Genomic DNA, 57,671 nt, shown 5'->3' with positions numbered 1-57,671 from the left:
TTGGTAAAGATGTGCGCGTAGCAGTATTCTGTAAAGGCGAAAAACAGGCTGAAGCTCGTGAAGCTGGCGCTGAAATCGTTGGTGCAGAAGACCTCGTAGCAGAAGTTAAAGCCGGTAACCTCGACTTTGACAAAGCTATCGCAACTCCAGACGTTATGGCTCTCGTAGGTCAGATCGGCCGCGTACTTGGCCCTCGTGGTCTTATGCCTAACGCAAAAACTGGCACTGTTACTTTTGATGTAGCAAGCGCAGTTAAAGAAATGAAAGCTGGCCGCGTTGAATTCAAAGTTGACAAAGCTGGTGTTCTTCACGCTCCAATCGGTAAAGTATCCTTCGGCGCTGAAAAGCTCATGGATAACCTTAAAACCGTTCTTGAGAACGTGAACCGTCTCAAGCCATCATCCGCTAAAGGTGCTTACATGAAGGCTATGTCCCTCTCAAGCACTATGGGTCCTGGCTACAAAGTAGACCCTACTCTTATTCGTAAATTCACCGACGCTTAATTGATTCGGTAGATTATATTTAGGTAGGAGCGAAGCTTTCCGTTTCGCTCCTACTTTTTGGCAGAGGACTGGAATTCTGAGTCGAAGACAGTAGGCATTTATAAGACCTACCGAGACAATTTGGCTTGGTTTTCCATTGGCAAATCCCCCTTAGTCTAAGGAGACTAACGTGAACAGGTCTGAAAAAGCCGCCATCATTGAGCGCCTGAAAGAAAAAGCTGAAGGTGCTTCTATTGCGGTTGTGACTGATTTCAAGGGCTTGCCGGTGGAAGAGATGACCGTGCTCAGAAGTGACCTTCGCAATGCTAGTGGTGAATACCACGTTGTGAAGAACACTCTGGCTCGCATCGCAGTCACCGGTGGTGATCATGAAGTTCTCGCTGATACATTCAAAGAGAACACAGCAATCGCCCTTGGTTTCGAAGATCCCGTTGCAGTTGCTAAGGCTGTCGTTGAATTCGCTAAAAAAAGCAAACACCTCGTTGTTAAGCATGCTTCTCTTGAAGGCAAGCTCCTCACCGAAGCTCAGCTTGGCGAACTCGCAAAGCTCCCTGGCAAGCAGCAGTTGCTTGGTATGGCGCTTGGCACAATGAACGCCGTTCCAACAAACTTTGTTGGCCTTTTCGCCAACATTCTGCGCAACTTCCTCTACGCTCTGAATGCTATCAGAGACCAGAAAGAAGCTGCATAAGCAGAACTTGTATTAACTAAAATTATTAAGCCAAAATTACTTTAAGGAGACTACCATGTCCGTGACCAAAGAACAGGTTGTAGAATTTATCTCTAGCATGACCGTACTCGAACTTTCCGAATTCATCAAAGAACTCGAAGAAACCTTCGGCGTTTCTGCAGCAGCTCCAGTAGCAGCAGCAGCAGCAGCTCCAGCAGCAGCTGAAGCAGCTGAAGAGCAGACTGAATTTGATGTTATCCTCAAAGCTGCTGGCGGCAACAAAATTGCTGTTATTAAAGCAGTTCGTGCTCTTACAGGTCTTGGCCTCAAAGAAGCTAAAGAAGCTGTAGATAGCGCTCCTAAAGCAATCAAAGAAGCTGCATCTAAAGACGATGCTGAAGCTGCTAAGAAAGCTCTCGAAGAAGCAGGCGCAGAAGTAGAAGTTAAGTAATTCTACTTTTTACTGCTGAAGCGAATTCAGGCGCGGGCGGGAATTTATTCTCGTCCGCGTTTTATTAGCTCTGATGTACAGGGGTAGATCAAAAAAAAGCTTGCACAAAATCTAGTCGTGAACTAGATTACGCATTTGGTCGACTTGTCTTTGTTACGTAACGCTAATTAACAATTGGGCGACACGTTGCTGACCATATCCGAACGTTTACCATCCCGAATTTTTTCATTTAATACAGAACATGACCGAGCGGACATGTTCTGCTTTCTGCTGCTGAATTTGCATGCCTCAAGCAGCACCTACCAGTTGCCCAGTCTTTTCGGACACCTAAGTCCACCGGGCACCCCTTTTTCGCATGCGCATGTATCCGTTTCGGAGATAATCCGCCGACTTTGGTTAAGCAAACGCGCCATTTTCAGATGCTTCTTAGCCGCAGTGGCATCATCTTTGGCAAACCGTCTCTTTTGAGGTGTAAATATGGGCCAACTTTATAAAAAATTTGGTAAAATCGAAGTAACGCTTCCTATCCCGCATCTTCTTAACTTGCAGGTAGATTCCTACAAGAAGTTTTTGCAGGAAGGACGTACTGACAGACTGCCTGACGAAGGTCTTGAAGGTGTATTCCGTTCTGTCTTTCCTATTGAAGACTTTAACCGTACTGCAAGCCTAGAGTATGTTCGCTATGATATCAGCGAACCTAAATACGATCAGGCTGAATGCATTGCAAAAGGTCTTACCTACGAAGCACCAATTCGCATTACCGTGCGTCTTGTTGTGTATGACGTAGATGAAGAGACCGAAAACCGCACCATCCGCGACATTAAAGAACAGGACATCTATTTTGGTACCCTGCCTTTAATGACCGAGAAAGGTACCTTTATTGTTAACGGTACCGAGCGTGTAATCGTTAACCAGTTGCAGCGTTCCCCTGGTATCATCTTTGAGCATGATTCAGGTAAAACGCACTCCAGCCGTAAAGTACTTTACAGCTGCCGCATCATTCCAATGCGTGGCTCCTGGCTCGATTTCGACTTCGATCATAAAGATATTTTGTACGTACGAATTGACCGTCGTCGCAAAATGCCTGCAACTATTCTCTTTAAAGCAATGGGTATGTCTCGCGCAGAAATCCTCGATTGCTTCTACGAGAAAGAGTACTTCCGTTTTGAAGACGGTAAAGTATTGTGGGAAGTCAAAGAAGACATGTACCGCAAGGAAATTGCGCACGTGGATCTTGGCGATGGTGAAAAAGTATTCGCGAAACAGGGCAAACCAATTACCAAGCGTACTTGGCGTCTGCTTCTCGAAGCTGGTATCGAAGCAATTGAAATTGCTCCTGACACCCTCACCGGTCTCTTCCTTGCTGAAGATCTTGTTGATGAAAACACAGGTGAAGTTCTCGCTGATGCAGCTGACGAACTTACTGAAGATCTCGTAGAACGTATCCGTGAAGCTGGCGTTAAACGCATTCCAGTACTTCACACTCGTGGTGCCGACGTATCTTCTTCCATGCGCGACACTCTTCTTCTTGATAAAACAGAAGATTCTGAGTCCGCACGTGTTGAAATCTACCGTCGTCTGCGCCCTAGTTCACCTCCAACTCCGGAAATCGCAAGTACATTCTTCGAAAACCTTTTCCGTAGCGGAGACTACTACGACTTATCCCCAGTAGGTCGTTACAAGATGAACCAGCGTCTCGATCTTGATCGCAAGAACGATATGCGCACCTTGTCAGACAACGATATTTTCACAGCAATTAAGATTCTGTGTAAATTAAAAGACTCTCACGGTCCTGCAGACGATATCGATCATCTCGGTAACCGTCGCGTACGTCCGGTAGGTGAACTGGTAGAAAACCAGTACCGCATCGGTCTCGTACGTATGGAACGTGCTATCAAAGAACGTATGAGCCTGCAGGAAGTAGCGACACTTATGCCGCACGACCTCATCAACCCTAAACCGGTTGCTGCAGTGCTTAAAGAGTTCTTCGGTACTTCCCAGCTTTCACAGTTCATGGACCAGACTAACGCGTTGTCTGAGGTAACTCACAAACGTCGTCTGTCTGCACTCGGACCTGGTGGTCTTACCCGTGAACGTGCCGGCTTTGAAGTTCGTGACGTACACACATCTCACTACGGCCGTATTTGTCCTATTGAAACTCCTGAGGGACCAAACATTGGTCTTATCGTGTCTCTGACTACGTACTCCAAAGTTAACGACTTCGGTTTCATTGAAACCCCGTACCGCGTTGTTGAAAACTCCCGCGTTACCGATGAAGTTGTCTACATGGACGCTACTACAGAACAGGGTCAGGTTGTTGCGCAGGCAAACGCAGAAATTGATGCTGATGGTAACTTTGTAAGAGAGTTTATTACAACTCGTTACCTCGGTGACGTTCTCATGTCTCCACGTGAAGATGTTACCCTTATGGATATCTCCCCAAGCCAGATGGTTTCCATCTCTGCTGCGTTGATTCCATTCCTTGAGCACGATGATGCGAACCGCGCACTCATGGGTTCCAACATGCAGCGTCAGGCAGTGCCATTGTTGCGCTGCAACAAGCCTATTGTTGGTACCGGCATGGAAGGCCCTGTTGCACAGGACTCCGGCGCATGTATTATTGCTGAAGGCGAAGGCGTTGTCCGCTTCGCCGATGCTGACCGTATTGTTGTTTCTTACTCCGACGGCCTCTACCCAGAGTCCGGTGGCGTTCGCAGCTACGATCTTCAGAAGCATCACAAATCTAACCAGAGCTCATGCTTTGGTCAGAAGCCAACTTGTAATCCTAACCAGGCAGTTGTTCGCGGCACTATTCTCGCTGACGGCCCTGGTATTGAAGATGGCGAGTTAGCACTGGGTAAAAACCTCGTAGTAGCGTTTATGCCTTGGTGTGGTTACAACTTCGAGGACTCCATCCTCCTCTCCGAACGTATGGTTAAAGAAGATGTCTTCACTTCCGTACACATTGAAGAGTTTGAAGTTGTCGCACGTGACACCAAGCTTGGACCTGAAGAGATTACCCGCGATATTCCAAACGTAAGCGAAGAAATGCTCCGCAACCTTGATGGTAGCGGCATCATTCGCATCGGTGCAAACGTATGCCCGGACGATATCCTCGTAGGTAAGATTACTCCTAAAGGTGAGACTCAGCTCTCTCCTGAAGAGAAACTCCTCCGGGCGATCTTCGGTGATAAAGCACGTGATGTTAAGAACACCTCCCTGAAAGTTCCTCCAGGAATCGAAGGTACTGTAATTGACGTTAAAGTGTTCAACCGTCGTTCCGGTGAGAAAGACGAGCGCACCAAAAATATTGAAGATTACGAACTTGCTAAGCTTGATCGTAAAGAACAGAGCCACATTGCGGCCCTTACCATGTCTACCATGACTAAAATCGTGGCAGAAGCGGAAGGTAAGCAGCTTGCTTACAATATCGCTGGTAAGCGCAAAGGTGAAGTTCTTGCAGAAGCAGGTCACGTAGTAACAGCTGAAACTCTTAACGAAGTACCAGTTAAGAAACTTTCAGGTCTGTTTAAAGCTAAAGAAGTAAACGAAGCCATTGATCACTTCATTGAAGAATACGATCAGCAGGTTTCCTTTATTAAGAATATCTACGATACCAAGCGTGAAAAAGTGTCTGAAGGCGATGATTTGCCTCCAGGCGTGCTCAAGATGGTTAAGTGTTACATCGCCGTTAAGCGTAAGCTTAGCGTAGGTGACAAAATGGCTGGCCGTCACGGTAACAAAGGTGTTGTTTCCCAGATTCTTCCGATCGAAGATATGCCATTCTTCGTTGATGGCTCTACAGTAGACATCGTACTTAACCCACTGGGTGTACCGTCTCGTATGAACATCGGTCAGATCATGGAAACCCACTTAGGTTGGGGCGCACTCAGACTTGGTGAGCAGCTTGCAGCGCTTCTCGAAACCGGTGAACACCTTAAAGATGTTCGTAGCCGTGTTAAAGAAGTATACAAGTGTGATTCAATCAGCCGTATGGTTGACGAAATGGATGATGAAGAATTCACCAAAGCCGTTCGTCGACTTAGCACCGGTATTGTTACTAAGACTCCGGTATTCGATGGTGCACGCGAAGAAGAAATCTGGTCCTGGATTACCGACGCCGGTATGCCGGATGACGGTAAGAACGTATTGTTCGACGGCCGTACCGGTGATCAGTTCGAAAACCGCGTAACTACAGGTGTTATGTACATCCTGAAGTTGCACCACTTGGTTGATGAAAAAATCCACGCCCGTTCAACTGGTCCTTACTCACTCGTTACGCAGCAGCCACTGGGCGGTAAAGCTCAGTTTGGTGGCCAGCGTCTTGGTGAGATGGAAGTATGGGCACTGGAAGCACATGGTGCAGCTTACATGTTGCAGGAATTCCTGACCGTTAAGTCTGATGACGTAACCGGTCGTGTTAAGATGTACGAGAAGATCGTTAAGGGTGACAACTTCCTTGAAGCTGGCATGCCTGAATCCTTCAACGTACTTATTAAGGAATTGATGTCCCTCGGTTTGGACATCACCCTGCATCAGGAAGAGGAACAAAAAGGTCCGCGCACCTTCCTTGCTGACTAAATAGAACGGGTTTGCCTTGCTTGGCAGGGCAAACCCGATTTTAGGATACTGTTACAGTTCCCAAAACCCGCATAAAACCTTTATGGGTGGGGTAACAACTATGACTTTAGATGATCTTTTCTCTGCACGAAGCAATACAGCTCAAGCTGCAGATATTCACAACCTGAAGGCTATTCAGATCTCAATTGCTGCCCCTGAAGCAATTCGTGAGTGGTCTTATGGCGAAGTGAAAAAGCCAGAAACCATTAACTACCGTACGTTCAAGCCTGAACGCGACGGTCTTTTCTGTGCAAAAATCTTCGGCCCAGTAAAAGATTACGAGTGTAACTGCGGAAAATACAAACGCATGAAGCACCGCGGCATCGTCTGCGAAAAGTGTGGCGTTGAAGTTATTGCTTCCAAAGTTCGTCGTGAACGTATGGGTCACATTGAGCTTGCTGCTCCTGTTGCACATATCTGGTTCCTGAAGACTCTGCCTTCCAAGATTGGTACATTGCTCGATATGACAATGTCCGACCTTGAAAAAGTATTGTACTTCGACTCTTTTGTCGTTCTTGATCCGGGTCAGACTTCCCTTGCTAAAAATCAGGTTATCTCAGAAGACCATTACTTCCAGGTAATCGATCACTACGGCGAAGACGCAATCGTAGTAGGCATGGGTGCTGAAGCTGTTCGCGGTCTCATCGAAGAGCTCAATCTTGAGACTCTGCGCCATGAGTTACGTGAAGAATCTCAGACTACCCGTTCTCAGACAAAAAAGAAAAAGCTTACAAAACGACTGAAGATTGTTGAGGCTTTCCTTGAGTCCAACAACCGTCCTGAATGGATGATTATGGAAGTTGTTCCGGTAATTCCACCAGAACTTCGTCCACTCGTTCCTCTGGATGGCGGACGTTTCGCTACTTCCGACCTCAACGACCTTTACCGTCGTGTTATTAACCGTAACAACCGCCTGAAGCGTTTGATGGAACTCGGTGCTCCTGAGATCATCATCCGTAACGAAAAACGTATGCTTCAGGAATCAGTTGACGCACTCTTCGACAACGGTCGTCGTGGTCGCGCAATTACCGGTACTAACGGCCGCCCTCTTAAATCCTTGTCAGATATGATTAAGGGTAAACAGGGTCGTTTCCGTCAGAACCTTCTCGGTAAACGTGTTGACTACTCTGGTCGTTCCGTAATTGTTGTAGGTCCTAGCCTTAAATTGCACCAGTGCGGTCTTCCTAAGAAGATGGCTCTTGAGCTCTTTAAGCCGTTTATCTACTCCAAACTCGAAGAAAGAAACCTCGCCTCTACTATTAAGAGTGCGAAGAAAATGGTTGAACGAGAAGAGTTGGTAGTTTGGGATATCCTCGAAGAGGTTGTTCGCGAATACCCTATTCTCCTTAACCGTGCGCCGACACTTCACCGTCTTGGTATCCAGGCATTTGAACCTACCCTCGTTGAAGGTAAGGCTATTCGCCTCCACCCTCTCGTATGTTCCGCGTACAACGCTGACTTCGATGGTGACCAGATGGCTGTACACGTACCTCTTTCTGTGGAAGCACAGATTGAAGCACGCGTACTTATGATGTCTACAAACAACATTCTTTCTCCAGCTAACGGTTCTCCTGTTATCGTTCCTTCTCAGGATATCGTTCTCGGTCTGTACTACATGACTGTTGAACGTTCATTTGAGATCGGCGAAGGCATGGAATTCTGCGGACGCTGGGAAGTTATATCTGCTTATGACCATGGTCAGGTTTCTCTGCATGCACGCATCAAGGTTCGCCTTGACGACGGCACTGTAGTTCAGACCACCCCTGGTCGCGTAATCGTTTCACAGATTCTGCCAGAAGGCATGGGCTTTGAGCGCGCTAACGACGTTATGACCAAGAAAAACATTGGTAAACTCGTAAGTTCTGCATACCGCGAATGCGGCATTAAAGCTTCTGTTCTTCTTTGTGACCGTCTCAAAAACTTAGGTTACGAGTACGGTACCCGCGCCGGTGTTACCATTGGTGTAAAAGACCTTGAGATCCCAAGCAGCAAAAAAGGCATCTTGGAAAAATCTCAGTCAGAAGTTGATGAAATCGAACGCCAGTACCGTGAAGGTATTATTACCCGCACAGAGAAATACAACAAAATCGTTGATGTTTGGACTAAGACCACTCAGGACGTGTCCAACGAAATGATGAAGCACATCTCCCGTGATATCATCAAAGACGAGAAGACTGGCAAAGAAGAGGCTAACCTCTCCTTTAACCCAATCTTCATGATGTCTAACTCCGGTGCTCGAGGTAACCAGGACCAGATGCGTCAGCTCGCAGGTATGCGTGGTCTGATGGCGAAACCGTCCGGTGAAATTATTGAAACACCAATTACATCTTCATTCCGTGAAGGTCTTTCCGTGCTTCAGTACTTCACCTCTACTCACGGTGCTCGTAAAGGTCTTGCGGATACCGCGCTTAAAACCGCGAACTCCGGTTACCTTACCCGTCGTCTTGTTGACGTTGTTCAGGACGTTATCATTGGCGAACATGATTGTGGCACAGTTGACGGCCTTGAACTCGGTCACCTCATTATTGGTGGTGAGATCAAGATGCGTCTTTCTGAGCGTGCAATCGGCCGTGTTGTACTTTATCCGGTACTCGATCCGATTACCAAGGAAGAAGTTATTCCGGCAAACGGCCTCATCAACGAAGAACGCGCACAGCTTCTCGATGATCGCGGCATCAACACAATCACCATCCGCTCTGCGCTTACCTGTTCTTCTGAACACGGTATTTGTGCACTGTGTTACGGCCGCGACCTTGCTCGCAGTCGTCTTGTTAACTGCGGTGAGACTGTCGGTATTATTGCTGCTCAGTCCATTGGTGAGCCTGGTACTCAGCTGACAATGCGTACGTTCCACATTGGTGGTACCGCGTCTACTCAGATTGAAAAATCCAGCATTGAAGCTCAGCACGCAGGTCGCGTTGTGACCTCACGTGTTAAGGCTGTTACAAATAAAGATGGAAAACACCTTGTACTCGGTAAATCCGGTCAAGTTTCCATCGTTGACGAACAGGGCCGCGAACGCGAAAAATACATCCTGCCTAACGGTTCTCGTTTGAACGTAGTTGATGGTCAGGAAGTAACTAAAGGCGATATCATCGCTGATTGGGATCCGTTCAACGAACCATTCGTTTCTGAAGTTCCTGGTACTGTTAAGTTCACCGATATTATCGATGGCAAAACCTTCCAGGAAAAAACTGACCTTGCGACTCAGATGGCAACACGTACCATTATTGAGTACCGTACAACCAACTTGAAACCGTCCATCTCTATTTGTGATGAAAACGGTGAGCCTAAATTCCGCGGTGAGAGTTCAATCCCTGCGGTTTACCAGCTCCCAGTTGGCGCGATTATCATGATTCAGGATGGTCAGCAGCTTGAAGCGGGCGATATTATTGCTCGTAAGCCGCGTGAAACATCCAAAACCAAAGATATCGTTGGTGGTCTTCCACGAGTTGCGGAACTCTTCGAGGTTCGTAAACCTAAAGACCTCGCAGTTGTTACCGAGATCGATGGTATCGTATCATACGCAGGTGAAACCAAAGGTAAGCGTAAGCTTATGGTTACTCCTGAGGTTGGCGAATCCAAAGAATATCTCGTACCAAAAGGTAAGCACATCACCGTTACCGAAGGCGACTTCGTTGAAGCGGGCGAGCAGCTTACTGAAGGTCAGCCAGAACTTCATGATATCCTCCGCATTAAAGGCGAGAAATTCCTCGCTAACTACTTGTGTGAAGAGATTCAGGAAGTTTACCGATTCCAGGGCGTAGGTATTGACGATAAGCACATTGAAATTATCGTCCGCCAGATGCTCAAGAAGGTATCCGTGCTTGATCCAGGCGAAACCAGCTTCCTCGTTGGTGAGCAGGTTGATAAGCAGGAATTCCGCATCGAAAACAGAAAAGCAGTTGGCGAAGGTCGCACACCGGCTAATGCAGAACCTCTGGTTCTTGGTATTACTCAGGCGTCCCTTACAACTTCTTCCTTTATCTCTGCGGCTTCCTTCCAGGAAACCACAAAAGTTCTTACCGAAGCATCCTTGCGCGGCAAACGCGACAGATTGCGCGGTCTCAAAGAGAACGTTATTGTGGGTCGTCTCATTCCGGCTGGTTCCGGTTACCGCGACTTCGTTTCCGCAAACATCGAAGTACCTCAGCAGGAAGAACGTGCCGACAAGTTCCTCGACGAACTTGACGAGCCTGTTTATCCTGGAAACGTATAAGCGTTTACTAGTACTCAAAGCCCCCGCATCATCTGATGCGGGGGCTTTTTTTGTTGATAATATATTTCGATATTTGACTCTGAGCACAAGTCATGGTTTTCTAATCATACCTTCCCATTTTACTACGCTTTACAGGAGACTTCATGGCTGAAAAATTTACGCAATCACTAACACGTGATGATCTTCCCGCTTTTTTCCGAAAACTTGCTGATGCCTGCGAATCAACACCTTCTGAAGGATTTCCTGATTGTACAAAAGCAAAAAAGATTCGGTTATCAATAAAAGACGAGTATGGGCAGCTTACTGCAAAACTGAAAATGAGTGCCTATATTGATGAGTGCGACCAATGTGATGAATGCGAATGCGGGGGCAAAAGACCGGATGGTCTTCCTCAATACAAACGCCTAAAAAAGCGTATGGCTACCAGTTTCAAAGTTATTTTCAAAGCCTTGCACCTCAACTCCGTTCCTCCGGATGAAGCCGTTGCAGACTTCATTGCCGACTCACGCCTTATGACCAAATATCCGGGCAAAGGTGATCCACTCTATGCTGAATATAATAAACTCACAGATATACTCGAAGAAGCATGGCAAACTAAGAATCTACAAAAATTTCATGAAACTGTAGATACTATGAACCATATGAAAACACAGTGTCATCACCAATATAAGTAGTGTCTTGCGGTAAGGGGGACACAATGAAGTTCACTGATGAACAAGAAAAAGATAATGCCAAGCTTTTGGAAAAACTTCGTAATTATTCTGAAGAAATTACAGAGGACGATCATGCAATTTTTTTAAAAATGATCTCCACGAAGTTGGATACATGGCAGGTCGACCAGATACTTAATCCAGACGAAGTGTATCCACGGCAACAGCACGTTCTTGCGACTCACTGGCATCCAGAGTTTGTTCCCATGGAGCTTAACAGAGAACGTATTGAAACAATGTTCCCCAACCGCAAAGACGAACTCATTATTCCAACGCAGCATAATGAGCTTATGACATATGGTTCCTATACTGGTGCAGAGGTTGATTGTTACGCCAGCGGCTTTCAGGAAAAAGTCCAACTGCTTATCCATTTTGAGTCTGGCAAACTCAAAGATAAGGATACAATGCTGCGCGCAATGCTTGCCCACACCCGTAAGTATAGAGCCAGCCAGTTGTTCGACTTCATCAACTCCTTCACTAAGCCAGTTGAAGGCCGCCTGCACAAAGCTTCACGTAAAACTGGTGTAGAACCTGTTGCAGTTAAGTTTGCCTGCACTGTTGTGGGGAAAATTGAACGGCTTCTTGATGAACATTGGGAAGTTGTTCCGGAATTTTCAATCCGCAACAAACTTATTCGAAATTATATTGATGCACTGCGCCCGCAGTTCGGGCACCAATTTATCGATCGTGTCCAAACTTTTGTGAAAGAAGTAAAGGACATCGTCAAAGCAAGCTTTCCTCTCGAATACTTCTACAGAGCATCTGAAATAATAGAAGAAACCCGCTATATTGGCGGCACCATCATTATTCCCCACCCAGAACAATTCTGGCCGATATTGTTGGGACGGTACAATGTGGACGGCTACGAAGTCTGGAACCCTCAGTCCCACCGCTATACCGAGTTCCTGATTGATGTTGTTAATGAGCACAACAAACACCGCAACGGCTCCTGCAAAAACCTGCTTATTCTTATGGGTGATGATTGCCATCAAGGTGAGAAAACACGGAAAAAAGAAGAGCAGGATCCAGAAAAAACAGAACGGGAAATTGGTGTGCAACCAGCATGGGACGACCTCAATATTCAAAAAAAACTAATTCGGGGTGGTATTACGCGCCAAAATGTAATTGAAGAATACCGATGCCGTCTCTCCAGCTAACACAATAATCAGCAACGCTACTGGAAACGAATATGCCTGATGACAAGTTCTCGTTCGAATCCATTCAGGATTCTACATCTATTGTGGAATTGCTTGAATCTATTACACAAGGATTCAGAGACGGCTCTATTGCGCTCTCTTCAGAGAAAAACTCCATCAACCTAAACCCTGATGGATTGTTGAATTTTTCCATTAAAGCTAGACAGAAGGCTGAGGAAAGTAAGCTTGAATTACGTATTCGCTGGAAAAACACAACGGCACACCATACTAAAAAAAATTCATTACGCATTAGCAGTGAGTAACCATGCTGACGTTTGAAGCACCGCACGACAATTTCATTTTTCTTCTGCTGGAAGTTCAAGGGCAGATAGACGCCACGCAGCAATTTTTGCTGCGTCCAACTCGCGCCTTGCGACAACAAATTTCGCTGTGTTGTGACAGAACTGCCAACATGCAAGCCATTGTAGAGACAAAATGTTATTCAAAACTGCACTCTACTCATGCATTGTCGCAAGGTCAGGTAAGTCGTCTTCGTGCCATCCAAAAAATGGCTACACACTTGCATCTTATCTCCAAGTTCTGCGTCAACATCACAAAACAGATGCACTATCTTACGATCCACAGCAAACTTGATCCGGAAGAATTCACGCCTTTCTTTACAGACATTCAGAATGCGCTGAAACTTATCCAACCCACACTCGATGAGGGCAGCCTTTCAAGAGCACTTATGATATGCCGGTTCGAGCATACGATTGATGAAAAATATGAACGTGTATTTTCAAAACTCATCGACCAAATTGATTCCGGAAAAAACGCATCCGGTCATGTAACCGCCATTTTCATATATAGGTATCTTGAACGTATTGGGGATTCTCTGCTTCGTATAGGGGAAGCTCTCATATGCATAACTGTCGGCAACACTCTTAAAGTTTCGCTATTTGATTCGCTTCAGGAAACGCTTGCACAGTCCGGCTTTACAGGTTCTATGCATGATGTTGATTACAAAGCGATACTTGGAAGCCGCTCCGGTTGCTGCATTGGAGTTGTTGAAACCATGCAGCCTTCAGAAACATCAAAGCAAGGTTCAATTTACAAAGAAGGGTCCATTTCCAAAATCAAACTGGAAAAAGAAAATATCGAACGCTGGCAAACTCTTTTCCCGACGCTTGTTCCAAACATATACGGATACCATGAAGGTTCTGACAATGCCGCCCTGCTTGTAGAACTACTGCACGGCTGCACTCTCGATGAAATAATTCTTGAGGCAGACCGAAGCGTCGTGAATGATGCGCTCGCAGTGCTCAAACACACAGTTGGAAATATATGGGAAGTTACCAGACAAGATACGCAGGTTCCTACTAACTATATTCAGCAGCTCTCAAGCCGACTATCGCCAGTGCTGAAAGTGCACCCGTCTTCAGTGCGAGATTCTCTTTCAGTGGGTGGAGTAAAAGCATTTTCTAGCGCTGAGCTGATTCAGCAGTGTTCGTCTCTGGAAAAAAGCCTCACAGCGCCGTTTTCCGTGCTTATTCACGGAGACTTCAACATGAACAACATCGTATACAACAGCCAGCTTCAGACGGTGCGTTTTATCGATTTATACCGTTCCCGTAATTTTGACTACGTTCAGGACGCATCCGTGTTTCTTGTTTCCCTTTTCCGACTGCCTATTTTTGAACCACAGCTACGCGACAGACTGAATCACGCCACAGAACAATTCTACGCCTTCACTCGCCAATTTGCTCTTGATCAGAACGATGCTACTTTTGAAACTCGCCTCGCCCTCGCTCTCGCCCGCTCATTTTATACCTCCACCAGATTTGAACTGAACCAGACTTTTGCCAAACGAATGTACATGAGTGCATATTATCTTATGGAAAAACTGCTTAGCCATAACAACGACTGGGAAACGTTCAGCCTTCCCGAAGAAATTTTATTCTACTAAAAGCGACTTTCAATTTCATAGCCAACGCTTTGATGAACATTTTTTACGCTCAGAAATAAATATAAATCGCGACGTCTCAGTTTAATACGTTATGCTTCAGCACTAATAACGAAATGAGGTCACATGAAAATAGGCGTGGTTGGCACTCCTGATGGATGGTCTTCTGAATTTCTAGCCGACACTGTTGCAGAAAAGACTGGTTATCGGCTGCTTATCGATATGAAAGACGTACGTCTTGATCTGCATAACAATACCTGCTGGTTTGAAGGTACCGATCTAAACACACTGGACGCACTTATCATCAAAAAAGTCGGTGCGTGGTATTCCCCCGCCCTGCTAGACCGGCTTGAAATGCTGCGTTTTCTCAATGAGCAGGGGCTGCCTATTTTTTCCAAACCTGCCAGTATGATCTCCGTACTGAACCGATTGTCCTGCACCACGTCACTACAGCTGGCTGGTATACCTATGCCACCGACAACACTTACAGAAAGCATTGAAGAAGCTCTATACGCAGTTGCAGAGTACGGTACTGCCGTGTTTAAACCGCTGTATTCTTCCAAAGGCCGCGGCATGATAATCGTTTCAGATAATGACGATGTACGTACGATAGTAACTGACTATGCCGCAAAATTTTCCATGATGTATATTCAAAAGGTTGTTGACCTTGAAGAGGACAAAGACCTCGGAATTGTCTTTATCCAAGGGAAATACTTAACTACCTATGCCCGCTGCAAAGGGGATTCATGGAACACCACAACGGCATCAGGAGGCCATTACGCAAGCTTTACCCCGTCACTTGAAATCATAGAGCTTGCACGCAAAGCACAGCATCCTTTTAAACTTGATTTCACCTGTGTAGATGTTGCCATAACACCGGATGGTCCTGTGGTCTTTGAAGTTTCTGCATTTGGAGGATTCAAAGGAGTTCTTAAAGCGCGAGGGATAAATGCGGCACAATTGTATGTTGATGCGGTCATAAAGGAGATTTCATGAACGTAGATTTCACGAATTTTTCGTTAGTACTCAATGCAGTACGTAGTAGGTATCCAGCGACACACAAGCTGCAAATTGCCTTCAACAACTTTGTAGTCGATGTTGTTGTAAACAATAAGTCGTTAGCAATTGCTCTAGAACAGTACTTTGCTGAATTTATTGTGAAGAATCCACAGCGTACTGTGAACACAACCGTGACGGTTCATGATGCGCCGCCACTTTCATTCCCTTATACATTTACGCTTGCCATGCCCGCTTCACCGCACAAAAAGATCAAACATGAATGGGCAGAGCTTGATGAAGGCCGCGTTATCCACCACCGCATTACAGATATGTACTATCTCATCGGAAACGGGCAAAATTGCATTGCTGGCCCATGTTTGGAGAAAAAGAATCAGGTGGTCAATTTCATAAACAGTCGCTTTATTACCAATCAGGTTGATAGCGGATATTTGCTCGGCCACGCTTCGGCAGTCACATCCAATGGACGAGGTTTAATCATTTGCGGTAATTCCGGTGCTGGAAAGTCCACACTGGCACTGCACATGCTCACAAACGGTGCTGACTTTGTCAGTAACGACAGAGTGCTGATTCCTAACAATGGATCAAACCCGTTTTACGGTACCCTCCAGCAGCCGCGCATTAATCCCGGGACAGCATTAAATAACCCAAGTCTCCATCGCATACTGTCCCCCGAGGAACGCATTGAATTTGGTAGAATGTCTCCTGAAACATTATGGCAGACAGAATACAAGTACGATGCCATTATTCCTGAATGCTACGGAAACCACAGATTCATTCCCCATGCTCCACTCAGCGCAGTGGCGATTATGGACTGGCGGCGCAACAGCGAACCTATGATGATTGAAAAGCTGACAGCTCAAGAAGCACGGCACTTTATTACTCATATAATGAAGAAAAATGATTTGCTATATGTACCAAAAAATAAAGGCTATACAGACCCAACTATTAACGACTATATACAGGCGCTCAAAGACAAGCCTATTTTCGTTCTGCATGGCGGTGTAGACTTTGCTCAAGCCACAGAAAAACTCACAACCTTCCTGAACACAGGGTCAACAGGCGCATAACCAATAATGCAAGATATTGAAATAACCAGAACGGTCACAATACCTGATCCTCTTAAAATTGAACGCTACCGGACTGCACCGCAAAATGGGCCGCGCATTCTCTTTTTTAGTGGAGGCACTGCATTACAGGGAGTTTCGCGTGATATAATAAAATACACGCATAACTCAGTGCATCTTATTACCCCGTTTGATTCCGGCGGGAGTTCTGCTGTTCTGCGTAAAGAATTTTCCATGCCGGCAGTGGGTGATATCCGCAACCGACTGATGTCCCTCGCGGATGACTCCGCCCTCGGAAATCCAGAAATTTATGCATTCTTTACGCATCGCCTGGACAAAAAAGCTTCGCAAAAAGAACTGCGTCAAGAACTTCAACGCTTGTCCGGCGGCAGTCATCCACTCATCAAAGCAGTGCCGTATCCAATGCGCCGTTTTATTCAAACCAGCATGTGTTCCATAGAAAGCCATATTTCAGATTCGTTCGACCTTCGCGGTGCAAGCCTTGGTAACCTTGTACTCGCGGCAGAATATCTTAACAACGATCGCCAGCTCTCGCCGGTAATCTATCTCTTTTCTAAATTGGCTGAGGTGCGCGGAACAGTTCTTCCTATTGTAAACGTCACCGCTCAGCTTGCTGTGTTATTAGAAAACGGCGAATCGGTTGTGGGACAACACCTCATCACAGGCAAAGAGTCTAAGCCGCTTACAAATAAAATTGAAAATATCTGGCTGACCAAGTCACAACACGACTCCTCGCCTATCTCTATTTCTATCTCTAAGCATACAAGTAACCTTATCAACAAGGCCGAGCTTATCTGCTACCCCATGGGCAGCTTCTACTCCAGTGTCATAGCAAACTTGCTCCCGAAAGATGTAGGAACAAGTATCGCCAAGACCAAATGCCCCAAAGTTTTCATCCCTAATACAGGCACTGATGTAGAACTTATCGGACACACTCTTTCCGAACAGATAGAAACCCTTCTTTTTCATTTAAAGAAAGACGCACCCGCGGATATTGCCACGAGTGACGTGCTTAATCTCATTGTGCTTGATTCCGATACGACCCGGTATAATGGCTCACTCAACAATGATATGCTGTCGCGCGAAGGCATTACTGTGGTATCCTGCGATTTGATCACAGAACAAAGCTCACCATACATAGATGCCGCAGTGCTAAACCGGATGCTCTTATCTCTTTGCTAGCACTGCCAGCATGAGGAGAGACATATGGAAAAAAAGAAGATCCACATTTCCGGAAAGATGCCTTGTAGTCTTGCATTGTCACATATTGACTGTTTTTTAGAAGGATTACGCGACGGCTCTGTAGTTGTTGAACAAGGTACAGAAAAGCTTGTTCTGCACCCACATGCAGAAATCAATATGGATATAGAAGCGCGCACCAAGGGTGACAGACAACGGCTTGTCATTACTCTTGATTGGAATGTCCCTGAAACAGCAACTCACGGGCATGAAGAAAGCCACCATCCGCACACAAAACACACTCACGGACGTTGCAAAGATTCCGCTAAGCATCTCCACGCACAGAGCGCCGGACAGCATGATGAACTGTATGACGGATATCATGGCGAACATCATGTGACGGACAACTTCGATCATCCAAAAGAATACGACGAGCACGGTTTCCATTCCCACTACCATTGTCACGGAAAAGACGAACATCAGCTATGCCATTCGCATGAGCACGCAGGTGGACATCATGAACATCTGCACGAAAAAGGATGTTGTGAAGATAGAGAGCATGAGCCGCATAAAGGCTGCTGTGCTGAACATAATTACGGCAAAAATTTACCAGCTCACGAACAGCACAAACATCATCACCATGACCACGATCAACGAGGAAACGGAATCCACGTTCACGGGTACAAAGGATGTTGCGAAGAAAGAAAACATGCGCCGCATGCAGGCTGCTGTTCAGAGCATAATTACGGACAGGATATCGATACGCCCAAAGACAAAGGGCACGATAAAGTGAAACACGGGAGAAATGGAAAAAAGCGCTAGCCGGAACACCCGGCATATCACATCCTTCTTCCGGTGTTATTAATGGAAAAGGTTATAAAGTTTGGCATATTAAACGTGAAGCATACTTCGATCACAAACACCCTCAGCATTTCATAATGCATAAAATGTTTCATGGCACCCAGACACACCACAAGCCTCATGGAAAGGGCGAAAATTACCACCGCCGTAACCACACAGCGTTCGCTACCCGTCCTCAACATCAGTCCTTAAAAGACCAATAAAAAAAAGCTCCCCTTACTCAGTAAAGGGAGCTTTTTTATTATTCTGAACAAGTCAGCACGCGAAGTGCCCAAAAATAGATAAAGGTCTAAAGGTAGCTGGCAGTTACAATCACAATGCCGCACATGAAACTCAAAACAAGAGCAGGCTTGCCACCAAATACACGGTAAGATTTATTCAACCCAGCCGCACGCATTTTCCAAACCATTACGCATGGAATAAAGATAGCAATAATGGTGAAGGCAGCACCTGCGTGAGCAAGAGCAGCAATAAAACCATTCGGAGCTAACAAGGATGCCGCGAGCGGTGGAAAGAATACCATAGCGGTTGTTCCTGCACGGCTGACTTTGTCATCCTTACGGCGGAAGGTTTCTGCCACAAGATCAAACAAGGCAAAGGCTACGCCAATAAATGAGGTTACTAATGCAAGAGATGCAAACAGGGACAGAATAGAGGAAACCCATGTGGAGCCGCCACTCATCTGGCTGATCAAAACATCAACGTTATCCATTACAGCAAGCTGATCAGGCGTTGCGCTACCCAAAGCAAGGGTTAACCATGCAAAGTAGCAAATAAACGGAATGGTACTGCCCACTCCAAAAATACGAATCAGTGTTTTTCTATCATCACCGATGTAGTTAACAATACTTGGAATACATGGATGGTAGCCAAAAGATGTAAACAGAACAGGCAAAGACATTATCAGTAATTTTGCTTTTGGCTGACCGATTGCAAGGTTTTCAAGATTCAACTGCCCACCAAGTGTGGCAAAGCAGACAACCATAGCAACCAGCATTCCGATAAAGAGGTACTTGTTTGCTGTAACAACAGAGTGAGTGCCGGAAAAAAGCAAAGTAGCACTTATGCCAGCAAATATCAGGGTACCCATGCGTGCATCTAAGCCCGTATTACTGGCGATAATGCCGCCCATACCGGTAAGGTATGCAACAAGAAGACAGTAGAATAAGAAGAAAACACTACCTGTACCCAGCAACTGACCGGGACGACCAAGAATTTTGCGGGTCATGAAGTTTAAGTTAACGCCCTTGCCGAACTCAAGATTGATTTCAAGCAGGAGTAGAGCAACATACATTGCCACAATCCACATAAACAACAAAACCAAAGATCCTGTTACAAATCCGAGACTTCCGATAGCCATTGGAAGCCCGAGCATCCCCGCGCCGATGGATGTACCGGCAACAATGCTGACGGCACCTAAATTCTTTGAAAGCATACCTCTCCCTTTTTCATAGTACAACATCACACCCCAAGCTGCCTCTATGAACAACAGGCAATATGCTTCTATGTAATACTGTGTGTCTTTTGCTTCTTCACATTGCATACACTATACACACACAACATGTATTTTTTGACATTTTTGTACATAAAAAGACTGTAACAACAGCTCTCTTTCATGACGAAGACATTTTCTACACAGACAGATAGTGTAAATCAAGTGCATTTCGTCATAAATGAAGTTCACATTATTGTTATTCCATACACAACAACAGTTGTTTATACATGCTATTTGCAAGGCAAAACAGATTGTTACAGTTTTAAACCTACTTTTGCAGTACCTACCACACACAATGAGACCATCGTTCAATATATTGATTTTACATTTCTTTTTTTTATGCACTTTTAGGCATGAAAAAATCTACTTCGCCGCATGCGGGTAAAGTAAATTCTGTCATGCCCATGTCACACAGTTGCTTTCAACACTCTCGGCACAAAAAAAGACCAGCAACACAAGGATGGTGCGGCTGGTCTTTTAAGAATATAAGTTATGCAACTATTTAGAAATATCCGCTTATGCCATATTTCTCTTTAACTAGTTTATGGACCGTATCTTGACGATGACAGGCAACTTTATGATCTTTGCCTACATCAATAAGAGCCGGTTCATCCGTACGGCACACATCAATGCAGAACGGACAGCGGGTATGGAAGCGGCAACCGCTTGGAGGATCAAGCGGACTAGGCACATCACCTTCCAGAACAATACGGTTTGAAACCGCAGCAACTTCCGGATTTGGAATACCGGAGAGAAGCGCATGAGTGTATGGATGCAGCGGATTGCTGAACAACTCGTCTGTCGGGCACGTTTCAATACACTTACCCAAATACATTACAGCAATTCGAGTAGAGATGTATTTCACCACCAACAAATGATGTGTAACAAACAGGTATGTAAGATTCAGCTCCTTACGCAGCTTATCCAACAGGTTCAAAATCTGAGCCTGTACAGATACATCCAGCGCACTCGTTGGTTCATCCAGTACGATAAACTCAGGTGAAGCCGCTATAGCACGTGCAACGGCAATGCGCTGACGTTGACCACCGGAAAACTCATGCGGATACCGCATCAGGTGCATACGGGAAAGACCGACCATTTCCAGAATGGAAACAATCTTTTCCTCCAGTTCACGTGCACCAAGTTTTTCCTGCTCTTTAATCGGTTCCGCAATAATATGCTTGATAAGCATGCGCGGATTCAAAGACGTTGTCGGGTCCTGAAACACCATCTGTAATCGACTGCGAATACCTGCGTTTTTCATCTGTCTGTTAGACATTTTCGCAAGATCCATTGGCTCACCATCTTCAGGATAATAGATCGCCTCGCCGCCTGTAGGTGCATGTAAGTTGATAATGGCTTTACCGGTTGTGGTCTTACCGCAACCGGATTCACCTACAACTCCCAGACATTCACCGCGATAAATATCCAGATCAATACCGTCCAACGCTTTAACTGAATTTACCTGACGCTTAAGTACACCACCGAATACCGGATAGTGCTTCTCAAGCCCTTTCAGCTCGATTATCTTCTTTTTCATGACAGCCCCCCAATTTGCTGTTCTGCGTAATGGCAGGCAACAAGATGTCCCGGAATCAATTCCTTCAGCTCCGGCTTCACAGTGGAGCATTTATCCATTGCTTTTGGACAACGAGGATGGAATCGACAGCCGGATGGAGGATGTACAAGGTTCGGCACGCTACCTTCAATGGATTGTAACTCGCCTTCCTGATTAAACTTAGGAACAGAGGTAAGCAGCGCTTCTGTATACGGATGCAACGGATTTGAGAAAACATCCTTCACATCACCGGTTTCACACAGAGTACCTGCATACATCACCCCTACTTTCTCACAAGTTTCCGCCACAACACCAAGGTCATGCGTAATGAGAAGAATAGATGAAATGCTCTCTTTTTTCAGATCATTCAACAGCTGAAGAATCTGCGCCTGAACAGTTACATCGAGGTTAGATGTAGCTTCATCCGCAATGAGCAATGTCGGGTGACAAGCAAGGGCAATAGCAATAACAATTCGCTGCTTCATACCACCGGAAAGGTTATGCGGATAACGGGTAACAATCTCTTCAGGATTCGCAATACCAAGCTTCCCGACAATGTCGATTGCGCGTAGCAACGCTTCTTTTTTTAACGGTCTTTCCCACATTTTCAACAAAGGAACCTGTGAACAAAACTTTAAGAAACCTGACTTAGGGTGCTTTGCCGCAATACCAAGCATTTTTCGATAAAACGGCGTTAACAATCCGTGCGAAACTCCGGCATCAATCTCATCACAGATTTTTTTACTCATCTCCGCAACACGGTGGAAAAGGTAACTTTCTGCAACTTGATACCCGACGGTCAGCACAGGATTCAACGCTGCGTTCGGTTCCTGAAAGATCATTGAGATAGAATCACCGCGGATGCCTTCCATTTCTTCTTCTAAAAGCGCCAGCAGATCAATGGGCTCTGCACCGGATTTTTCAGAAAACAACACCTTTCCGTCTTCAATAACACCGGGAGATTGAATGACACGAAGCATAGAACGAACAGTTACAGACTTACCACAACCGGACTCGCCAACAAGTCCGTAGGTACAGCCATGATCGATTGTCAGGCTGAACTTATCCAGTGCTCTTACAGCACCTTCATAGGTATAAAAGTTCGTAGTAAGATTTTGTGCTTTAAGTAAAACAGCCATGGCTAGCGTCTCCTCAGCTTCGGATCAAAGGCATCACGCAGGGCATCACCGAGCAGGTTCCACGCCAATACGAAAAGGATAATACAGATACCGGGGAAGAATATGGTGTACCAGAACTGAAGTGGATCGTTTACAGGGCCTACAATGTAGTTACGAGCAAGTGCAACCATCTGCCCCCAGTCTGCATACCCTTTCGGCGCACCAAGCCCCACAAAACTCATAAACGATGCACTGATAACCATTGAGCCCATATCCATGGAACCCATAATCAGCACAGGGTAAATTGAGTTTGGCAGAATATGGCGCAGAATGATTTTGAAATCGGATACGCCCATCAATTTTGCAGCCTGCACAAATTCTTGATTGCGCAGCTTTAAGACTTCAGAACGGATAACACGCACATACCACCGCCATTCCACAAGGGCCAAGGCAATCATAATATTTTCCAACCCCCTCCCGAAAGCAACAACGATTGTCATCGCCAGTACAAGGAGCGGAATAGACCATACTATGTCTACAAAACGCATGAGGAATTCGTCGAACCACCCGCCATAGTATCCGGCGAGCACGCCCAAAGTAACACCTACAAAACCTGCGATACCCACAACGAACAGACCTATCTTAAAGGCGGTTCTGGTTCCCCAGACAACCCCATAGAAAATATCGTACTGACCGGAGGTAGTACCCATAATAAAACGCTCTGAAGGCGCTTTAGGTGTTGGAGAGAATCCCTTGTGCGGCATTTTGTACGGCGCATGTGCATATTTTGGCGGTGCTATATATGGAGCTGCTATAGCCACTCCAATAAAGAATGCCAGCAACACAACGCCGATAACAGCTGTCGGGTTTCTAAAAATACGAGCAAGAGTAAATTTGAGCTCACGAAGACGTGGGTGCTCATGTGCCTGTACCGCGTTAATAGCTGTACTAGTTTCCATAAGCATCCTTCCTAGTGAAGCCTGATTCGTGGATCAACATATGCGTACATAATGTCAATAATCAGGTTTGAAGTTACAAACACAAGCCCCACAAACATACACACGCTCATGAGCACCGGCATATCAAGCTGTGTTGCCGATTCTGCAAGCCACCACCCCATGCCTTGACGGCTGAATACTACCTCTACGGCAATGGAGCCTTCCATTGAAAGTGCCACAAGCTGCCCTGCAACTGTGATTACTGGAATAAGAGCGTTCTTTTTGGCGTGTTTTTTGTAGATTGTTTTGAAATCTGCGCCCTTGGCTTTTGCTGTAATTATGTAGTCTTTGTTCATTTCTTCAATCATGCCGGAACGCATGACTCGCATGAGCAACGCAACAACTACAATAACCTGTGTAATAACAGGCAAGACTAAGTGCCTAAGTGCATTGAGGGTAATATCGAGCCTGCCGTTTAGCAGACCATCAAAGGTGTACATGCCAGTATATCGGACAAATTCATCCGGATGATTGGCAACCCACAGAGACAATTTGCTGGAGAGAATCCCAGGGGAAAACATCCCCAGATACCCGTAAAACACCATCAGCAGAATAAGAGCGAACAGGAATGTTGGTAACGACCACCCGACAATCGCAGCAATACGCGTCGAATGGTCAAAAAAGGAATCTCGATGAACCCCCGACATTGTCCCAAGCCATATACCGACGATGATGACAAGGGGTGATGCCAACAGGTTAAGTTCAAGTGTAGTTGGGAAGTAGGTCCAGAAAGCCTGTGCGACCGGACGCGCCGCAACAAGCGACCAGCCGAGGTTTCCTTTTGCAACTTGCTGTACCCATTTGCCGTACTGAACATAGAAAGGCTTATCCAATCCATATTCCTGAATGATAAGCGGAATATTCTCAGCTTGCTTAGGTGAAGTCACATAAGCAGCAGCGCGTCGTTCTGGACTGAAGGTGGAGAGCAATCCAAAAATAAGGATTGATACACCGAACAGAACAAACACTAGAAAGAGTAGCCGCCGAATAATATAAGCAGTCATGACATCCTGTGAATGCCCCGAAGGTGTGTCCTTCGGGGCATGACGTTATGTTATTATTTAGTTCTTCTTCAGCAGTTTTAAGTATTCCCATTCGTGATCGAGCATTGGGTTTGGTATAAACCCGTCGATATTTGAACGGTACGCAAAGTGATCGACCTTCTGGTACAAAATAAGCCCGGGGGCATCTTCGAACCAAAGATCCTGCATGCGGTAATACGCATCGCGTCGTTTATCAGGGTCAATTTCAAAACGTGCGTATTTTGCAAGCTTATCTACTTCGTCATTCTTGTATGCCATGAACTTACCGTAAGGGCCGGTGGATGCCATAAAGGTAGTAAGGAAGTTATCAGGGTCAGGGAAATCTGCACCCCAACCAATAATGAAGAGTGGGTACATGAACTTGCGGTACCCTACAGTGTAATCTTTCCAGTCTACGTTGCGTACTTCAATCTGGAATTTAGGGTTCAGGGACATAATATTTTCAGCAATCATAAGTGCTGCAGCTTCACGTTGGGCATTACCTGTATTGTGGGTAAGAACCATTTTGAAGCCTTTATCCCAAACCTTACCGCCCCATGCCTTTTTCATGAATTCAGCAGCTTTTTCCAAATCGTATTCATACACAGGCTCCACTTTGGAATAAGGAAGCCCTTTTGCGTTTGGAGTAGTAGGAATTGTAACGTTACCGTTCCACACATCCTCGATATACATTTGGCGATCAAATGCATGAAGGAATGCTTTACGCACGTTGATGTCTGCAAAGAAGTTCGGCGGAATACCTTCACCGTCAAGCTTGCCGGAACCAATGTTCGGATTCGCTTCAGGATTAATTTTTTGACAGAACATTGCTCCGGTAACAGAGAGTTGAGGAACAGAAAACAGCTTTACGTTGTCCATATCCTGAACTTCTGAGAGGTACTGAGCATCAACAGTAACGCGGTCAGCATCACCATTTTGAAGAGCAAGCTTACGAGAGCTCCATTCTTTATTGTAGCGGATGATTGCGGTTTTAAGCTCAGGCTTTTCACCCCAGTAGTTATCAGTACGCTGGAAAATAAATTCGTTGGAAGGAGTCCATTTTAGCATCTTATACGGGCCGGTACCGTTTGCAATTTTCTGCAATGGTTCTGCACCGAAAGCAGGCCCATTGAAGTTAGCTGCATTTTTCACAGTACCGTCCCAGCCGCCGTTTGCTATAGTCCATTCTTTATCAAGAATGACACCGCCATATGAATAGGCAAGAACAGCAAGCAGTGGCGGGAATGGCCTCGGAAGATGGATAAGAACGGAGTCACCCTTGACTTCGACTGACTTATCAATCTTCTCAAAGATACCATCAATAATTTTACCGTCTTTACGGGTACTGGATACTCCGGCAACAGCCTCAAGCATCATCCACATCGGGCCGCCTTCCTGATCAACGACCATGTGGCGTTTAATGGAATACGCTACGTCTTCCGCAGTAAGATCGTTGCCATTATGAAATTTTACATCCTTACGGATTTTAAATTCGTATGTTTTGCCATCATCACGAATACCACCATTCTCAACGGATGGAACTTCAGTGGCAAGAACTGGCCCAAATTTGTCAGTAGCAGAGCCGTCAAAAAAGATGAGAGACTCGTAAATGTTCATAATACGCTGATGTGACACAACATCATACGCACATGCAGGATCAAGTGTCCGGACTGTACCATAGCTTTCAAACACAAATGTATCTTTCGGGGATGCTGCAACAGCAACAGATGCCATCAAAAGCACACATGCAAGTACTGATATAATTCGTTTCACCCTAACCTCCTTAATGCTGAATAGGAGTAACGCTCCATTCAGCGGTAACAAGTAATAAGTGGCAATAAACAACACAGTATAAAATCGACTAATTCATGACACAGTCTCAAGGCTATCGCAATTACTTAGCAACATTAACTTTCTATACAACAATGTAAAAAATTAGTGTTTTCAAACAATAAAACGTCCAAAGAATACTTTGGACGTTATATATTGTGCTGATTCTATACGCTTCACACTTGTTTTTCCCGCTATCGCACCACACTCTCAAACTTTATAGTTCAACTTTATTATGACGTTACGAAACTTTTTCTTTTATCGCAGCAACAGCAAACCAAGTACTCCCAAATCGCTTTGTGTGACGTGTTATCAGCAAATAAAACTGCTTGCCAAAGATAACGTTGCCTTTGCGATTACTCTTTCCCAACTGTAGAAATTTTTTACCACAACAACGCCCCCCTCCATCAACAGCAAAAAGCTTTAAAGCCATAAAAAACTACACTTACGCGGTAGCATATGATCCAATAAATACAGATTGATACATTACTTATGAATAAAGTTATTCTTTTTTCACAAACACTCAACACACTGTAATAAATGAACAAAACAATAAAAACTGATTTTTTGTTAGATGCTAACAAGGTATAGACGTGCACAGGTGTGCAATAGAGATAAGATTTAGCGTATCGCTTTCACACAGAAAGGACTGTAAAAAAGCATAGTGCAAAACTTATATTCTTTTTCTACACGCAATAACAACGCCTTAACATTGTGGTACTTTTTTTATTGTGCAGTTACACACCAGGCTGTTTATGTTGCTTTTTTTCTTCATAAACACACTCACTACAAAAAAGTTCTTTCTACGTCTCTTGAATCAATACAGAACATTTTTCTTATACAAAAATAGACATATCTATTTGCATACCAATTGCATTGTAAAAAAAAATATTAAAACAATTAAAAATATGTAACTAGATTCGTACAACTGGGGGGTTGTATGAAAAAAACACTTTACAAATCAATTTTTCTGCTAATCGCTTTACTTCTCTTGGTCGGATGCAATCAAACAATTGAAGAGTCAGCACCTGACAACACGTCTAAAAAAGAGGATGTGATTTCTGGCGCTGTCGTTGCTGCTCCAATTGATAATGCCAGAGTTGATGCATGTGTTAATGGAGCATGGATTCCTGTTGGCCTTACAAAAAAAGGGCATATTCACTTTTCTGATATAGAAAAAATTACAACATACCCTGTCATTTTACGTGCAAACTCAGATGGCACAGGCCACAACACAAAAACGTACGAAAATTTTAGAGCAGAGTTACGTGGGATAATGATGTCTAAAGATGACATTGCATATCTCACCCCCGTCACCACACTCGCTGCAAACATATTTGAGCTTAACGGCAGTTCTGTTGATGCGGCGAATGAAGCAAAAAGAATTGTCACTTCTCTTACTCAAAATACTCTTGGGTTCCGGGATATTTATCCATTTGCAGACCCTCTAGGCGACGGATTACTCAAGCATGAAGTACTGCAACAAACATTCATGGTAGTTTTAGATCTTGGAGACGAGGCAAACAACAGTGCTATGGAATCATTTTCCAAGAACATTGAAAAATGCGCTATAGCTATGCAAACCGACACGTTTCTAGGTGCAGCAAAGCAATTGAATAAAGAAAAAATGTCTGTCGGTATTGCTAACTACATGGCATCCCAGCTGGGAAACATTCAAAATCGCGTCTGTACCCTTCTATATGATTTAGAAAAGAATCCAATTGAACGCGAAAAAGAACGCTATGAATTCAGTCAAACGGTTAATTCTATTCTAACATCTGAGCTTCGTAATGATGAAGTTCCAGAATCTTTCATTCTTACTAAAATTCTTGAAGAAAACGAAGCGCTTGAACTACTTCCACCTGAAATTGCAACACCTCAACAGACTAACGCTATCCCGCTTACATTCAAAGTTTCTATTTTAAGCAACACAGATAGTGTATCTGACCTTACTGAAGAATCGACCAAAGCACCGGTTCCAACCTTCGCAGGTGGATTCAAAATATCTGCGGTTCCCGAAAAAGGGACACTAAACGAAGGGCAGTTAGTCTCTGCAATTGAGGATCAAAAAATTACCGCTGGCGAAAAAATATATGCCAACGGAACCGAGTTCAGCTTCTTTTTTGATTGTAAGACGTCACCTATTGACTCAAAATACTACATCACATTCACTGCCGCCGATGATCCTGCTGTAACCTACACCATGACTTTTAAGGTCAAGGCTAAAGATGCCGTTGCCACCAAATCCGTCACAAGTACTGGCACACCAAAACTTTTCATCTTTGATGAAGGTTCACATCTTACGATTCACAAGAACTCGGTTGCAACCATCGGTGATCAACAACTCGTTGCTAGTGTTACGCCTGCCTACGGTTCAGTGACCTCTGAAGATATGTCTGATGCTGTTATGATACAATTTAATGCTCCAGAGGGTTTTGCTTTCCGTGCCGATAACCTCACACGAGCGACCCTCATTCTTTCTGTCATGCCCACAGTAGTAGAGGATTCATTCGCCTTCGCCATACCGAGCAGTGTTGATCTTATAGCAATCTCAGATTCACCCATCGGAGAAAAAGAAATCTCTATCGAAGTGTTGGATCAAAACACAAGCAGCAAACTTGCTCAAACATCTACTACTGTCTATTTCGTTCCCGCAAGTTCTGTTGGGCGAGTTGCAGGCATTTCTATAACAAAGCAACCCGCTGCTGATATTACATATGCCAGTGACGTTGCTGATAATGATATTGTGCTAGAAACTTTCATACTCAGTTGTGAATTAAAAACATGGTACGATATTGCTGAGGTTCCCAAAGACCAACAGCCAGACTCCTCAATGACACAAGCCCCATCTCACTGGAAATTACGTTTTGATCATGAGTCTACAGAGGATAGAGGGTTCAAAGACCGTAATGGCATCTATAGCAATGAAATTTCAATAGAACGGTGTGCATATTCTATGGCAGATAATCCGGTGGTATTTGAATTTCAAGACTATACAAGCCTTGGCGGAAGCGATTGCCGATTAACAGTCAAGCCGTTCTCGGCTTCCGACAACATCCGTTTGTATTTTACATTCTCTGATGATCCTGAAAATGAACAGATGGCTACAGGCAGCATTATCCTCAGGGAACAGTCATAGCAAAATAGTACGTGAGTACTTTTTGCTGATGCTCATTCAGTAATATGAACTTCTCAGGAACATCATTACACGAGAGCTCTATACTGCACCGCTTTTTCCTGCTGCTTATCTGAATAAAATTGTACTTTCGTATAGATCCAGCGCGACAGTTAAAACCGACAGCAGACATCAAAGTGATTCTCCACAGGGTCTGCAAGACATGTGCAAGACAACTAGGTGAATACAATTTGTTTTCCCCTGACGTCAAAAATTGTAGACGTATTCCGATACAAAAAAATATGGCGAGCCTTTTGGGCTCGCCTTTACTTTACCAACACGTTTTCAATGAATCCATAACGAGTGCTGCCATCCTTAAGCGCCAGTTCTCTATTTTACTTAACAATGCCTGAAGTTAGAAAAATATCCGGCATGACAATTACACCAAAAGTAGTGCACGTTACGGCAACTATTTTACAACAGCATCCTGCTGTTATCAGTTCAAATTCGTCATAGTACCTATCTCAGTATCATCACAGGCGGCATCAGGCGCGGCTCACTCATTATTGGCCCACCACCTTCTTTCCTGATCCGAGAAAAAAGAAATTTCCGTTTCTTTTCAAGAGTCAAACGCTCTGTCTCTTCCACGGTATTAATGATGCGTGCAGAAATAAAAATATACAGATGAGTTTTTGTGCTGGTTTTTTTCTTCTGTTTAAAAAGCCAACCAAGTACAGGAATTTCCCCCAACAAAGGTGTAGAAGAATTATTGCTGGAATCATCTTTGCCTAGCAAGCCCGCGATAACAGCAGTCTGCCCATCTACCATACGAATAGTGGTTTCCACCTCTCGCTTACGGGTAGTCGGCGCAATAAGATTTTGCCCCTGCCCCAAGTCAATCAACGAATTCACAACGCGGCTGACTTCCTGATTAACATTAAGAAGCAATGTCCCGTTCGCTCCAATCCTTGGAGTAATTTTCAGCTTCACGCCCACGTCTTTGTAATCAACACTCTGCGTACTTACACTGTTAACTGTCGTCACCACAGACTGCTTAACAAACGGAATATTATCGACAATATCAACCCGTGCTTCTTCATTGTTCAAAGTAAGCAACTGTGGCGTTGATAAAAGAGTAAACGCGTTGTCGCCTTTTACAGCACGTAAAATGGATTGAATACTATACGGAGTCCCACCAATGCTGAATGCATCCGTCAGTACAGCACCAATCGATGCGCCTGATGGAAAACCAACAAAACCTGGTGAGCCGTTATTTGGTATCGATATAGAGCCACCACCATGATTAGCGCTGCCAATCAGGCGTGTATTACCACCGCCCAATGCTCCTGCCCAGTTTACACCGAAATTAAAACTGGAATCACTTGATGCTTCCATGATTGCTGCTTCAATAAATACCTGCCGGCGGGGCAGATCAAGTTCCTTGATTATACCCACAAGAATATCAAAATCGTCTGGTCGAGCGGTAATGACAAGGCAATTTGTTGCATTATCAGCCACAACCTTTACTTCGCGGGAAAGAACTTTCTGTTCTTTTGTCCTCCCTTGTTGCTCAACCAGCGTATTAACAATCTTTGCCACGTCTTCTGCTTTGGCATTTACCAAAGCTAGCGTGTGAATACCGCCCTTCCCTTTCGGAGTTTGAATATCCAAAGTATTAACCAGTGATTCCACAATCTGTATTGTTTCCGGATCGGCAAGAGCTACAACTGCGTTTATTCGCTCACCTGCCTGAACAACGGCAATAGACTTTTTGCCAAGCTTAACCTGCTTTTTTACCTGAACTTCGACAATAGCATTAATACGGGCAGCAACGTTTTTGGCGTCACCAAATTGGAGAGGAAAAATTCTAACCTGCGGAGAAAACTTTTCTTTATCGATACGTTGAATCAACTTCATAACTTGAATATTTAGCAGATACGGCGCGGTAACAATAAGTAAGTTATCTGGCGCGTAAGCAATTACAACACCATTTGATCCCATCACCCTTGTTAAGATTTTGAAAAGCTCGATGGCGCTCGAATGCTTAAGCCTAAAAACCTGCGTCTCAAGTTGATTACCTTCCGGTGCATCATCATCGTGGGCATGGGATGATGTCAGCGTAGAAAGAGCCTCAATTTTGGCAAGAGCCATGGGCAATATTTTATACGCGCGCCCACTTGGCACTATGGAAAATTTATTTACCTTTAAAACGGATTCAAAAACTCTGTACGCTTCAGTAACGTTCATTTTTGTAGAAGAATAAATTGTGACGTTGCCACAAACACGGTTATCAACAATAAAATTTTTTCCCGTAAGTTCACTTATGAACCTAATAAGCACACGAATATCAGCATCCTTAAACCCCATGCTGATATCTCTCCCCTCTGCAGCGATTCCACCCCCCACATGCCCAAAGGACACAACACAGACGATCAGCACTGCAGAAAGAAAACAAACTATTTTTCTGACAATCATCATTCTTAATTCACGAGCCTATACGTCAAGGATTGGCGTTTTTCCTTGAGAATCCTATCCAGAGCAATCGCTTTTTCATCCAGCATTACCGTAGAGACATCTGCTCAATGAACAAGACAAGAGGCCTTCCGGTCACCTCGTACAAGCACATCGTCTTTACGTATCCCCGCTGTATGAAAATTTGCTAGGCCCAAAATACTCACTTCAACTCCACGACTCCCTGCATTACGCGGTACAAGCTGAAAGCTTTGAGCAATCGACCCCAGCCCCCCAACCTCTTTTTTAAACACGTCAAACAAGCAGATGCAGCCTACTTAGACACATATCCCTGCTTTTCCCCAAAAAACGGTAAGGCATGTGTAAAAAATAGTCCGTTGTAACTACCCCAAGGCCACCTTACGAAAATTTTCACCTTTCCCGCTGAAAGTCAGTCATGCAATTTTCGCTACTTGTAAGAACATATAAATTCAGAAACAGACTGTTAAAACACAAGAAAGCTGCAACGTTCAGTTTCAAAAAAACTTTCAAGAAATATCCGAATTTATAAAATATAAACAAAAAAACGACTACAACCTTTTTTTAAAATCATTTAACAGATTCATAGTGTTTCATTTAAAAAAAATTCCATACTATTCAAACCATAATGAAGTATTAACTATAAAAAATGACTCGTATTTGTATTGATACCTATAAAGCTCTATGCAGCATTATTTCAAAAATTTTTATAAAGAATTTATTTACACAATGCATTGTTTATTCACCTGTGAATATAGCAATAGTCATTTTTTTAAATTCAATATTACATAAGAAAAACATAACAGAGTAAACTTGAGGCAAAATATCTTCAATCAGTCTATTTATTGGCAACTATAAATTCAGTATTCTTTAATAATACACTTGATATGTTACTTAGATATTCGACTACTCGATTACCCAATACGAACACTGCACCACTGGCTGAAATAAAAAAAGTCTGCTTCACAAACGCTGAAATTCCTGTTGCCATCGCTTTTAGAAAAAACACTGATGAAGTCTCCATCCTTAATTGCTTTACAAAACAATACGTAACAGACTACAAACATTTACTTTACGCACATAGACCTCGATCGGATCTGTGAATAACAGCGGTTTTACTAGTGCTAAACTGCAAAGTTGCCACTTCCCCTTTTCCTTTTTTCAAGCTTGTCCTACAGTCACTACGTGTTCTTTCATTACGTATGGAGTAAGTGCAGTGTCTGACCAACCGACGATTACAAATAGAGTCACGTTATTACTGGTCTTTATGTTTTTTTTCTCTGCGACCATCGGCATCACGTACATTTATTACATGAATAAAGTGAAGCAAGACGCGATCGTAGAATCCCAAACAGCCATGCTTACAGGTTACAAGCGAAGCATTGCCTACTCCATCCGCACCATTTCAGATTTGTTGAGTAATCAACTCAAAAACATCCCGAAAGAAGAACAACAGGCTCAAATTCAAAAAGCTATTAAAGACCTGCGCTACGACACTGACGGGTACTATTTTGTGTACAACACACAAGGCATAAACATTGCCCACCCGCTCCATGCAGAATTCATCAACACCAATCGCCTCGAACACGAAGACCAAAACGGTCACAAATATATTGCCGACCTTGCAAAAGCCGCTGAAAACGGCGGCGGATACACCACCTACTGGTTCTCCAAACCAGGGCAAGAAATACCACTCCCAAAGCTCGCATATGCGCAAATGATCCCCGGTACTGACTTCTGGATTGCCACGGGAACCTATATTGACACCATTGATGCCGAACAAAACGCACTTGCCACGAAGTTAGAAAGTCACGTTCAGAAGGCGATTATAATCGTTTCCGTGGGTACAACTTTTGTACTGTTCTTTTTAGTTGTTCCGGCAAGTTTCTATATGATCAACACCATTGTTCAACCATGGAAACAAATGGAACGAGAGCTGCGTCATGCACAGAAAATGGAAGCCATCGGTATTTTTGCAGGTGGTATTGCGCACGATTTCAACAATATTCTTGGGGCAATAATATCGTGCAGTGAACTTGCGCTCATCGACATGAAAGAAAGTATGTCGGCGCATGAAGATTTGCGGCGAATTTTACAAGCAGCCAACCGCGGTAAAGCACTGGTGCGGAAAATTAAAGCATTCAGCACACGCAACAGTACCCACGTACAGCTTATGCGTCCTGCTACTGTCTTGCAGGAATGCATGCGTCTCCTTGAATCATTCATTCCTGCGACCATCGATGTTTCTGTTCGCAACAGATGCAATTCAGCTCTTATTTATGCTGACCCAGACCAATATTTACAGATACTCATGAACCTGTGCACTAACGCTGTTCAAGCCATGGATGGAACAAAAGGCAGTCTGCATATTGAGTTGTCGGTGCGTGAAGTAAGTCTTCCTGAAGCGCAGGAAATGAAGATTTCTCCATACCATTATGTAGCTCTTACTGTTCGTGATACAGGAACCGGCATTCCGCAGCATTTAATCGATCAAATATTTGATCCATTCTATACAACCCGTAAAAAAGTAGGTGGAACAGGACTAGGACTTTCCGTAATATCTTCGATTATTAAGCAAAACAAAGGACACATCAGCGTTGAAAGCACACCGGATGTGGGAACATCCTTCACAGTACTTCTGCCGTACGCAGGGAAATCTGAAGAAGAAGCACCACAGCCGCTCAACGCAATTCAAGTTCAGGGCGGAACAGAATCCATCCTCTTTGTGGATGACGATAAAGATCTAGCCTACCCTGTAGAGAAACTATTTTCCCACTACGGCTACAACGTATCACTTTTCACCAACAGCAGAGATGCACTTGCGGCGTTTAGCGCTGCCCCCGAAAATTTTGATCTGCTGTTAACAGACCAGATGATGCCACACCTGACTGGTACAGAACTCATTAAAGAGATCCATTCAGTTAGGCCGAACATGCCGACGATTTTATATAGTGGACTGGAGGGAAGCGATTTATGCGCTGAAACTCCATCCGAATGGGAAGACCTAGGTGTAACCAAGTTCTTCTCAAAGCCGTTCGAGCCCGCGCTCCTGTGTGAAGCGGTGCGCCATTTGCTCGACGAATCCTGCTCAACAGATAAGGAACCTCATGAATACACCAGCAATACTCATAATTGATGATGATCCTGACGTAACGTATGCGCTTTGCCGCGCAGCACGCCATCTCGGGTATGCTGCGGACTCAGCTGCGACAATTCATGATGCCCTGCAAAAAGCAACACAGAAAGAATTTGATGCTGTGTTTCTTGATGTCCAACTGCCAGACGGAAACGGCATGGACATTATCACTGACATTATGAATCAACCGGCACATCCGGAGCTCATTATCATAACCGGTAATGGTGACCCAGATGCTGCGGAACTGGCTATATCCAACGGCGCATGGGATTATATAGAAAAAGGTGACTCGATCCACACGATTATGGACACCCTATCCAACGCATTGGAATACCGTTCCGACAAACTTTCATCCCGAAAAGTTCGCCAGATTCAGGCACTCCGCAGGGAAAACATTATTGGCGAAAGCAACGCAATTACACGCAGTCTGGAGCAAGTTGGAAAACTTGCGGCCAGCGACATGAACGTTCTGCTTTCCGGCGAAACAGGAACAGGTAAAGAACTTTTCGCACGCGCCTTGCACAACAACAGCGCACGCAGCAAGGGACCCTTTATCGTCGTAGACTGTGCAGCATTGCCCGAAAATTTGATTGAAACCATTCTCTTCGGGCACGAAAAAGGCACCTTTACAGGTGCGTTGCAGGATAAAGATGGACTTATTCTGCAAGCGAACAACGGAACTCTCTTTCTAGATGAGATAGGCGAACTGCCTCTTGCTACCCAAAAAGTGTTCTTACGGGTTCTTCAGGAACGAAAAGTTCGCCCACTTGGCAGCAAGAAAGAAGTTCCATGTAACTTTCGACTCATTTCCGCCACCAACAGAAACCTTGATACAATGCAGAAAGAAAACACATTTCGAACAGATTTAGCATTCCGTATCTGCTCTGCAAAAATCACACTTCCGCCATTACGCGAACGACGCGAAGATATTTCACTACTCATCGACCATTACATGACGCTCTTCTTCAAGAGGAATGGGCTCAATTCCAAAGCATTCAACCCAAGTGTTCTCACCACACTGGAAGATTACGACTGGCCGGGAAACATTCGCGAACTGGTCAATGCCGTTGAATTTATGGTCTCAACATCCCGCAACGAATCACGTATTTTCATCAAACATCTACCGCCTGCTCTTCGTGCTCGTCTTGCTAAAAGCAGAATAACCCCGCACGAATCCCCTAAAGAAGGATTGCCTTCAAACTTCTCCTATGAAGCCAGCGATGAAGGACTTCCTACCATGCAGGAACACAGGAATGCAGTGATTGAAAAGGCAGAGCACAGCTACCTTACCCAACTACTCAACTCCACTAGAGGTTCCATCAAGCAGGCTGTCGAGCTTTCTGGATTATCTCAGTCCCGCCTCTATGCGTTGCTCAAAAAACATCATATCAAATAAGATAGTTAGGTAAATCTAACAGCATTTTTAGCAGAATTTATTTTGTTTTTTTGCCTCCGGCGGCTTAAGAACCCTTTTGGAAAAGGGCTTCTTAAGGATCTCCTAAAACTTTTAATAACGAGGTCAGCACGTTTTTTACGTAACCTCGCGGCTTATTCATCCCTATCTTTCTCAAAATTAAAGGGCTGCCCTACATATGTAGGACAGCCCTTTTTATGTTGATTAGGTTAATAAGATACAGACGCATGAGAATACAATTGGGTTAAGGGGACATGCTCCCTTGGGATGGGACAGGGATGGCATCCCTTTCAAGAATATTTGCGCCAGTAGCCACATGGAACAGCTTCTTCGGATGCCAGCCCCTTGTGGAGAGGCGACGCCCTCCTGCCCAGCGGAGACATACTTTTCTTATCAAAGAGGAGAGTTTTCCTGCCCCGCAAGAAAATAACTGTTATATTTCATTAATCAAACAATATTAAGTGCCTGTTTTTATTCAATTTGCGCTTTTATATTTTTTGGCATGCTCCATGCTTTTAAGCAGGTAACAACGACCCAAATTAATGGGTTACCGCTCAACACTAACGGTGCAGAACTAAGCAGAACTGTTTGAAAGTTATCATCAACAGCTCTTTTATCCCCCTGCACCACAAGTTACCTGCTAAGGAGAGACCATGGATGCTAGTACGCTTACGCTACATGTAAGAAAAAACGGAGCCGGAGTAGGACGCCTTGACGTCATGCAAATGTTGTCAGGAGTTTTACTTATAGTTTTCCTTTGGGCGCACTTAATGCTCGTATCAAGTGTACTCATAAGCCCCAAAGTAATGGATGCCATTGCGTGGTTCTTTGAAACCACCTACATGGCACAGGTTGGGGGCCCACTTATCGGCCTGCTTATTTTTACACATTTCATTCTCGCTGCTCGTAAAATGCCTTGGCGTGCAGAAGAATCAAATGCTTTCGTAAAACATAGCGTAATGATGCACCACAAAGATACCTGGCTCTGGCTTGCTCAGGTTGTAACAGCTCTTCTTATTCTTGTTATGGCCTCCATTCACATGTGGGTCGTTCTTACAGATCTTCCTATTACTGCAGTAAAAAGTGCTGCACGTATCCAGAGTGGAACTTGGCTTCCATTCTACCTTGTCCTTCTTCCTCTTGCCGAAATCCATGTTGGCATCGGCTTCTATCGTATTGGCGTAAAGTACGGATTCATTACTAAAGCAAACCGCAAATGGTACCAGCGTCTTGAAAATTACATGATGATTGGTTTTATCTCCATTGGTCTGATTACACTTATCCGCTTTTTGTTCCTTACGGTTTAACTGCCAACTAGATTAACAGGATTATCTCATGCAAATTATTTATAGTGATTTACTCTGTATAGGCGCAGGACTTGCCGGGGAACGCGTTGCTGTAGAAGCTGCTAAGGCTGGTTTTGATGTAACTTGTCTTTCAATCGTTCCACCGCGCCGTTCTCACTCATCTGCTGCTCAGGGTGGCATGCAGGCGGCACTTGGTAACGCAATTATGGGTGACGGCGACTGTCCGGACATTCACTTTGCTGATACCGTAAAAGGTTCTGACTGGGGTTGTGACCAGGAAGTTGCACGAATTTTTGCAGACACCGCTCCGATTGTAATGCGTGAAGTTGCTCACTGGGGTGTGCCTTGGAACCGTGTAGAAGCAGGCGTCCATACTTACTACAAAGGTGGTAAGCCATTTGATGCTGAAGAAAAACGCGACAAGCACGGCCTCATCCACGCTCGCGCATTTGGTGGCACCGCAAAATGGCGTACCTGTTACACCGCTGATGGTACAGGCCGCTCTGTTTTGAACACACTTGATTCTATGTGTTTACGCTATGCAGTAGGTATTCATGACCGTACTCAGGCTGAAGCACTTATTCATGATGGTGAAAACTGCCTTGGCGCAATTGTTCGTTGTCTGAAAACCGGTGAATTAAAAGCGTATCTTGCCACAGCAACATTGATTGCTACCGGTGGTTACGGCCGCATCTACAGAGCTACTACCAACGCAGTTATCTGTGACGGTGGCGGCCAGATTGCAGCACTTGATACCGGACTCGTACCAATGGGTAACATGGAAGCTATCCAGTTCCACCCAACCGGTACAGTACCTACCGACATTCTCGTAACAGAAGGTTGCCGCGGTGACGGTGGTACCCTGCTGGACGTAAACGAATATCGCTTTATGCCGGATTACGAACCGGAAAAAGCAGAACTTGCTTCCCGTGACGTTGTATCCCGCCGTATGCAGGAACACATCCGCAAAGGACTCGGGGTTAAATCTCCATATGGCGATCATCTCTGGCTTGATATCCGCCATCTCGGTGAGAAACACATTACCACTAAGCTCCGTGAAGTATACGACATCTGTACTAACTTCCTCGGTGTTAACCCTATCCACGACCTCATCCCAGTCCGTCCTACTCAGCACTATTCTATGGGTGGTATCCGTACCAACAGAGACGGCGCAGCGTACGGCCTTAACGGTCTGTTCTCCGCTGGTGAAGCAGCATGTTGGGATATGCACGGCTTTAACCGCTTAGGCGGCAACTCCCTTGCAGAAACCGTTGTTGCTGGTCGCTATGTTGGTAAGAAAATTGTTGAGTTCCTGCAGGGTCACACTGTTGATTTCAAACAGTCTGCCATTAACGATGCCCACACAAAAGTGGCAGCACGCATTATGGAAATGACCAAGAGCAGTAGCAAACAAGAAAGCGCTATCCAATTGCGTGACGAAATGCACAGCACCATGATGGATAACGTTGGTATTTTCCGTAACGGTAAAGACCTGCAAGCAGCAGTAGATAAGCTTGATGAACTGGTCGACCGTTCCAAAAATATCAAACTTACAGGCACTGCAATTGGCTTTAACCCTGAAATCTCATTGGCTCTCAGAATGCCGGGCATGCTCAAACTTGCTCAGTGTACTGCATACGGCGCTCTCATGCGTACTGAATCTCGCGGCGCGCATACTCGTGAAGACTTCCCTGCACGTAACGACAAAGAATGGCTCAACCGTACTTTGGCGTACTGGAAAGATGGCGAGACCCGCCCAGAACTGAAATATGAAGATGCTTCTCCATACTTTGAAATCCCTCCAGGCGAGCGTGGATATGGCGGCGGTCAAATTATTACTGCTGACATTCCTGAAGAAAAGCTTCGTGTGCCGAACAAAGGTGCGGATAAAAAGAAAGCAAAACAGACCAAAAAAGCTAGCTAAGGAGTTATAGTATGAGCCGTCGTCTACATATTGAAGTGTTCAGATACAACCCACTTGATCCTAATTCCGAACCGCACATGCAGTCATTCTACGTAAATGAATATGACTCCATGACACTGTTCATCGCGCTTAATATTATCCGTGATGAGCAGGACCCTACCGTTCAGTTCGACTTCTGTTGTCGTGCCGGTATCTGCGGTTCCTGCGGCATGGTAATCAACGGCAGACCGGGTCTTGCATGTCATACACAGACAAAAGATCTGCCTGATCATATTGTTCTGCATCCACTTCCAGTATTCAAACTCATCGGTGATCTCTCCGTTGATACAGGAACTTGGTTCCGTGATGCTGGTGCCCGTATCGAAGCATGGGTTCATAACGACCATGACAAATTTGATGCAAGTGCAGAAGAAGTTCGTATGGAAAACGATTTAGCTAACGACATTTTTGAGCTTGATCGTTGTATTGAATGTGGCTGCTGTGTTTCAGCATGTGGCACCGCCCGCATGCGTGAAGACTTCCTCGGCGCCACATCTATCGCCCGCGTTGCTCGCTTCTACCTTGACCCTCGCGATGAGCGAAACGAAGAAAACTACTATCAAGTCATCGGTAACGATCAAGGCGTATTCGGCTGCATGGGTTTACTCGGTTGTGAAGATGTTTGTCCTAAGCATATCCCGCTTCAGGACCAGCTTGGCATTATGCGTCGCATGCTTGCCATTCATTCCGTAAAAGGAATTCTTCCAAAACGTGTTCTTGATAAACTCAAACACAAAGGATGCTGCCATGAAAGTCATTAAGGCTGAACAGATTCATGACGCTGTTGTTGATCTGGTTTTAAAGGCTGCGCGCTACCTTCCGGAAGACGTAAAAACCGCCATCCGTGTTGCACGTAACAGCGAGACCTCTGATTCTGCAAAAGAAATCCTCGGTCAGCTTTTAGAAAACGCAGAACTTGCCAAGGTGTCAGGACTCCCGCTCTGTCAGGACACAGGCTTAGGCGTTTTCTATGTAGAAATCGGTGACCAAGTTCAGATTGAAGGCAACATTACTGAGATCATCAATAATGCAATGATCGACGGGTACGAAAAAGGGTTGCTCCGCAAATCTTCCTGTCATCCGCTCACTCGTAAGAACACTACGGACAACAGCCCGGCAGTTATCCACTTTACCCATGTCGCAGGTGACAAACTGAACATCAAGCACATGGCTAAAGGCGGCGGCTCTGAAAACATGTCCCGCTGCACCATGCTTACACCGGCTCAGGGCTGGGAAGGCATTAAAGAGTTTGTTGTACGCCGTATGGCAGAAGCAGGCCCGAACCCTTGTCCTCCGACTATCGTTGGTGTGGGCATTGGCGGCACCTTCGATCTGGCTCCTTCTCTTGCAAAAGAAGCGCTCTTCCGCCCGCTTTCCGGCGAGAACCCAGATCCTGAATTAGCTGCAATGGAAAAAGAGCTGCTTGACGAAATCAACCAGCTTGGCATCGGCCCTATGGGTCTTGGCGGCAAGACAACATGCCTTGGTGTAAAAATCGCCATGCATCCTTGTCACATTGCCAGCCTGCCACTGGCTGTAAACGTTCAGTGTCATTCTTCCAGAATTAAGGAGGTTACACTCTAATGCCTACTTACAACATGACATCACCGTTAAAAGATGAAGATGTAGCAAAACTGCGCGCTGGCGACGTAGTTAAGCTTTCCGGCACCATATACACAGCACGTGACGCTGCACATAAGCGTCTGTGCGATATGCTGGACAACAACGAAGAGCTTCCTTTTGAACTGAAAGGCGCTGTTATTTACTACGTTGGTCCTAGTCCGGCTCCAGAAGGTAGACCAATCGGCTCTGCTGGTCCCACCACCAGCTACCGCATGGATACATATGCACCGCGTTTGCACAGCCTTGGCGTTAAAGCAAGCGTTGGTAAAGGTAAACGTAGTCCTGAAGTCCGCAAGGCACTTGAGGAACACACCGGTGTTTACTTTGGCGCAACCGGCGGCGCTGGGGCTCTCCTCTCCCAGTGCATTACAGCAGCTAAAGTAATCGCGTTTGATGAATTAGGCCCTGAGGCAATTCGAGAATTGACTGTTGAAAACTTTCCACTGCTAGTGGTGAACGACAGCCATGGCGGCGAACAGTACGCTAAACCAAACTTCGAATTTTAACTCAACTGAAAAAGGAAAAGATAATGGCATTGTTCACTAAAGAAGAAGCGCTCGACTATCATAAGCTCCCACGTAGAGGTAAAGTTGAAGTTGTCCCTGTGAAGCCTTGTGCATCACAGAAAGACCTTTCCATGGCATACTCACCGGGTGTTGCCGAAGCATGTATGGCAATCCACGCAGACCCTGCTACTGCAGCTTTGTACACTGGCAAATCCAACCTCGTTGGCGTTGTTTCAAACGGTACAGCAGTTCTTGGTCTTGGCAACATCGGCCCTCTTGCCGGTAAGCCAGTTATGGAAGGTAAAGGCGTTCTCTTTAAAACTTTCGCAGACATCGATGTATTCGATATCAACCTTGATGTGACTGACTCTGATGAGCTCATCAAAATTGTGAAAGCAATGGAGCCTACTTTCGGTGGTATCAACCTCGAAGACATCAAAGCACCTGAATGTTTCTACATTGAAGAAACATTGAAAAAAATGATGAATATCCCTGTATTCCATGATGATCAGCACGGGACAGCTGTTATCTCCGGTGCAGGTCTCATCAACGCATGTGAAATCACCAACCGCAAACTCGAAGACTTGAAAGTTGTTGTTGTAGGCGCTGGCGCAGCAGGTATTGCTTGCACCAAGTTCTACGTACAGATGGGTATTGACCCTAAAAACATCTTCATGTTCGATTCCCGTGGGCTTATCCATAAAGGCCGTACTGATCTTAACCCGTTCAAAGCAGAATTTGCTCAGGACAAAGATTACGGTTCTCTTGAAGAAGTTATTAAAGGTACAGACTGCTTCCTTGGTCTCTCCAAGAAAGGTCTGCTTACTAAAGATATGGTTCGTTCCATGGCTAAAGATCCTGTTATCTTTGCAATGGCTAACCCTGATCCAGAAATTACCTACGATGATGCTAAAGAAGCCAGCCCTAACTGCATTATGGGTACCGGTCGTTCTGACTACCCTAACCAGATTAACAACGTTTCCGGCTTCCCTTACATCTTCCGCGGCGCACTTGATGTAGGTGCAACTATCATTAACGAAGAAATGAAAGTCGCAGCAGCACAGTCACTTGCTGATCTGGCAAAAGAGCCAGTTCCTAGCGAAATTTGTGATGCTTACGGCGTTAAGTCTCTTACCTTCGGTATTGATTACATTATTCCTAAGCCACTCGACCCACGAGTCCTTGAATGGGAAGTCCCGGCTGTTGCTCAAGCAGCTATGGATACCGGCGTTGCTACAATGCCTATCCAAGACATGGAAGCGTACAGAAAAGATCTCAAGCAACGTATCTCCGCTTCACATGCTCGAATCGCCCCATTTGTAGAAAGTTACTATAAATAATCAATGCCGCAGAAAACCGCCTGCAGCGGCAACTGCAGGCGGTTCCTGAAAGCGCGAAATGTGTTCATACGATTCGCGCGACATCGTTCCCCCTTAACAGAGGATACGACATGAAAAAGTTTGCTTTTTTGCTCTCTATTGTCGGAGCTGTCCTACTCGTAGGTAGTTCTCTTGCTTTCGCTGCAGCTGCTCCTGCAGACCCATTAATGGATGCATACATTACACTCGGCATTCTGCTTGTTTCCGCAGTGCTTTTCTTCTCAAATATCATCCCGCTCCCTGTAACAGCAATGCTTGTTCCTGTTTCATTGAGCATGTTCAATGTTATTCCTGCAACCGCTGCCTTTGCTAACTTTGGTAACAAATGGGTTGTTATCTTCATGGCAATGTTTATTGTCGGTGAATCTACCTTTATTACCGGTTTCGCAGATAAAATAGGTCAAGCGACAGTAAAACTATCCAAGGGCAGCGAAACTCGCCTGCTCGTATTAGCAATGTGCTCTGTTGGTGTACTCTCAGCATTTCTCTCCAACACAGGTACAACCGTTGTTGCCATTCCAATGATCATGGGTATGTGTGCTTCTGCAAACATTCGCCCAAGTAAAATTCTTATGCCGGTTGCGTTCGCTGCGTCTCTCGGCGGTACTATGACTCTTGTTGGTACACCACCAAACGGTCTGGTTAACTCCGTACTCGAAAAAATGGGACCTGCCGGAATCGAGCCATTTGGATTCTTCGAATTCGCAAAAATCGGCGCTATTCTGTTTGTTGTAGGTATCTTATACTATGTCTTCATCGGACACAAATTCCTTCCTGACAACACAACAGAATGTGAGCAAACAGAAATTGTTAAACCTTCTCGCCCACACAAAATGTGGTGGTCCCTTATTATCTTCTTCTTCGTAGTTGTTGCTATGGCTACAAAGATTATGCCTCTGGTTACCGCAGCTATGCTTGGCGCATGTCTCGTAATCATCACTGGCTGTATCACCATGGAAGAAGCTTACAGATCTGTTGACTGGACAACCATCTTCCTGTTCGCAGGTATGCTGTCTATGTCCACCGCAATGAAATCGTCAGGTGCTGCTCAGCTCATCGCTGACACAATGGTTCAGTATGTAACCAGCCCTTACGCACTTCTAGCAGCGGTCTGTGCCGTTACGGCGCTAGTAACAAACTTTATGTCGAACACGGCAACGGCAGCTCTCATGGCTCCGCTTGCTATTCCTATCGCAGTTAGTAGTGGTCTTTCTCCACTGCCACTGGTTATGGGCATCGCAATGTCTGCATCTGCCTGTTTCCTTACTCCGGTTGCTACCCCGCCTAACACTATCGTGCTTGGTCCGGGTAAATATACATTCGGTCAGTATATGAAAGCTGGCTGGCCACTACAGGTCATTAGCTTTGTCGTTATTGTCGTTGTTGTTCCACTCTTCTGGCCGTTCTACCCTGTAGCGCAGTAATGTGCAGAACAGTTAGAGGAACACATCATAGTTCCAAACTTATTAACAGCCTGAAACCTCCATAACGTTCCAAACAAAAAAAAAGCTCATCTTGCAGCAAGGATGAGCTTTTTTTTTGTTTTTTTCTTACGAATTTTCTTTCAACAACCTATTGAGAAACAGCCTTTAGATAACAGACCTAACCGCAGATTGTTGTATTGAGGCTTGAACAGAAACTGAGCCAGCAGCACGAGATGTTGTTACAACTTGATTATGGTCGTTTGGTAATACGTTCGACGATGCGGCAGAAGAATAGTGGGAAGATGCAATACTTGAAGCTGGTTTGCTACCATACATTTGCTGGTACGCTCTGTGCCGTTTCATCACAGCCTGTATTCCATTAGACATCACATAATCTTTTTTATCGAACAGATCCGTACCAGATGTAGTCATTTCTTCTCTCAGCTCAGAATCTCTGACAGTCGTATATGAAAATGAAAGAGTGGCCTGTTGGTCAAGCGCACCATTTCCATCTACGAACATATTTTGCTGTTCTGCCAGTTGTTCTGCCATTACATCGGCAAACGATTTTTGAGAGCGCACTGCTAATCCGGTACCTTGCATTTGATCCTCGTATTTACTGTAGGTTCTTACTCCCCATATCGTCTGATTTTCGGTGTTGATTAATAATCTTCAGCACTAATTCCCACACAATGCACAAAGACCGGCATTGTCGACTTGTCACCGCGCACATAAAAAAAGCTCCTGTGAGTTAACACAGAAGCTTTGTATCTATCTATTTTTAAAACGCTATTCCCACGTATACGCCCAGTGTATATCCCGGATATACTCTGCCATTTTTTGGGCATCACCAGCACGTACAAGGTCAATGATCACATTGTGTTCATTGTAGTTCGCTTCTCTAAATTTTTCGCCCCAGTCTCGTTCTGTAAAAACAAAAAGACGTTCGCGGTTCATATGCAACAAATACACGAGATAGGGGTTGGGACATGCTTTAAGATACGCATTATGAAAATTCGAATTAAGGGCATTACAGTCCTCATAACGTGAGCCCTGCGACGACATCATAATTCTGGAATTATACATTTCCATTTCCAGAACATGCTCTTCTGTCAAAAGTGGAAACGTAGAGATCACAGCCTGATATTCCAATCCGCCGCACACTTCAAAAATGTATTTCTTATCTTCATGTGTCAGTGCATTAACCATCACACCACGTTGCGGCAATATGGTTACAAAACCTTCAACCTGCATCTGCAACAAGGCTTCACGCAAAGGCGTTTTACTGGTTCCAAGCTCATCTGCAAGTTTTTTTATGCTTATGAGACGACCGGGTTCCAGCTTGCCGCTTTTCATATCTTCAAGAAGCTTTTCATACACAGCGTTTCGTAACAAACCGCCAGAGTCTGCATACATCATACCCAATCTTCTCCATTTCTACTCATCTTTTGCCAGTCATATCTATAGTCATAAAAGACAAAAGCAGGTTGCATTTTAATTTTCCGTTTGGTAATTGCGAAAGAAGATATTCTAGTATTCCAGTTATGGCAAATCGAATTCATTTTTTTGATTTTCTTGTATATTAGATGGTTACAAATTTAAAATCATCTATCCAAACTGATATACTAGTACATTACTAATGGACGACAACTGATATACTAGCATATCATTAACAATCTTATTGTTGCTCTCCCCTCGGATTGACTTCATTTGCATCGTAAAAGGAGAAATCATGCTGCGTTCAATTCCCATGCCTCGACAGCTCTCTGTCGGAGTCTTATACACCCTGCTTGGTGCCGTTTGTTTTGGTACAACAGGAACCATACAAGCTTTTGCTCCAGAAGGTTGTCAGCCTCTTGCAGTCGGAACCATGCGTCTTGTTGTCGGCGGACTTGTCATGCTGTTATGGGTACGTTGTCGCTCTGGATTCACCCATCATGTTCCATGGCCCAAAAAAGCCACGTTAACTGCGGCGGTTGGTATTGTCGTTTTCCAAGTTCTCTTTTTTCAAAGCCTTGTGCGAACAGGTGTTGCAGTAGGAACCGTCATTGCTATCGGGTTCGGGCCTATGGCTGGAGGAATCATTGAGTACCTGCTTCGTGGTTCTGTACCATCACGATCATGGTTCACTGCAACCGCCCTTGCGCTTAGCGGATTAGTCCTTCTTTCTATTGATGACAGTGCAACTATTGACATAACAGGTGTACTTATGGCTCTTGGTGCAGGGGCGGGATATGCTCTATACGCGGCCAACAGTCAGACTATTTTGGCAGACCGTTCTCCTCAGGAGATGATTGCTGTTCTCTTCACCTTCGGTGGAATCGCCATGAGTCCTATTCTGTTTTTTTATGACATCTCCTGGATGTTTTCCATGCGCGGGTTCATTTCTATTGTGCTGATCGGTGTCATCGGAACAGCAATGGCGTACAGCTTTTTTGCAACAGGCCTAGCCACATTGCCTCTTTCTTCCGGTCTCACACTCGGGCTTGCAGAACCGCTTGTTGCGGCACTTTTCGGAATACTTCTACTCGGTGAACCTTGCTCTTTTCAAACAGCAATGGGCATATGCATCATATTCAGCGGCATGTTTGTCATAGCCCGAAATCCAACGTAATCCTCAGCTGTCTTCATGGACAGATACGGGCTATGGTTTTCTCTTTGCCAAACTAAGCATTTTGTCTGATGCTGCTCTACGGAAAAAGCAATATACATCTAGAAATAGAATGATACGCTGTATCCTCTTTTTTAAAGACAGGACACATAAACCGGACAGCATGATGGACAATAAGATACTACTACAAAAAGCTGCTGCTGCGATACGCGCGCAAAAGCAATCGGCAACTATTCAGCTTGCTGAAATGTTTTTGGAACGACAGCCTCAATGGCATAAAAATGAAAGTTGTACTGAACTAGCAGCACATCTTTCTCATTTCATAGAACTTATTTGCGACTGTATGCACGACAGCACGCTGGCTCCGCTTGCTAGATTCTTTTCATCTGCTGCCTTAGAAAAAGTTAAACGCGGTATTCAACTTTCCGATGTGCTCGAAAGTGTTATGCTCGGGAAATTATGCCTGTCGACAGCAATTATGCGCGAGCTTCCATCCGGCGAAGAGCGTGATTCCATCCTCACTGCCGTTGAACTGCTCTATATCGACATCAATAAGATTACCGGTGAAAAATACTCCGAGTTGCTTACCCAACAGCGCAATGCCGAACACGAACGAACAAAGCTATTGCTCGAAGCAACACGATCCATCACAAATTTCACAGATTCGCAGGCGGCGCTTGACCATCTGGCGCGTGTCATCAGCGAAACCCTTTCGCAGGGATTCTGTATTATTTTCCTCCGCACCGGCGGCACAAAAGGACTCTCCCCGCTGGCGAGTTGGGGGCATGAATCTGAAGGATATCAACGCTGCTTCGATGGTGTCAGACTCTGCACAAAAGGAAACACGATCACTGCCATTGGCGGGAAAACATTTGGTCTCTGTTCGCTTAATTCCGAAGGCTTTGCTGTTGCGCAAGATATTCCAAAGCAGATCAACTCTGAAAGTATGGCAATGTTTCCAATTTATAGTAGTACAAACTGCCTGCACGGCATCGCCATGGTTGGTTCTGCTACGCCGGACTACGTGATAGCTCCTAAACAAAAAGAGCTTATCGAAGGGATTCTGCATACGGTTTCCGCAACCGTAGAACTTGCTGCCAGTGTTAAGGAAAAAGAACGTCAGCTGAAAGAAAGTGAAAGCCTCCGCCGTGTCGCCAACTTACTTCTACAACATCCTGAAACAAAAATTCATGACGTTCATACTGTCATTTGTGATGAAGCGAGAAGCATCGTGCAGGGCACGGGCAGTTCAATCCTTCTTAAGGAAGGGGACTACCTTCATCATTCATGCGGCACAGGCACCCCTCAACCGCCTATTTCTACTTTTCCCATAGCAACCACCAAGTACGGACAAATTCTCCAGCAGAGAAAAGCTGTCATCATTAAAGATGCACAAAAAGAAATTCCTGAAGATCAAAGAAGCAATCTGGTACAAGCCATGCTTGTTGTCCCGCTCATTGAATGTGGTAACCCAATAGGTTTACTACTCATTTCCAATAAAGAAAACGGATTTGACTTCATCGACAAGAACATTATGGAGCTCTTTGCCGGTCAGGCAACGTTGGCTCTACGTAATGTAACCTTGGCAGAACAAAGCGATAAGCTTGTAGTTGCAGAAGAGCGCCAACGCCTTGGACGCGAACTGCACGACTCCGTAACACAAGCTCTCTATGCTGTTACTCTGTGCGCGGATGCAGCAAGCCGCTCCATGGCTTTAGGAAAAGAAAAAGTAGCCACGGAACAACTGCACGCCCTACGCGGAATGGCGCAACAAGCGATGCGTGATATGCGCTCGCTCATCTTCGATCTTCACCCTCCTGAATTGGAAAATGAAGGACTGGTCGGAGCCATTCAGGCTCGAATGAACTCTGTTGAAATTCGCTCCGGCCTCAACGCCAAAATGTTTGTGAACGGAGAGGAGCGCAGGCTTGCGCATTCAACCGAAGAGGAAATGTTTCGCATTGCTATTGAGGCGCTCAGCAACGCAACAAAACATTCACATGCAAATAATGTTTCTGTTACCATTACATACGAACCGGAACTCGTTTCCATGTCCATTAAGGACGACGGAAAAGGCTTTGCAATAGAACAGCTACCTACGGGCGGCATGGGACTGCGTAACATACGTGAACGCGCCAATAAGTTACACGCAACGTTGTCAATCGACAGCACAGAAAATGACGGGACAACTATTTGTGTTGTTGTTCCTGTAACCCGCTAGGAGCATAGAGCATGCCTGCACCAATTCGAGTTCTCATTGTAGACGACCACGATATTGTACGTATTGGACTGAAGGGATTTCTTTCAGGCTATGATGATATAGAAATTGCCGGAGAAGCCGCCAACGGACAGGACGCTGTTGAACGCGTGGCAGAGCTTACACCGGATGTTATCCTTATGGATATGGTGATGCCAGTCATGGATGGCATTCAGGCCATTCAGGAAATTCGCGACCGTAAATTATCCGGTAAAATTATTGTGCTCACCAGCTTTGCTACGGACGACAAAGTCTTCCCTGCAATCAAATCCGGCGCAATGGGATATCTGTTAAAAGACTCTGCACCGGAAGACCTCCTCAATGCTATACGCAAAGTGCATAGCGGAGAACCGTCTCTGGCTCCGGATATCGCACGCAAACTGCTTGCAGAGCTCTCACTGCCGGATGCAGCAGAAAAACCGACTCCTGACCCTCTTACGCCGCGTGAAGTTGATATCCTACGTCTCGTAGCACAGGGTATGAGCAACAAGAGCATTGCGGCAGAAGTGTTTGTCAGTGAAGCAACAGTACGCACTCACATGACCAATATCCTCTCCAAACTACACCTTGCCAACCGAGTGCAGGCAACTTTGTATGCTTTACGAGAAGGGTTGGCCTCTCTTTCATAGACAAAATTATGCAGCAAAGACATTCAAGGAAGTACAACATTAGTCGTACTTCATACTCTGACTTTAGTTCCGCCTATTTTTAGACCTCTTTCAAACTTCCTTCTGATGAGTAACTGGTGTTTATCACATACTGTTATTCCATCTGGAAGCATTCTTACCCTGCTTCCAGTGAATCATTCAGCAGGAGAATACAGGTGGAAAAAATTAATATCGGGTCACAAGGTTTTGTCCTTCCTATGCCTATGGCCATTTTAGGAACTCAGCATGAAGGCTGTCCAAACTACATGGCGCTTGCTTGGGTTACGCGAGTAAACTTTTCCCCGCCGTTGATTGGCATTGCTGTCAACAATGGGCATGCCTCGCACGAAGCTATCATGGAGACCGGTGAGTTCAGTATTAATTTTCCTTCCACTGAAATGGTCAAAGTTACAGATTACGTAGGTCTGGTTTCCGCAAGGAAGACTGATAAATCAGATCTCTTCGGGCATTTCTACGGTACGCTTCAAGCTGCCCCTATTATAAATGAATGCCCGCTGTCTCTAGAATGCAAACTCCATAAGACTGTCGAAATGCCGACCAACACATTCTTTATTGGTGAAATTGTCGGCACATGGTGTGAGGAACGATTTATGACCGAAGGTGTTCCTGACATCTCAAAAATTAAACCTTTTGTTTTGACCATGCCGGACAGTCGCTACTGGGAAGTAGGACGCTGTATTGGACATGCCTGGCGAGACGGAAAAGCGCTTAAACTATAATCCGCTACACACAACATATTCCACATGAAAAAAGCTCCCACAGTTTCGACTGTAGGAGCTTTTTTTATTAGGCACACTTGTACGGATTCTTTGCTAATTACTGGCAGATTTCCCCAATTCTGGCTGCCATATGCCAAGTTTCAATTTTGGCCTCACCATCCACAAGTTCATTGAAAATAACTTGTGCTTTTTTAAGTTCTTCGCTGGCAAGATGATCTTTGAATGCTTTTTCAGAAAGGTAGTGCTCATAGAAAAGGAATGAAGCCGGATCAGAGGCATCCTGATGTACGCTGTACAACAACAGCCCAACATGATGATCACAATCCTGAACGAGTTGTTCAAGCGCTATTCGTAACTCAGCTTCTTTTCCTTGTTTAGCTCGCAGATGAGCTGTCACAACAAGAATATCTTTAAATTCCATGGAGAAATCCTTTAAATGGAGTCTTGGTTTTGTCGCCTAGCGACGTATGCCTTTCATTGCGCACAGTACTAACTCGCTGTGTAATTAAAATAAAACTGCAGGCACAAACCAGACTCCGGTTGAATTACATTGCGTGACTGTATCCAAACCGCTGCACAGGTTCCATCGTATAAAAGAGGTAATCACAAAGTATAACCTCAGACTATTAGATCAGAACACTTACAACTTATGTCGTACAAAACGATACAATTTCGACCAAAATTCAAAAAAAAAGGGCCACGTAATAATACGTGACCCTTGTACAAGCTATTGTCAAGACACTCAATTGTTCAAAATACCATCAAGCATTATGCTTGCGGCTTGTTTGAAGACAAAGAGTTACGCAGCAGCTGCGGTGCTTGCTTCAACTGTTTTTTCAGGGGAGGCAGCAATATCTGCAGCAGCGGTAAACAGAACGTCTGTAGAGCTGTTAAGTGCAGTTTCTGCGGAGTCCTGAATTACGCCGATGATAAAGCCGGCAGCTACAACCTGCATGGAGATATCGTTCGGTACACCGAACAGGCTACATGCGAGAGGAATAAGAAGCAGGGAGCCGCCAGCTACGCCGGAAGCACCACATGCAGAAATAGAAGCAATCAGACTCAGCAAGAGAGCAGTAGCCAAGTCAACCTGAATGCCCAAAGTGTGAACAGCAGCCAGTGTCATTACAGTAATAGTAATAGCAGCACCGCCCATGTTTACAGTAGCGCCAAGAGGGATGGATACAGAGTAGGTGTCTTCATGAAGATCAAGACGCTTACAGAGTTCCATGTTTACAGGAATGTTTGCAGCGGAGCTACGGGTGAAGAATGCGGTAATGCCGCTACCCTTCAAGCAGGTAAATACGAGTGGGTACGGATTCTGTTTAGTTTTGAACCATACGATAACCGGGTTCACAACCAGAGCAATAATACCCATGGAGATAAGCAGAACCATGATCAGGTGAGTGTAGCCAGCAAGCGCTTCAAAACCGGTTTCAGCAACAGTGTTAGCAACAAGGCCAAAGATACCGAGAGGTGCAAAGCGGATTACAAGTTTTACAATCCTGGATACACCGTTAGAAACGTCGGTGAGTACAGTCTTTGTAGCTTCACCAGCATGCTGGAAGAAGAAGCCAAGTGCGAGAGCCCATGCAAGAATACCGATAAAGTTACCGGAAGCAAGTGCATTAATTGGGTTATCAACAATCTTGAAGAGCAGAGTATTAAGAACTTCACCAATACCACTTGGAGGAGTTGCACTGGTAGTAGTAGCAACGAGAGTAAGGGTAGTTGGTGCAACAAAGCTCATTAAAACTGCAACTAATGCAGCCATGAATGTGCCTATAAGGTAAAGACTGATAATAGAACGCATGTTTGTATGCGCGCCTTTCTTCTGATTCGCGATAGATGAAGCAACAATAACAAAAACGAGTATTGGTGCTACAGCCTTGAGTGCTTTAACAAAGAGCTGACCCAAGACGTTTACAGATTTAGCAGCATCCGGAGCAAACATTGCTACGAGAACACCGGCACAAATGCCCAACACGATCTGCAGTACTAAACTGCCTGAAGCAATTTTTTTTATGATATCCATCATTTGACTCAATCCTTCCAAAAAATTTAAGAACGCTATACACCTAAAGTATGCCTCTTAGAAGACGCATCACAAATCTGTCAATAGGTTATTTTCTACCCAAAATATGTTGATTTATTGGTATATGTATAAAAAAAAGCTCTTACTATTTTCAGTAAAAGCTTTTTTTTATTCGAAAAGGCCTGCAACCTATGCGTATGGTAATAAAAAAAACATTTTATTCTCTTTGCCATTCAATAGCCGTACCTTTTTTGCCGAAAATGACAAAATTCGCAAAACTGTTTTCGTCAACTTTTGCCCATAAAAGTTGTCCTCAGCTCTGCATAACAAATTTCGTCAAGCAAGTGGTTTTTGGCTACATCTCAAACCCTATTTGGGGTCAGAAATATTTATGAGAATCTCAGTGACAAACTTATTGCTATCCTGAGTGCTCCAGTAATCCACAACGTACCGCTCATAAACTTCAGGCCCAAGCGTGTAATTATTTTCGCTAGCCCAATGAGTTACCCGCTCATACGTATCGTTAATATTCTCGTGCGAACCTATATGATAGGCTGACACCATCATGCATCCACCAAAGTGCGTCTGTATTTCCTTTTTGCACGTCTTAAGAGCACGTTGCAAAACAGAAATGTTAGCGCAGTTACCATCCATTTTGTCTTTGTAATCAGGGAATTTTATGATTACTGGCCCTGTTATCTCGTTATCAATGGATTCAATAAAATTTGTGAACTCAATATTAATGATTGAGTCTCTGTAATCGTATGCAAATTCCTGATCGAGAAAACAGAACGTATCCTCTTCAACAAACTTTACTGATATGTCCTGTACTTTGTAATGCAGTACAGATTCCGCTTCCACCACAAGCTCATACCAGTCTTTCACTGAAGTGAAATTTCGATCCACTTCTTCTTTAACCTGACACAACTCGTCAAGTTTCGACTTAAAAGATGCCCTGAGAGTGCGATAGTCACCGCTCTCCATTACATCTTTCATCTCAGAGAGTTTAAAGCCCATCTGCTTATAATATTTGATAACCGGCACAGCCAACAGCGAAGATCGGGAATAATATCTATAATTATTGCCGCACGATCTATCAGGCGTAATGATGCCTACTTTATCATAATGGCGAAGAGCTTTTTTGGATAAGCCGCATATTTTACTAACTTCTCCGATTGAATAACTACTCTTGGATTTCACAACCATCCTCCCGCTTGAACACAGCGCAAGTAAAACAGAGTATCATGACTAAGTTATGTTCCACGTATTGTAGTACAGTAAAAACGTTGAACAAAACTGTCATAGCAGACTATCGGGCATGCAAAATGTAAAAAAGTAACACGTGCAGAAATATCGGGGGAGCACAGATCACATGCATTTTACAAAACAATTCATCCCTACATACGATGTAGATGAATACCTCTTTGCTTCAGTCCGCGGTAAAAAACATTCAAACAATTTTCTACTTTCTGATAATAGTTTGTTATACTTATACAATTAGCAGAAAACTTCAAGAAACACATGCAACACGCTCTTATACACACTTCTGCATCACATGATACTTATCCTCTACCCTAAGTGCATATAAAAAAAAATCCCCCTGATGAGGTTTTTAAACCTTCATCAGGAGGACAAATACACCAATTACTTCGAATTGTTATTGGCGGATCAACAACAAACTAATCACTAATGTAGTAGTTAATTGTTGCAGCACCATCTTCAGGAGCACAATAGTACACCTTCAATTCGTTGCCTGAGCTCATTTCAAAACGAGTTTCAGCTAACAGACCGTTTGCTTCTGCTGTCATAATAGCAGAAACCATAGAGTCGCGGTCAAATGCCTTAAAGTGACCGTATACACCTTTAAGTGCATCCATCACATCATCAACACATGCATCTTCAACAGTAGTAAAGTACTTCAACATTGCATAGTTAAGCGGCTTCATATTATACCTCTTCTTTCTGTTTGAACAAATCGAGCGGGTTCATTGCAACAGTAAAGATACCCACGATCATCAGAACAGCAGCTGCCCAAGCGATAGGTGCCATGGACCAGCCGTCGATACCAAAGATTACACCGAGGATAATCCAGCAACCAAACGGTCCCCAGAAAGAGAATGTGCCGTTACATGACATACCGAGCGCAGCACCACACATGCCGTTACCACGGTACCAGAACATGAAGGTCAAGTATGCGCAAAGGCCACTGATTACAAACCAGTGAATGGAACCACTGTTTGTGAATGCTTCTACTACGAGGCCTAAGGAATCCAAGCTACCGGACATGAATGCCATGATTGGAATAAAAATGAACAGGGTGGACAATGCAGAGGTTGTCTGGCGGATGGTAATAGCAATCTCAGAGTCAATCATGGATGTACCGTAACCACAAACACAACCTTCAAAGCCCCAACCAAGAGCAGCGATAAATGCAATACAAATACCGAGGAACTGGCCATCAGGAGCTTCGCCACCAAGACTGGTGCTTGCAATCATAAAACTTGCAAGGAAGCAGATAGCGATGCCGAGCATCATGCGTGCATTAAGTTCCTGCTTGAACAGTACACGGCCCAAAATTGCGCCGATAGCAGGACAAAGAGCACTAATTGGAACAACAATAGAACCAGCAAGCTGGAGGCCTACAACGTAAGCGGTGGTAGCAATCGGGCCACCGATTAACGCAGCCAGAACCATTACACGGCCTGGTTTGGTGTTAAGACATCTAAAGAAGTCACCAATACGACCGCGGGTTGTTGCAAAAAAGAGAGCCCAGATTGCGCTGAAGCTATCGTTAATAGCGGAGCCAACAGCACCAAGAAAATATGTTACAACAAATGCGGACAATCCAGCGGTGTTTGCGCCATACCAATCGCCCCATACACCTTTAGCCATACCAAGGGTAAGGAAACCGGTGTAAAGGCCATAGAAAACAGCTGATAACAACGCAATGACAATGCCTTTAGTGCGGAAACTAGCATCAAGCTTTCGTTTCGCGAGAACGGCTTCTCTGCTCTGTAAAACTACTTCACTCATAGATAAGAACCTTTTTTATTTAAGTTTCTTAATATCGGTTGTCCAGAATAGACAACACGCCCCTCTTTTCTCTCTCCACATCACTGCGCTCTTAGCGTGTTGCATCAGCCAGTCGAAACCATTACGGAAGGTGAAGCCTGTAGCCCTACAGACGCCTTTTCTCAGGGGTACAGAACGTTCAAACTACATATCAGCTATGTAAAGTCCTCTAATGAGGTATGCACACTTTTACAACTGATATTCAGCGTAAGTCGAACGCTAACACCACCTGCCGGAATGGTTACGAAATGTGGAATTAGCAACACGTGCAAAGAAAACAGATTCATTTGCACGTGTTGCAAAATATATTATTTGGAATCCTTCCGCACTGGAAGAATGGTTTCAACATCGCCATGCGGACGTGGAATTACGTGTACGGAAACGACTTCCCCCACACGTTGTGCAGCGGCTGCACCAGCATCAGTTGCAGCTTTTACAGCCCCAACATCACCACGCACCATCACGGTAACAAGCCCGCTACCAATGTGCTCTTTACCCAGCAGGGTAACGTTGGCAGCTTTAACCATCGCATCGGTTGCTTCAATTGCACCGACGAGACCTTTAGTTTCGATCATTCCTAACGCGTCATGTTTAGACATATGTTCTCCTGTTCCGATATTAAATTGCGATATCAACAACGGATGAAGAGGTAAGGTTCATTGCGTTTGCTTCTTCGATATCAACATGAAATTCCAAAGCGGACTCATTGCTGACTCTAATTGCTACGTTATGAAAAATACCGCCTCGTACCCCGTCAAGCTCGATGCCGACTATTTGCCCATCCCGCACGCCATGCTCCGTTGCATCATTTGAATGCATATGGATATGACGTTGAGCAACAATCAGCCCCTCTTTTGTCTGGACAGATCCTTTCGGACCTATAATTGTAATCCCCGGAGTTCCTTGCAGATCTCCGGATAATCTTGCAGGTGCCTTGACTCCTAATTTAAAGGAATCTCCCGCAAGAATTTCTACTTGGGTTTTACTACGTACTGGTCCAAGCACTCGAACCTTCTCAATTGCACCCTTTGGGCCGCATATGGTTACAATCTCCTTGCATCCAAACTGCCCGGGTTGTGAGAGGTCTTTCAGCCTTGTCAGTTGGTACCCTTTCCCAAACAGCACATCCAAATCTTCCTGTGAAAGATGTACATGGCGATTGGAAATTCCGACTGCTATGCCCTCTTGGTGCGCCTCCGACTCATCAATTGCTGCTTCAACAGTTTTGAGGAGAAGTTTTAGCACCGCATCGTAGCTACTCATTTACGCTCCCTTGTGAAGAGCGTTAACCAGCGACGTAACCAAATCTATAAGGTGATCATGTTCAATTGTGCTGCCAGTGTCAGAGCATCCACCCTTAGGAAACATGGTGTCTGCAACAGGCTTCTTCGCGGTGTATTCTGCGAGCTCAGGGTAGTTGAACGTAGGATCGTTTTCAGCAATTGTGCTGCAATCATGTAAACCGTACGCCACGCTCTTAATGTTAATAAGGTGCAGTGGAGTTACGTTTTCAG

At 44.9% G+C, this 57,671-nt stretch carries 45 protein-coding genes (2 of these 45 cut by a window edge); 27 read left to right on the top strand and 18 right to left on the bottom strand.

The features are described 5' to 3' along the window. The 13 genes from rplA to ACZ5V1_RS17795 all read left to right on the top strand — a co-directional run. On the top strand, nucleotides 1-503 hold the 3' portion of the coding sequence (gene rplA, locus ACZ5V1_RS17855) for a 50S ribosomal protein L1 (RefSeq protein ID WP_464390012.1). The gene continues 205 nt to the left of window position 1, outside the view; the window shows 503 of its 708 coding nt (coding positions 206-708); the start codon falls outside the window, past its left edge; its stop codon occupies nucleotides 501-503. A gap of 169 nt (nucleotides 504-672) precedes the next feature. Further along, the gene (rplJ, locus tag ACZ5V1_RS17850; protein WP_464385249.1) at nucleotides 673-1,194 is read left to right on the top strand and encodes a 50S ribosomal protein L10; all 522 of its coding nucleotides are present in this window, start codon (nucleotides 673-675) and stop codon (nucleotides 1,192-1,194) included. Between the two features lie 55 nt (nucleotides 1,195-1,249). Next, on the top strand, nucleotides 1,250-1,624 hold the full coding sequence (gene rplL, locus ACZ5V1_RS17845; RefSeq protein ID WP_464390011.1) for a 50S ribosomal protein L7/L12: 375 nt from the start codon (nucleotides 1,250-1,252) through the stop codon (nucleotides 1,622-1,624). Between the two features lie 477 nt (nucleotides 1,625-2,101). Beyond that, entirely contained in the window at nucleotides 2,102-6,205 is a 4,104-nt protein-coding gene (gene rpoB / locus ACZ5V1_RS17840; RefSeq protein WP_464390010.1) for a DNA-directed RNA polymerase subunit beta, read from the top strand. Between the two features lie 100 nt (nucleotides 6,206-6,305). Beyond that, a complete protein-coding gene (rpoC, locus tag ACZ5V1_RS17835) occupies nucleotides 6,306-10,463 on the top strand; it encodes a DNA-directed RNA polymerase subunit beta' (RefSeq protein ID WP_464390009.1) in 4,158 nt (1,385 codons plus the stop codon). Between the two features lie 143 nt (nucleotides 10,464-10,606). Continuing rightward, nucleotides 10,607-11,137 carry a GAK system XXXCH domain-containing protein gene (locus tag ACZ5V1_RS17830; protein WP_464390008.1) on the top strand — a complete coding sequence of 177 codons (531 nt, stop codon included), beginning with the start codon at nucleotides 10,607-10,609 and terminating at the stop codon, nucleotides 11,135-11,137. Nucleotides 11,138-11,160: 23 nt separating this feature from the next. Next, nucleotides 11,161-12,330 carry a hypothetical protein gene (locus tag ACZ5V1_RS17825; RefSeq protein WP_464390007.1) on the top strand — a complete coding sequence of 390 codons (1,170 nt, stop codon included), beginning with the start codon at nucleotides 11,161-11,163 and terminating at the stop codon, nucleotides 12,328-12,330. Nucleotides 12,331-12,362: 32 nt separating this feature from the next. After that, on the top strand, nucleotides 12,363-12,632 hold the full coding sequence (locus ACZ5V1_RS17820) for an amphi-Trp domain-containing protein (protein WP_464390006.1): 270 nt from the start codon (nucleotides 12,363-12,365) through the stop codon (nucleotides 12,630-12,632). A gap of 2 nt (nucleotides 12,633-12,634) precedes the next feature. Further along, complete coding sequence (locus ACZ5V1_RS17815) at nucleotides 12,635-14,275, top strand: PhoU domain-containing protein (RefSeq protein WP_464390005.1); 1,641 nt, start codon at nucleotides 12,635-12,637, stop codon at nucleotides 14,273-14,275. A 123-nt stretch (nucleotides 14,276-14,398) separates the two neighbouring features. Next, nucleotides 14,399-15,268 carry a GAK system ATP-grasp enzyme gene (locus ACZ5V1_RS17810; protein WP_464390004.1) on the top strand — a complete coding sequence of 290 codons (870 nt, stop codon included), beginning with the start codon at nucleotides 14,399-14,401 and terminating at the stop codon, nucleotides 15,266-15,268. Then, the gene (locus ACZ5V1_RS17805) at nucleotides 15,265-16,359 is read left to right on the top strand and encodes an HprK-related kinase B (protein WP_464390003.1); all 1,095 of its coding nucleotides are present in this window, start codon (nucleotides 15,265-15,267) and stop codon (nucleotides 16,357-16,359) included. The genes ACZ5V1_RS17810 and ACZ5V1_RS17805 overlap by 4 nt, the downstream gene beginning before the upstream one ends. Nucleotides 16,360-16,365: 6 nt before the next feature. Then, a complete protein-coding gene (locus ACZ5V1_RS17800) occupies nucleotides 16,366-17,559 on the top strand; it encodes a GAK system CofD-like protein (RefSeq protein ID WP_464390002.1) in 1,194 nt (397 codons plus the stop codon). A 24-nt stretch (nucleotides 17,560-17,583) separates the two neighbouring features. Next, on the top strand, nucleotides 17,584-18,378 hold the full coding sequence (locus tag ACZ5V1_RS17795) for an amphi-Trp domain-containing protein (protein ID WP_464390001.1): 795 nt from the start codon (nucleotides 17,584-17,586) through the stop codon (nucleotides 18,376-18,378). 328 nt (nucleotides 18,379-18,706) lie between these two features. Here ACZ5V1_RS17795 and ACZ5V1_RS17790 read toward each other — a convergent pair whose 3' ends face one another. The 7 genes from ACZ5V1_RS17790 to ACZ5V1_RS17760 form a co-directional block, all read right to left on the bottom strand. After that, entirely contained in the window at nucleotides 18,707-19,852 is a 1,146-nt protein-coding gene (locus ACZ5V1_RS17790) for an amino acid permease (RefSeq protein WP_464390000.1), read from the bottom strand. Nucleotides 19,853-20,414: 562 nt separating this feature from the next. After that, the gene (locus ACZ5V1_RS17785; protein ID WP_464389999.1) at nucleotides 20,415-21,452 is read right to left on the bottom strand and encodes an ABC transporter ATP-binding protein; all 1,038 of its coding nucleotides are present in this window, start codon (nucleotides 21,450-21,452) and stop codon (nucleotides 20,415-20,417) included. Next, complete coding sequence (locus ACZ5V1_RS17780; protein WP_464389998.1) at nucleotides 21,449-22,609, bottom strand: ABC transporter ATP-binding protein; 1,161 nt, start codon at nucleotides 22,607-22,609, stop codon at nucleotides 21,449-21,451. Before ACZ5V1_RS17780 ends, ACZ5V1_RS17785 begins: the two co-directional genes overlap by 4 nt. A 2-nt stretch (nucleotides 22,610-22,611) precedes the next feature. Then, nucleotides 22,612-23,547: an ABC transporter permease gene (locus ACZ5V1_RS17775; protein ID WP_464389997.1), complete on the bottom strand. Its 936-nt coding sequence runs from the start codon at nucleotides 23,545-23,547 to the stop codon at nucleotides 22,612-22,614. Between the two features lie 11 nt (nucleotides 23,548-23,558). Beyond that, nucleotides 23,559-24,590, bottom strand: a complete 1,032-nt coding sequence (locus ACZ5V1_RS17770; RefSeq protein ID WP_464389996.1) for an ABC transporter permease — start codon at nucleotides 24,588-24,590, stop codon at nucleotides 23,559-23,561. A 57-nt stretch (nucleotides 24,591-24,647) separates the two neighbouring features. After that, entirely contained in the window at nucleotides 24,648-26,381 is a 1,734-nt protein-coding gene (locus ACZ5V1_RS17765) for an ABC transporter substrate-binding protein (RefSeq protein ID WP_464389995.1), read from the bottom strand. A gap of 298 nt (nucleotides 26,382-26,679) precedes the next feature. Further along, nucleotides 26,680-26,871, bottom strand: a complete 192-nt coding sequence (locus ACZ5V1_RS17760; protein ID WP_464389994.1) for a hypothetical protein — start codon at nucleotides 26,869-26,871, stop codon at nucleotides 26,680-26,682. Between the two features lie 507 nt (nucleotides 26,872-27,378). Here ACZ5V1_RS17760 and ACZ5V1_RS17755 point away from each other — a divergent pair. Next, a complete protein-coding gene (locus ACZ5V1_RS17755; RefSeq protein WP_464389993.1) occupies nucleotides 27,379-29,577 on the top strand; it encodes a hypothetical protein in 2,199 nt (732 codons plus the stop codon). Nucleotides 29,578-30,072: 495 nt separating this feature from the next. Here the strand turns inward: ACZ5V1_RS17755 and gspD are convergent, their stop codons facing one another. Then, nucleotides 30,073-31,920: a type II secretion system secretin GspD gene (gene gspD / locus ACZ5V1_RS17750; protein ID WP_464389992.1), complete on the bottom strand. Its 1,848-nt coding sequence runs from the start codon at nucleotides 31,918-31,920 to the stop codon at nucleotides 30,073-30,075. 1,339 nt (nucleotides 31,921-33,259) lie between these two features. On the opposite strand from gspD, the gene ACZ5V1_RS17745 reads away from it, so the two are divergent. The 9 genes from ACZ5V1_RS17745 to ACZ5V1_RS17705 all read left to right on the top strand — a co-directional run bounded on the left by ACZ5V1_RS17745 (nucleotide 33,260) and on the right by ACZ5V1_RS17705 (nucleotide 44,795). Then, on the top strand, nucleotides 33,260-35,179 hold the full coding sequence (locus tag ACZ5V1_RS17745; protein WP_464389991.1) for a cache domain-containing protein: 1,920 nt from the start codon (nucleotides 33,260-33,262) through the stop codon (nucleotides 35,177-35,179). Beyond that, the gene (locus ACZ5V1_RS17740) at nucleotides 35,151-36,575 is read left to right on the top strand and encodes a sigma-54-dependent transcriptional regulator (protein WP_464389990.1); all 1,425 of its coding nucleotides are present in this window, start codon (nucleotides 35,151-35,153) and stop codon (nucleotides 36,573-36,575) included. The genes ACZ5V1_RS17745 and ACZ5V1_RS17740 overlap by 29 nt, the downstream gene beginning before the upstream one ends. Nucleotides 36,576-37,246: 671 nt before the next feature. Next, on the top strand, nucleotides 37,247-37,900 hold the full coding sequence (locus tag ACZ5V1_RS17735; protein WP_160712390.1) for a succinate dehydrogenase/fumarate reductase transmembrane subunit: 654 nt from the start codon (nucleotides 37,247-37,249) through the stop codon (nucleotides 37,898-37,900). 28 nt (nucleotides 37,901-37,928) lie between these two features. Continuing rightward, nucleotides 37,929-39,824: a fumarate reductase flavoprotein subunit gene (locus ACZ5V1_RS17730; RefSeq protein ID WP_464389989.1), complete on the top strand. Its 1,896-nt coding sequence runs from the start codon at nucleotides 37,929-37,931 to the stop codon at nucleotides 39,822-39,824. A gap of 11 nt (nucleotides 39,825-39,835) precedes the next feature. Continuing rightward, nucleotides 39,836-40,624, top strand: coding sequence for a fumarate reductase iron-sulfur subunit (locus tag ACZ5V1_RS17725; protein WP_464389988.1), 789 nt, complete (start codon nucleotides 39,836-39,838; stop codon nucleotides 40,622-40,624). Continuing rightward, complete coding sequence (locus tag ACZ5V1_RS17720) at nucleotides 40,611-41,447, top strand: fumarate hydratase (RefSeq protein ID WP_160712384.1); 837 nt, start codon at nucleotides 40,611-40,613, stop codon at nucleotides 41,445-41,447. The genes ACZ5V1_RS17725 and ACZ5V1_RS17720 overlap by 14 nt, the downstream gene beginning before the upstream one ends. Continuing rightward, entirely contained in the window at nucleotides 41,447-41,992 is a 546-nt protein-coding gene (locus ACZ5V1_RS17715; protein WP_160712382.1) for a Fe-S-containing hydro-lyase, read from the top strand. The genes ACZ5V1_RS17720 and ACZ5V1_RS17715 overlap by 1 nt, the downstream gene beginning before the upstream one ends. 23 nt (nucleotides 41,993-42,015) lie before the next feature. After that, a complete protein-coding gene (locus ACZ5V1_RS17710) occupies nucleotides 42,016-43,332 on the top strand; it encodes a malic enzyme-like NAD(P)-binding protein (RefSeq protein ID WP_464389987.1) in 1,317 nt (438 codons plus the stop codon). A gap of 110 nt (nucleotides 43,333-43,442) precedes the next feature. Further along, on the top strand, nucleotides 43,443-44,795 hold the full coding sequence (locus ACZ5V1_RS17705) for an SLC13 family permease (RefSeq protein WP_464389986.1): 1,353 nt from the start codon (nucleotides 43,443-43,445) through the stop codon (nucleotides 44,793-44,795). Nucleotides 44,796-44,960: 165 nt separating this feature from the next. On the opposite strand, the gene ACZ5V1_RS17700 is transcribed toward ACZ5V1_RS17705, so the two are convergent. Together ACZ5V1_RS17700 and ACZ5V1_RS17695 are read right to left on the bottom strand one after the other, a co-directional pair. Beyond that, nucleotides 44,961-45,398, bottom strand: a complete 438-nt coding sequence (locus ACZ5V1_RS17700) for a hypothetical protein (RefSeq protein ID WP_464389985.1) — start codon at nucleotides 45,396-45,398, stop codon at nucleotides 44,961-44,963. A gap of 186 nt (nucleotides 45,399-45,584) precedes the next feature. Continuing rightward, nucleotides 45,585-46,214 carry a GntR family transcriptional regulator gene (locus ACZ5V1_RS17695; RefSeq protein WP_464389984.1) on the bottom strand — a complete coding sequence of 210 codons (630 nt, stop codon included), beginning with the start codon at nucleotides 46,212-46,214 and terminating at the stop codon, nucleotides 45,585-45,587. A 313-nt stretch (nucleotides 46,215-46,527) separates the two neighbouring features. Between ACZ5V1_RS17695 and ACZ5V1_RS17690 the strand changes: the two genes are divergently transcribed. The 4 genes from ACZ5V1_RS17690 (at nucleotide 46,528) to ACZ5V1_RS17675 (ending at nucleotide 51,050) form a co-directional block, all read left to right on the top strand. Further along, complete coding sequence (locus ACZ5V1_RS17690) at nucleotides 46,528-47,409, top strand: DMT family transporter (protein WP_464389983.1); 882 nt, start codon at nucleotides 46,528-46,530, stop codon at nucleotides 47,407-47,409. Nucleotides 47,410-47,518: 109 nt separating this feature from the next. Beyond that, nucleotides 47,519-49,627, top strand: coding sequence for a histidine kinase (locus ACZ5V1_RS17685; RefSeq protein WP_464389982.1), 2,109 nt, complete (start codon nucleotides 47,519-47,521; stop codon nucleotides 49,625-49,627). A gap of 11 nt (nucleotides 49,628-49,638) precedes the next feature. Continuing rightward, the gene (locus ACZ5V1_RS17680; protein ID WP_464389981.1) at nucleotides 49,639-50,292 is read left to right on the top strand and encodes a response regulator; all 654 of its coding nucleotides are present in this window, start codon (nucleotides 49,639-49,641) and stop codon (nucleotides 50,290-50,292) included. A 194-nt stretch (nucleotides 50,293-50,486) separates the two neighbouring features. Beyond that, on the top strand, nucleotides 50,487-51,050 hold the full coding sequence (locus ACZ5V1_RS17675) for a flavin reductase family protein (RefSeq protein ID WP_464389980.1): 564 nt from the start codon (nucleotides 50,487-50,489) through the stop codon (nucleotides 51,048-51,050). Between the two features lie 97 nt (nucleotides 51,051-51,147). Here ACZ5V1_RS17675 and ACZ5V1_RS17670 read toward each other — a convergent pair whose 3' ends face one another. The 8 genes from ACZ5V1_RS17670 to ACZ5V1_RS17635 form a co-directional block, all read right to left on the bottom strand. Then, nucleotides 51,148-51,471, bottom strand: coding sequence for a putative quinol monooxygenase (locus ACZ5V1_RS17670; RefSeq protein ID WP_464389979.1), 324 nt, complete (start codon nucleotides 51,469-51,471; stop codon nucleotides 51,148-51,150). 378 nt (nucleotides 51,472-51,849) lie between these two features. Continuing rightward, on the bottom strand, nucleotides 51,850-53,088 hold the full coding sequence (gene sstT / locus ACZ5V1_RS17665) for a serine/threonine transporter SstT (RefSeq protein WP_464389978.1): 1,239 nt from the start codon (nucleotides 53,086-53,088) through the stop codon (nucleotides 51,850-51,852). 366 nt (nucleotides 53,089-53,454) lie between these two features. Beyond that, nucleotides 53,455-54,285 (bottom strand): MerR family transcriptional regulator, encoded by an 831-nt coding sequence (locus ACZ5V1_RS17660; RefSeq protein ID WP_464389977.1) that lies wholly within the window; start codon nucleotides 54,283-54,285, stop codon nucleotides 53,455-53,457. Nucleotides 54,286-54,764: 479 nt separating this feature from the next. Further along, entirely contained in the window at nucleotides 54,765-55,031 is a 267-nt protein-coding gene (locus tag ACZ5V1_RS17655) for a hypothetical protein (protein WP_464389976.1), read from the bottom strand. Nucleotide 55,032: 1 nt separating this feature from the next. Then, nucleotides 55,033-56,118, bottom strand: coding sequence for a hypothetical protein (locus ACZ5V1_RS17650; RefSeq protein ID WP_464389975.1), 1,086 nt, complete (start codon nucleotides 56,116-56,118; stop codon nucleotides 55,033-55,035). A 347-nt stretch (nucleotides 56,119-56,465) separates the two neighbouring features. Then, entirely contained in the window at nucleotides 56,466-56,756 is a 291-nt protein-coding gene (gene eutM / locus ACZ5V1_RS17645; protein WP_464389974.1) for an ethanolamine utilization microcompartment protein EutM, read from the bottom strand. A 19-nt stretch (nucleotides 56,757-56,775) separates the two neighbouring features. After that, nucleotides 56,776-57,420, bottom strand: a complete 645-nt coding sequence (locus ACZ5V1_RS17640; protein WP_160712352.1) for a phosphate propanoyltransferase — start codon at nucleotides 57,418-57,420, stop codon at nucleotides 56,776-56,778. Continuing rightward, nucleotides 57,421-57,671 carry the end of an acetaldehyde dehydrogenase (acetylating) gene (locus ACZ5V1_RS17635; RefSeq protein ID WP_464389973.1) on the bottom strand. 1,276 nt of this gene lie beyond the right edge of the window, so the window shows 251 of its 1,527 coding nt (coding positions 1,277-1,527); the start codon falls outside the window, past its right edge; it ends in the stop codon at nucleotides 57,421-57,423. It lies immediately after the preceding gene.

The organism is Halodesulfovibrio oceani subsp. galateae (assembly GCF_055397225.1).
Note: the sequence above shows the minus strand (reverse complement) of the source record. Positions and strands in the feature narration are given on the sequence as shown.

Bases quoted from the DNA above. Each gene is read 5' to 3' on its own strand.
- rplL (WP_464390011.1), top strand. From the start codon at position 1,250: ATGTCCGTGACCAAAGAACAGGTTGTAGAATTTATCTCTAGCATGACC.
- rpoB (WP_464390010.1), top strand. From the start codon at position 2,102: ATGGGCCAACTTTATAAAAAATTTGGTAAAATCGAAGTAACGCTTCCT.
- rpoC (WP_464390009.1), top strand. From the start codon at position 6,306: ATGACTTTAGATGATCTTTTCTCTGCACGAAGCAATACAGCTCAAGCT.
- ACZ5V1_RS17830 (WP_464390008.1), top strand. From the start codon at position 10,607: ATGGCTGAAAAATTTACGCAATCACTAACACGTGATGATCTTCCCGCT.
- ACZ5V1_RS17825 (WP_464390007.1), top strand. From the start codon at position 11,161: ATGAAGTTCACTGATGAACAAGAAAAAGATAATGCCAAGCTTTTGGAA.
- ACZ5V1_RS17820 (WP_464390006.1), top strand. From the start codon at position 12,363: ATGCCTGATGACAAGTTCTCGTTCGAATCCATTCAGGATTCTACATCT.
- ACZ5V1_RS17815 (WP_464390005.1), top strand. From the start codon at position 12,635: ATGCTGACGTTTGAAGCACCGCACGACAATTTCATTTTTCTTCTGCTG.
- ACZ5V1_RS17810 (WP_464390004.1), top strand. From the start codon at position 14,399: ATGAAAATAGGCGTGGTTGGCACTCCTGATGGATGGTCTTCTGAATTT.
- ACZ5V1_RS17805 (WP_464390003.1), top strand. From the start codon at position 15,265: ATGAACGTAGATTTCACGAATTTTTCGTTAGTACTCAATGCAGTACGT.
- ACZ5V1_RS17800 (WP_464390002.1), top strand. From the start codon at position 16,366: ATGCAAGATATTGAAATAACCAGAACGGTCACAATACCTGATCCTCTT.
- ACZ5V1_RS17795 (WP_464390001.1), top strand. From the start codon at position 17,584: ATGGAAAAAAAGAAGATCCACATTTCCGGAAAGATGCCTTGTAGTCTT.
- ACZ5V1_RS17790 (WP_464390000.1), bottom strand. From the start codon at position 19,852: ATGCTTTCAAAGAATTTAGGTGCCGTCAGCATTGTTGCCGGTACATCC.
- ACZ5V1_RS17785 (WP_464389999.1), bottom strand. From the start codon at position 21,452: ATGAAAAAGAAGATAATCGAGCTGAAAGGGCTTGAGAAGCACTATCCG.
- ACZ5V1_RS17780 (WP_464389998.1), bottom strand. From the start codon at position 22,609: ATGGCTGTTTTACTTAAAGCACAAAATCTTACTACGAACTTTTATACC.
- ACZ5V1_RS17775 (WP_464389997.1), bottom strand. From the start codon at position 23,547: ATGGAAACTAGTACAGCTATTAACGCGGTACAGGCACATGAGCACCCA.
- ACZ5V1_RS17770 (WP_464389996.1), bottom strand. From the start codon at position 24,590: ATGACTGCTTATATTATTCGGCGGCTACTCTTTCTAGTGTTTGTTCTG.
- ACZ5V1_RS17760 (WP_464389994.1), bottom strand. From the start codon at position 26,871: ATGGCTTTAAAGCTTTTTGCTGTTGATGGAGGGGGGCGTTGTTGTGGT.
- ACZ5V1_RS17755 (WP_464389993.1), top strand. From the start codon at position 27,379: ATGAAAAAAACACTTTACAAATCAATTTTTCTGCTAATCGCTTTACTT.
- gspD (WP_464389992.1), bottom strand. From the start codon at position 31,920: ATGGGGTTTAAGGATGCTGATATTCGTGTGCTTATTAGGTTCATAAGT.
- ACZ5V1_RS17740 (WP_464389990.1), top strand. From the start codon at position 35,151: ATGAATACACCAGCAATACTCATAATTGATGATGATCCTGACGTAACG.
- ACZ5V1_RS17735 (WP_160712390.1), top strand. From the start codon at position 37,247: ATGGATGCTAGTACGCTTACGCTACATGTAAGAAAAAACGGAGCCGGA.
- ACZ5V1_RS17730 (WP_464389989.1), top strand. From the start codon at position 37,929: ATGCAAATTATTTATAGTGATTTACTCTGTATAGGCGCAGGACTTGCC.
- ACZ5V1_RS17725 (WP_464389988.1), top strand. From the start codon at position 39,836: ATGAGCCGTCGTCTACATATTGAAGTGTTCAGATACAACCCACTTGAT.
- ACZ5V1_RS17720 (WP_160712384.1), top strand. From the start codon at position 40,611: ATGAAAGTCATTAAGGCTGAACAGATTCATGACGCTGTTGTTGATCTG.
- ACZ5V1_RS17715 (WP_160712382.1), top strand. From the start codon at position 41,447: ATGCCTACTTACAACATGACATCACCGTTAAAAGATGAAGATGTAGCA.
- ACZ5V1_RS17710 (WP_464389987.1), top strand. From the start codon at position 42,016: ATGGCATTGTTCACTAAAGAAGAAGCGCTCGACTATCATAAGCTCCCA.
- ACZ5V1_RS17705 (WP_464389986.1), top strand. From the start codon at position 43,443: ATGAAAAAGTTTGCTTTTTTGCTCTCTATTGTCGGAGCTGTCCTACTC.
- ACZ5V1_RS17700 (WP_464389985.1), bottom strand. From the start codon at position 45,398: ATGCAAGGTACCGGATTAGCAGTGCGCTCTCAAAAATCGTTTGCCGAT.
- ACZ5V1_RS17695 (WP_464389984.1), bottom strand. From the start codon at position 46,214: ATGATGTATGCAGACTCTGGCGGTTTGTTACGAAACGCTGTGTATGAA.
- ACZ5V1_RS17690 (WP_464389983.1), top strand. From the start codon at position 46,528: ATGCTGCGTTCAATTCCCATGCCTCGACAGCTCTCTGTCGGAGTCTTA.
- ACZ5V1_RS17685 (WP_464389982.1), top strand. From the start codon at position 47,519: ATGATACGCTGTATCCTCTTTTTTAAAGACAGGACACATAAACCGGAC.
- ACZ5V1_RS17680 (WP_464389981.1), top strand. From the start codon at position 49,639: ATGCCTGCACCAATTCGAGTTCTCATTGTAGACGACCACGATATTGTA.
- ACZ5V1_RS17670 (WP_464389979.1), bottom strand. From the start codon at position 51,471: ATGGAATTTAAAGATATTCTTGTTGTGACAGCTCATCTGCGAGCTAAA.
- sstT (WP_464389978.1), bottom strand. From the start codon at position 53,088: ATGATGGATATCATAAAAAAAATTGCTTCAGGCAGTTTAGTACTGCAG.
- ACZ5V1_RS17655 (WP_464389976.1), bottom strand. From the start codon at position 55,031: ATGAAGCCGCTTAACTATGCAATGTTGAAGTACTTTACTACTGTTGAA.
- ACZ5V1_RS17650 (WP_464389975.1), bottom strand. From the start codon at position 56,118: ATGAGTGAAGTAGTTTTACAGAGCAGAGAAGCCGTTCTCGCGAAACGA.
- eutM (WP_464389974.1), bottom strand. From the start codon at position 56,756: ATGTCTAAACATGACGCGTTAGGAATGATCGAAACTAAAGGTCTCGTC.
- ACZ5V1_RS17640 (WP_160712352.1), bottom strand. From the start codon at position 57,420: ATGAGTAGCTACGATGCGGTGCTAAAACTTCTCCTCAAAACTGTTGAA.